The sequence below is a fragment of the Perlabentimonas gracilis genome (assembly GCF_011174675.1).
GTDB classification, from domain to species: domain Bacteria; phylum Bacteroidota; class Bacteroidia; order Bacteroidales; family Tenuifilaceae; genus Perlabentimonas; species Perlabentimonas gracilis.
Genome location: NZ_JAANIG010000034.1, coordinates 1 through 50,190 on the forward strand (window position 1 = coordinate 1; position 50,190 = coordinate 50,190).

The following is a 50,190-nucleotide window of genomic DNA, read 5'->3' on the forward strand; positions in this document are numbered from 1 at the left end:
CGTATTGCCTCGTGGCAATCATTGGGAACAAACTAAAAGTTGACCGTCCAATCTACGAAATTTTACAGATTCTCAGCATTTCCCTACTCGATAAAACTCCTATAAGAGAGATACTTACTAAATGCGATTACAAAGATGTCAAAGAACAAAAAAATAAACAACTAAAAATCAGTGGGTTTTAAGTGCCCACGTATGAATTTATGTATAGGATTTACGATACCCTTAAAGTATTTATTGCCTGTGGAGATAGCCAATACAACAAAGCATTGGCTGAATTTATAAGTTGTGAGCTAAATCTTGAAGTAATAGGTATATCAGAAACCCACAAAGACCTTATCCGAAACAAAAAACTGCATTGCGCTAACCTAATCTTGCTTGATACCAGCTTCCCCGATAACAAATGTTTTGATGCAGTAAATCATATATTTTATCACAATCATAGACAGAATATTATAGCCCTAACCTCAGAGGATAAGCCGATGTGCCTTGAGTCAATTATACTGCTAGGCTTTAAAGGGGTAATTGTAAAAGACAGGGCTTGTGATGAGATTGAGAGTGCAATAAAAATGGTTGTGAAAGGTAAGATGTACTTCTCTATTAAGGTTGAGAAAGCTTTTAAGAGACATACGGCTAAAACTAAGTAATTAGGTAAACATTATTAATCACACTAATGAAAATGGAGGACTAAAAATGAAAATTAAAGACTTAAGTATTGGAAAGAAGCTAATGCTAGGATTCGGTATAGTACTGCTTTTAACAGCGGCAATTCTACTGATAGGTTGGAATGGCTTCAGCAAGTTACAAGAGCGCTATTGGAAAACGAATATGTTCAACAATATTGAATCTGACCTACTCAACACGAGGTTAAACTCAAGGCTTTACATTCAGCACGAGCAACAAGCCAATGCTGAGTCCCTTTTGGAAAGCGGAAACAAAATGCTTTCTACTATCGACATAGTGGCTCCTACGCTGAAACAGCAACAAAACCAAAACCAGATAAACCAAGTACGACAACAGGCGTTGAACTACAGAAATGTTGCTAACAGCTACATTGCGGCAACAAAGGAAAAGCAAGAACAACTAAGACGATTTGATGAATATGCAGGAAAGATAATGAACGAAATTATCAATTCCAATGCATCACAAGAAAACGTAATTGGCTTTATGAACGCGCGGGTTGAGGGACAACGATTTCTTCGACTTAATAATATTGAGGACTATCGACGCTGGGAAAGAAATATTGATAACATAAGGCCACACTTTACCCCTGATATACAGAACCTGTTGGCAGAGTATAAGAGCATTTTTGAGCAAGTATATAGCTCAATTAAAAAACAAGAAGAAGGTGAAGAGGCTTTCAGGGTAGCAGGAGAAGCACTAACCGGCATAGTACATAACGCTGTAGAATCGATGGAAAGTCAAATGAACAGCGAGATATCCACGGCTCTTTACCAGATGATACTTTTTGGCGTTCTTGCCATTTTCATTGGAATACTATTCGCCATCTTCATCAACGGATCAATCCGAAAAGGGATTGCAAATGGAGTAGCAGTTGCTGTAAAAATTGCCGATGGCGACTTAGCGGTAAGAATTGATGATGAGTACCTAAATCGTAAGGATGAGATTGGCGAACTATCCCTTGCCCTGCAACGAATGTCAGATAAGTTGAACGAGATAATATCAAGCGTAATTACAGGTAGTGGCAATATTGCATCAGCATCGGAGCAGATGAGTAGCACCTCTCAGGAACTATCTCAGGGTGCGTCCGAGCAAGCATCATCGGTAGAGGAAGTATCCTCATCAATGGAAGAGATGGCTAGTAATATTCAACAAAACACCGACAATGCCCAGCAAACCGAAAAAATTTCGCTTAACGTTGCACAGGGCGTGCAAAAAGTAGGTGCTGCAGCCAACGAGAGCCTCACTTCGATAAAAAACATTGCAGAAAAGATTGGAATCATCAACGATATCGCATTCCAAACCAATATTCTTGCGCTAAATGCAGCTGTTGAAGCCGCTAGGGCAGGTGAGCATGGGCGTGGCTTTGCCGTTGTTGCCGCTGAGGTTCGCAAATTGGCTGAGCGAAGCAAAGTTGCTGCAGATGAAATTGTTTCATTAGCTACAAAAAGTGTTAATGTGACTGAAGATGCTGCTGCACTAATGGGCAATCTTTTCCCCGAAATTGAAAAAACAGCTAAGTTGGTACAAGAAATTACCGCAGCAAGTATAGAGCAATCGTCTGGTTCGAATCAGATTAACAATGCTATCCAGCAGCTAAACCAAGTGGTTCAGCAGAATGCTGCAGCCAGCGAGGAAATGGCAACTGGAGCCGAGGAGCTTAGCAGCCAAGCCGATCAGCTAACTGAGATTGTTGGGTACTTCAAACTTAATGGCAATGTTGCAAAGAAAAAGCACAGCAATAACGGATCATCCCTAAAGAAGGTTGCTCCAGCAAACCAAAAAGGGAATGCTCAGCAATTTAACCATCAACCCTCCAGCAAAGGGAATGGCGTTAAGCTGATAATGCCATCAGAAAAGAGCAACGATAACGATTTTCAGAATTATTAGATTTAGGAATCTGTTCATTTCTGCATAAAAATTTCCACGAGTTTTATCCTAACTATTTTAGGTTAACTCGTGGAAATTAACAGGTTAATCCCTGTTAATAATACACAAGCAGGTTATCAAAAACAGAGATTAACTAATTCTGATGACAGCATTCTATTAGTCAGGAAGCACCTTTCTCTTTCTTCAAGAAATATGTAAGTTTTGCCAAGCTATATAGAGAAAAATTGGGAAGTAGTTTTAAACACACCGCTTGTTAACAAACTAAATCGAATTAATATGAATTTAAAAAATAACATACTAAACTCCTATCTATCCTTTCGATTAGGGGAAGAAGTCTTTGCTGCCAATGCTGGCAAAGTAATAAACATCCTTGAGATGTGCGATATCACTGAGGTACCTAAAGCTCCAGACTACATGAAGGGAATTATTAACCTTCGAGGAGCTGTATTGCCGGTTATAGACCTAAGGCAAAAGCTGGGGATGACCCCATACATCAAAACCCCAAATACCTGCATAATTGTTCTTGATGTTACGATAGATAATGAAACAATACTTGTGGGGGCCATTGTTGATGCGGTAAAAGCGGTAATCGAGTTCGACAGGGAGAAGCTAATGGAGACGCCAAGTATTGGAGGTAAGTTCAAAACTGAGTTCATACTGGGCATAGCCAATATTAATGATGAATTTGTAATGGTTCTAGATGTTGATGAGGTTTTTACTCACGATGAGATTGTTGAGGTTCAACGCCAGATACCGAAAACAACTGACGAAAACCCTACCATTATGCCTGAGGTTTAACCAAACAATTGTTTTACTTCGTGTTTTTATCATAAATTTGTCTCAGAAGATTAACATTAACTATCTGAGACAAATTTATGCAAATGAAAAGTTCTCCCCAAAAAGCCAAGGTAGCTTACTCGGTTTCAGTTAGCTGCGAAACCATAAGTTTACCGCCATTCGAGGATATTTTAGTTTTATCGTATCGTTGCCCACAGGGGAAGATTGGAGTATCAAAATGTATAAATCTGCTTTCGCCCGAGGATTTTGAAATGATTGCTATTGACCATGACACCGTTGAGGCAATTATTGTTAGTAAGAAGATTTTAAAAAAGATGCCTGCAAAGAAAGTGGTTGAGACCCTGAATCGAACCGTATTCCCAATGGTTTCGCAGGGCGAAATTGTAAAGGTAGATTTTAAGCTAACTGCATCGTGGTCCAACATTGAAATTGACGATGATTAGTCAAACCCTAGTCCTCAAAAAATACTTTGAGGTTAAGCCATGGGATGGAGTAGATACTATCCGGCCCATGCTACTTCGCAATGGATTTGCTGTTGTTATTGACGAGATTGGCTTTTGGGGAATCCTAACTACAAACGATATCATCAAAAAAAATCACCGATTGGTGATCGATTGCCTTAAACCAACCATCCCATTCGTTGAAGAGAAAGACAGTCTACCCTTTGTGCTCGATTTGATGTATAGTAGCAATAACGAGGTATTACCGTACATTAACCAGAAAAAATTCATTGGCGTAATTACTCGAAATCAGATAACCACCTATTTTCAAAACTCCACTGAGCAGCTGAACAAGGCCATTGCAGAATTAAACGACACCAATACAAAACTTAAAGAGAGTGAAGAGAAATATCGTTTACTTGTTGAGAGCCTTAACGAAGGGGTATGGCAAATTGATAAGAATTCCAACACCGTTTTTGTTAATCGGCGAATGGCTCAAATGCTAGGCTACAGCATAGACGAAATGCTAGGCAAACCTAACATTCAGTTTGTTGATCCGAGGTTTAGGAATAGTATTACAAACATCGTTGATAAGAATAGGGATGGTATAGCCATTCAGCGCGAAGTTGAGTTTATTAAAAAGGATGGAACTAGGGTTAACACGATAATTGAAACTTCACCATTTTTTGACGATAACGGAATCTACAAAGGTGCCATAGCAGGTGTTCTCGATATTTCCAAACGAAAAAAAACGGAGAACGATTTGGTTCAATCGGAAAAGATGCTGAAAACAATTATCAACAGTGTCCCCGCAGCAATCTTCTGGAAAGATAGCAATAGTGCATACCTTGGTGGTAATATAAGATTTGCTGAGTACGTAGGTATTCCAGTTAATGAAATATCTGGTAAAACGGACAAAGATATGCCTTGGAAAGATTTTAAAAGTATTTACAACCAAGAGGACCAAAGCGTATTCAGGACTGGTAAGCCTTTGCTTAGTTTTGAGAAAGTTGGTAAAAATTTAAAGGGAGAACATACCTGGTTTAGGGTGAGCAAAGTGCCACTTTTTGCCCCCAATGGGAAGGAAATAATATCGGTTATTGGAATATTTGAGGATATCACCGATCAGAAGAAAAGGGATAATGAGCTATATGAATACAGGAATCAGCTTGAGCAACTCGTAAAGGAACGAACCTTCGAACTCCAAGACGCACAACGCATAGCAAATATAGGCAACTGGACCTATGATATAGCATCGGGCAACTTAACCTGGTCTGATCAGCTCTTCCATATCTATTGTAAAAATAAAAATTCATTTACCCCCAAATATAGTATTTATAGAGACATTGTTCACCCAGACGACATAAGCCTAGTATCAAGAATATATTTTAAATCAATCGAGAATAAAGAATCCTTTACACTTGAACACAGGATAGTTGATTCTAAAGGACAACTTAAATGGATTTCTACAAGTTGCGAGCATCGCTTCGATGAGAATGGAAATCACATTGAGTCTATTGGCACGGTTCAAGATATAACTGCACGAAAGAATCTTGAAATTGAACTAAAGCAAAAAGATTCCGAGTTTGAACTTTTCTTTGAGAACATCAACGATGTGGTACTAATCTTTGATATAGATGGAAATACAATATACGCCAATAGAGTATTCGAAAAAGTATTCGGCAAAACCATCGCGGAACAAAAACAAAACCCCTCCTCATTTCTCGATTCAGTTCATGCTGAAGATATTGATAAATTCTCAGGTTTTATCCTTGAGATTCTCACACTACATAACTCCATTGCCGACTTTAACTTCGAGTTTAGAATACATCAAGGGAGAGACATTAAGTGGTTGCACCTAAAGGGAATACCCGTTGCTGATTCTGATAGAAAACTTATTCGACTTAGCCTTATAATAACAGATATAACCAAAACTAAGCAAGCTCAACGCGATATCCTGTCGGCAATGGTTCATGCCGAGGAGAGGGAGCGAACCCGGTTGGCGCAAGATCTTCATGATGGTATTGGGCCACTTCTCTCAACAACAAAACTATATCTTCAACTTTTATCGAAACCCAAGAGCAAAATTAATAAGGAGAGTTTTGCTGCTCAAGCTGAGGAATCGATAGATGAGGCCATAAGCAGCGTAAGAGAAATATCGCATAACCTAAGCCCTAGCCTTCTTACACGCTTTGGCCTAACATCTGCAATAAACAGCTACATAGGTAGGCTTAGAAACTCGACTAACCTAAGGTTTACATACAATCATAATTTACAAAGGCCATTAAACTTTGAAGTTGAAACCACAATCTACAGAATAGTAGTAGAGTGTGTAAATAATGCCATAAGGCATGCTAAGGCATCAAGCATCAACATTGAGATGAATGATAACGAGGAAAAAATACTTATTGCTATTGCCGATAACGGAATTGGATTTGACGTAGAGCAAACGGTAAAAACCAAAAAAGGGTTAGGTTTAGTAAATATAAACAACAGGATGGAAAACATTGGAGGAAAAATTGAGATTAAAAGTGCGCCTCGCAATGGCACCCAAATCAAGCTCACCATACCGATAGATGATAATGCATTGAGATAAATTCAACTTGCTTTTATGAAACCAAAAAAAGAAGAGTTAAGAATTGTAATTGCCGACGATCACAAGGTTTTTAGGCAGGGGCTTCGAAATCTTGTTGAATCGCAGAACATTGCCTTGGTAGTTGGCGAAGCCTCCAACGGAGAGGAGTGTGTTCGGCTTGCCTTAGACCTTACTCCCCAAATCATTCTTATGGATATTGATATGCCCCAGATGGATGGCATGGAGGCCACCAGAATTATTCTTGAACAAAACCCTGAGATTTGCGTGATTGCCCTTTCGATGCATAGCGATTACGAGCACTACCAACAAATGGTGAAATACGGCGCCAAGGGGTTTATCCAAAAATCAACGGGAATCGATGAGGTAATAACTGCAATTAATGCAGTAGCTCAGGGTGGTTCATACTTCTCCAACGAGGTGCTAAAGGCCATAGTTGCCAATATGGAGATTAACGAGAATAATACCAAAACGGATAACCCCATGCTAGACCTATCATCAAGGGAGTTAGAGGTTCTAAAGCTTATATGCGAAGGGTTTACTAACGACGAAATAGGCAAAAGACTTTATATTAGCCCCACCACTGTTAAGGGACACCGAAGCAATCTGCTTTCAAAAACAGGCGTAAAAAATACAGCCTCGCTAATTATTTTTGCCGTTAAAAATAAGCTGGTTAAGGTTTAATTCATTAACAACTGAATACTGTAGGTGGGTCAATCAGCCTGTCTGCCTTTGGCAGCTTGCCTGCTGGCAAGCAGGGTCAATCAACCTCAGCTTGCTTCGAAAGGTGATCAGTGGATTTATCGAACTGCTCAGTGTCCAAGATCCAACACTTGGAACTCGTAATCCCCAATCAATAAATAAATCACACTCCCCAGTTGCTTCGACAGGCTCAGCAACCGTTCACTTGCACTTATCTGTAGCTCGCAACCTAATCAACCAACCGAGCGAACTTTACGAGCTCGCCGCAAGGCAATCAACCTGCCTGCCTTGACGACAGTCAGGCGCAGGTCATCCAATCAACCTGTCCACCCACTGCCTGCATATTATTGGCAGGGCGGGTTATCCAATCATTCAAAAACTATTGACACTGCCAGCTTGCCTGCCCTTTGGCAGGGACCTTCGGACGATGGCAGCCTGCCTGCCTAGGCAGGGTAAACAAGCGACAGGCAGGGCTGGCAGCCTGCCTGCTCAATTCCCGTGGTCAGACGGTCAGGCAAAGGCAGGGTCAATCAGCCTGTCTGCCTTTGGTAGCTTGCCTGCTGGCAAGCAGGGTCAATCAATCATTCAATCATCCAATAAAACCCTCCCTCCTACTTGCCTATCTTTGAAAATATTGCCACTTTTGTTAACCTTTTTAAAAATCAAACAAGAACACATGCCACTAATTAAATCAATATCAGGAATAAGGGGAACTATAGGCGGAAACCCCAACGAAGGGTTAAACCCCATAAACATTGCGCTATACACTGCTGCTTACGGCGAATGGGTAAAGAGCAAGCACAAGGATGTAAAATGTAAGGTGATTGTTGGTCGGGATGCCCGTATTTCGGGTGAAATGGTGAGCAGCATAGTGATTGGCACGCTTACTGGTTCGGGGCTCGACGTGGTGAATCTCGACTTGGCCACCACGCCAACCGTTGAGATGGCGGTAATTGAGGAGAAAGCACAGGGCGGAATTATTATCACTGCAAGTCATAACCCAAGGCAGTGGAATGCGCTAAAGCTGCTCAACGAGCATGGCGAGTTCCTTACCGATGTTGATGGAAAGAAGGTGCTCGAACTGGCCAAAACCAGCAGTTTCAACTTCCCCGAGGTGGATGAGTTGGGCTATGTAATCGATGAGTACTCCTTTGTTGATAAGCATATCGATAAGATTTTGGAACTACCGCTGGTTGACAAGGATGCAATTGCCAAGGCGAATTTCACCGTGGCCATTGATTGTGTTAACTCGGTGGGTGGCATTGCAATCCCACGATTACTCAAAGCGCTTGGCGTAAACAATGTGATTGAACTTTACACCGACCCCACGGGCGAGTTTCCCCATAACCCAGAGCCTTTACCCGAGCACCTGACCGAAATATCCGAGGCGGTTAAAACCCACCAAGCACATGTTGGCTTTGTGGTAGACCCCGATGTAGATCGTTTGGCCATTATCAACGAGGACGGATCGATGTTTGGCGAGGAATACACCCTTGTGGCTGTAGCCGACTACGTGCTTAGCCACACACCTGGCAACACGGTGTCGAACCTGTCGAGCACTGCCGCACTTCGCGATATCACCATAAAGCACGGCGGAAGCTACCAAGCTGCAGCCGTGGGCGAGGTGAATGTGGTGGCCAAGATGCGTGAAACCAACGCCATAATTGGCGGCGAGGGCAACGGTGGTGTGATATATCCCACGCTGCATGCCGGCCGCGATGCGCTTGTGGGCATTGCCCTTTTCCTTTCGCATTTGGCTAGAAGTGGCAAAAAATGCACTGAAATCAGAAAGGAATACCCCGAGTACTACATATCGAAAAATAAGATTGAGCTAAAGGATGGACTTAACCCCGATGATGTGCTGGCCAAGATGAAGGAACACTTTGCCAACGAGAATATCAACACTATCGATGGCCTAAAGATAGATTTTGAGGGTCAATGGGTACACCTCCGAAAATCGAATACTGAGCCAATTATAAGGATTTATGCCGAGAGTAAAACGCCCGAGAGCGCATCGGAGTTAGCAAACAAAATAATGGCTTTAATTAAAAACATTTAAATTCCATTTGCAATATTAAACTAAGTGCCAACACCTATAGTCTTAGTTATCAATAAACCTAAAATTGCGAAATAATCATACTAAAAAATGAAGAAGAAGGTAGTAATTGCCCTTTCCGTACTAGCGGCAGTAATAGTTATTTTGGTCATCAGCACCTCAACAAAGCAGGGTGTGGCACCTCAAAAAGTAAGCGTTACCAGAGGCCCTTTTGAAGTGGTTGTAACCGTAACAGGTGAACTTCAGGCAAAGAACAAGGAGGATATTACAGCTCCAGCCGAGCTACGCCAAGGGCGAAGTTTCCGATTCTCCGACATAAAGATTCAGGATCTAATCCCCGAGGGAACCGTTGTCGACTCGGGCCAATATGTTGCTACGCTCGACCGTAGCTCGCTTAGCAATAGGCTAAAGGAAATTGAGGATGAGCTGGAAAAGAGCCAGCAGCAGTTCCTCAAAACCCAGCTCGACACCACGCTCCAGCTTCGCAGCCTTCGCGACGAGCTTATCAACCTTGAGTTTGAACTGGAGGAAAGGCAGATAGTGGTGGAGCAGTCGAAATTTGAGCCGCCAGCCACCCAGCGCCAAGCGCAAATAAATTTGGAACGTGCCGATAGAAACTTTAAGCAAGCTAAGCACAACTACACGCTAAAGAAAGAGCAGGCTGAGGCCTCGATGCGTGAGGTAGCCATTAACCTTGCCCGCCAGGAGCGCGAGCGGCAGGATATGCTCGATGTGCTAAGCAAATTCGTAATTCGTGCGCCCAAGCCCGGCATGGTGATATACTACCGCGAGTGGAGCGGGCAAAAACGCAGCGTGGGATCGAGCATTAGCCCTTGGGATTTAACCGTGGCCACCCTCCCCGACCTTTCGGTAATGATATCGAAAACCTATGTGAACGAGATAGACGTGAGCAAGCTCAAAACAGGCCAACCAGTACGCGTTGGGGTTGATGCCTTCCCCGAGAAAAGCTACACTGGCGTTGTTACCGATGTGGCCAACATTGGCGAGCAGCTCCCCAATACCGATGCTAAGGTTTTTGAGGTCATTATTAGGGTTAACGAGTACGACCCAATACTACGCCCATCTATGACCACCAGCAACCATATTGTTACTAAAAGTTTTGAGGATGTGTTTTACGTACCCCTCGAGGCAATTCATGCCGACGACAGCTTAAGCTACGTGTACACCACCCGCAACCGCAAGCAGATTGTAATTACTGGTGAGCAGAACGAAAATTTCATAATTGTTGAAAAGGGACTTGCCGAGGGCGATGATGTATACCTAAGCATACCTGAGAATTTGGAACGATTTACGCTAGCCGGAGAAGATCTTATCCCCGAAATAATAAAAAGAATTGAGGAGCGTAAGCGGCTGGAAGAGGAGCAAAAGATAGCCAACGAGCAGCAGCAGCAACAGAACAATGGTAGAGCAAGAGGCCAGGGGCGTCAAATGCGTATGCCTAGTGGAAGCAACTAGTAAGTAGGCTTGTACGAGCCAAATACCACAGTTCAAACTGTTTGCTAAATTTCATTAAGCATAAAGATTATGTACAAAAGATATATACACGACGTAACCATCGCTGTTGAGTCCATACTGGCAAATAAGCTCAAGTCGATGCTTACGGCCCTGGGTATAATATTTGGTGTCGCTGCCGTTATCAGCATGATGGCCATTGGAAATGGGGCACAGCAAGAAATTTTGGAACAAATGAAGATGGTGGGTGTAAATAACATCATTATCAACCCCATTTTCGAAGAGCAGGAAGATGCTACCGACGGCGAGGGTGGCGAAAAGCAACGGCGCAAGTTCTCGCCGGGTCTAACCCTTCTCGACATGGAGGCTATACAGGAAATTATTCCTTCGGTTACAATGGCTAGCCCAGAGATTAGCCTAAACTCATTTGTTCAATACAGCTCGCATCGAATGCCTGCCAAAATTTTGGGCGTTTCGCCCGACTACTTCGAGCTGTTTAATCTACCCCTTGAGCAGGGTACATTTTTTACCGAATACCAGCTAGAGCACGGTATCCCGGTGTGTATTATTGGTGCAAATATCAAAAACAAGTTTTTTAGCACAACCAACCCCATTGGCCAGTACATAAAGTTTGGGCACGTATGGTTACAGGTGGTTGGCATTCTCCAAAAAACCGATATTACTCTCACAGGCTTTGAGAGTGCTGGAGTAAATGTGTATAATGATAACGTGTATATTCCTGTTAAAACCATGCTCATGCGCTACCAAAATCGCGGCTTGGTAAATGCACGAAAAACTCAAAGCACAGTGATCCGGGGTCGTGGTATGATTATGTTCGGAGGCTCAACCCAAACCCAATCGCAGCAGAACTACCATCAGCTCGATAGGATTATTGTTCAGGTTGAGAATACCGAGGATATTCCCTCAACTACAGACGTGCTTAGCCGCATGATGCTCCGCCGCCATGCAGGTGTAAAAGATTTTGAGATAATTGTGCCCGAACTTCTGCTAAAGCAACAACAGCGCACCAAGGATATCTTTAACATTGTGCTGGGTGCCATTGCCAGCATATCGCTGGTTGTAGGAGGTATTGGAATTATGAATATTATGTTTGCCTCGGTAATGGAGCGAATAAAGGAGATTGGTACCCGACTTGCCATTGGGGCCAAGAAAGCCGATATTGTAGCACAATTTCTATCGGAGGCTGTCCTCATTAGCGTTTCGGGAGGGCTTATAGGGGTGATTCTGGGAATAATACTATCGTTCCTGATCACACATTTTGCCGATATTCTAACCATCGTTTCACCCATCTCAGTAATTGTTGCCTTTGGCGTTTCGGCAGCGGTTGGGGTAATCTTTGGATTATCACCAGCCAAAAGAGCCGCCGAGCGGGATCCAATAGAATCGTTACGTCACGAATAGTTTCATAAAAAATTATAAAGCACGCCATGTTTTTAAAGAAAAAGTTATTAGCTGTTTCGCTGGTTCTACTAACCGCAAGCTGGGTGGCAGCCCAAGCGCCCAAAACAACGTTAACCCTCAACGAGGTGCTCGAAATGGCCAGGGACTACTCACCGCAGGCCATACTAGCCAAGCATCAGTTTAGGGCAGCATACTGGGAGCATAGAACCTACAAGGCTGAGTACCTGCCAAGCATAACCCTTAACGGTACGCTACCAAGCTTTAACCGCAGCCTTATTCGATACCAACTCGAAGATGGTACCTACCGTTACATCGAGGAGAACTCAAATACCGCTTCGGTTGGCCTCTCGCTAAACCAGAATATCGGGGTAACTGGCGGTAGAATTTTCGCCAGTTCCAACCTTGAGCGAACCGATTTTTTTGGAGCGAATAAGGGAACCAACTTTATGTCGGTACCCATACAAATAGGTTTTAGCCAGCCCATTTTTGGTTTCAACGAGTTTAAGTGGAAGAGAAAGATTGAGCCACTTAAGTACTTAGAGGCAAAGCGTAGCTACATACAGTCGATGGAGACTATTGCAGGCGAAGCCATTCGCTACTTTTTCGACCTTGTGCTGGCACAGCAAAACCTGCAAACAGCGCAGCTAAACTATGCCAATACCGACACCCTTTACCAAATTGCCAAGGGCCGTTATAACATTGGGACTATAGCTGAAAACGAGCTGCTGCAGATGGAGCTTAGCTACCTTAATGCGGGAAGTTCGGTTAATGAGGCGGAGATTGATTTACAGCTAAAAAAATTCAGGTTGAAATCCTTCCTTGGAATAATTGATGATTATGATGTGGAGCTTATTGTACCCAACTATTTTCCCAAAACAACCTTACGTTTCGACCATGTATACACCTTGGCTAAGGAAAATAACCCCACCATGATACAGTTTGAGCGCCGGCTCATCGAATCGGATAGGAACGTGGCGCAAGCCAAAGCCAACCGAGGTTTTAGCGCCAACCTTTACGCAACCTATGGTTTAACACAGCGAGCCGAGGAGTTTCAGAATGTGTACGTTGATCCTATGGATCAGCAGGGTATTCGAGTTGGCCTTACCGTTCCCATACTAGACTGGGGCTTAGGCAAAGGTCGGGTTAAGATGGCCGAATCGAGCCGCGAGGTAATGCGAACCAATATACAGCAGTCGCTAACCGATTTCGAGCAGGATATCTACCTTAAGGTAATGGAGTTTAACCTGCAGGAAACCCAAATGCAGCTCGCATCGAAAGCCGACACCATTGCCCAAAGCCGATATAACGTGACCAAGGAGCGATTCCTAATTGGCAAAATTGATGTGATTGAGCTTAATATTGCTCAAACCGAAAGGGATAACGCCCGTAATAGGTATATTGCTGCTATGCGCAACTACTGGCAGTTCTACTACGAGATGCGCAAGCTTACCCAGTTCGATTTTATCCAGGAAAAGCCGCTGGAGGTTGAGTTCGAGGCGCTAATTCAGTAATCATCACTAAATAAACATAGCATAAGGCCGATCCCGACTTTGGGGTCGGCTTTTTTTTGTTTAGCTGCAATTTACAGATCAGCTATTGAGGGTAATGAGTCTTTACCTGAGAAAGCCTTAGCTAAGGAAGTTGCTTTACCCACTAATGGCATAAACCCATATTTTTGTTCATACCCTTCAACATCAAAAAAAATTACTATATTGCTTAAGGAACACACCGAACCATACGAAATTGGAATAATACTTTTGTAAGTATCAACCAGCAAAAATAGCCTGCATGGATAGTGCCAAGGGAATACCTGATGAGGTGGCAAGGGAGCTAAAACTTCTGAGGGAGGAGAATACCCGCCTTAGGTCTATTGTTGAAACTAGCGAGAGCCCCAATAGCAGTGCACTCCATGCGGAGCCGCTTATTAACCTGCAAAAAGAAAATGCCGAGCTCGAAAAAAAACTTTCGAACAATCAGCTGCTTATTGAAAATGCATTTGATGGCGTTTTTCTGATGAGAGGCAGACATTTTACATACGTTAATTCAAGGTTTTGCAGCATTACAGGCTATTCAGAGGACGAATTAATTGGTCCTACCATTGCTTTTATCGACCTGATTGCCGATAGATCAAAAAAATTTGTTGAACAAGTATTTGAGTCGAGAGAGAAAGGGAACACCAACGCAGTTAGGTACGAAATAGGGCTGAAGACTAAAAGCGGAGAGGAAAAGATTGTTGAACTGGCCTCGGTTCCGGTAGTTAGCTCAGATGCCATTATGCTCATGGGCATAATTAAGGACAATACCAAGCGACGAAAAATGGAGCAGGAAATAAAGCGCCATACCCGCATTCAGTCGCTTTTAATGAACCTAAGCATTCGGTTTATCAACATACCCTACGACAACATTAAGCAGGAGGTAGATCATGCCCTTTCCGATATTGGGGAATTTGCCAGTGTGGATCGCGTGTATATTTTTGCATACGACTGGAACGCCAGCACCATGTCGAACACCCACGAGTGGTGTGCCCAAGGCATTGAACCGGTAATTGACACTCTCCAAGAACTCCCTACCAGTATAGTTCCAAGCTGGATAGAGGCACACATAAAGGGTAAGCCCATTCATATCCCTTCGGTTGCTGAGCTGAACAATGATGATAATGTGAAAACTTTGCTAACGGAACAGAAGGTAAAGTCGATAATAACAATTCCAATGATGTTCGAGAACCAGTGCATGGGTTTTGTTGGTTTTGACTCGGTGATAAACATCAAACATTGGAACGAGCAGGAGATATCGCTCCTTCGGCTTTTTGCCGAGCTACTGGTGAATGTACAGATAAAAGCAAACTACGATAAGTGGCTAAAAGAGGCCAAAACAATGGCCGAAATCCGGCAGGCCGAAATTAGAAACATCATCGATTTTTCACCTGTAGGTATTGTGCACTTATCGTTAAGCGGCGAAATTCTTGAGATCAATCAAGCTGCCCTCAACATTATTGATGCTCCTTCCATCGACGACATTAAATCCAAAAACATTTTTGGACGGAGGGCGCTCGAAAAGATTGGACTCATTGATAACTTCAGAAAATGCATCGCCACAAAGTCGATGGTGAGCAAAGAGACGAAGTACTCAAGCACATGGGGTAAGGCCTCCTACGTCAGGTACAGCCTTATTCCAATTATTACCGATAATACAGTGCAAAGCGTTCTGGCTAATGTTGAAGATATATCGTCGATAAAGGAGACCGAGTATAAATTAATATCGCTAAAAGAAAGAGCCGAGGCCAGCGATAAGCTAAAAACCGCATTCCTTGCCAACATGAGCCATGAGATAAGAACACCAATGAATGCCATATGCGGGTTCTCAAACCTCCTTCTCGAAGACAACGTTACGGAAGAGCAGAAAAAGGAATTTGTGGAGATAATCAACCTAAACGGGCATCAACTCCTGGGGATTATCAACGATATTGTAGATATATCGAAGATTGAGTCGGGGCAGGTAACCATATCCAAAGCAAAATTCTCGGTTAACAGCATGCTTAACGATTTAAAGTCGGTATTTTCACAAACGGCACGCATAAGGGGGCTAGAGCTTATCTGCACGTTGGGCCTCACCGACTCGGAGAGCATCATATTTACCGATGAGGTAAAGCTATCTCAAATCCTCAACAACCTTATATTTAACGCCATCAAGTTCACCCAAACAGGCGAGGTTGAGGTTGGCTATAGGCTACAGGGGAGAAACCTGGAATTCTTTGTTAGGGATACGGGAATAGGGATTGAACCTGAGCAGGGTAGCCTAATCTTCGAACGGTTCCAACAGGTCGACAATACAACCAATAGCAGCAGGAAGGGTACAGGACTGGGGTTGCCCATATCCAAAGCATTTGTTGAAATGCTTGGCGGTAAAATCTGGTTTCAGTCGACACCCAACGTGGGAACAATTTTTTACTTCACCATACCCTACATAAAAGGATTGAGTGTTGAGGGGGAGAAGTCTGCGCCTGCAGTCGAAAATTTTATATGGCCCGATAAAACTTTCCTTGTGGCAGAAGACGACGACCCCAACTACCAGTACCTCGAACACCTGCTAACACCCACTAAGGCCAAAGTAATTAGGGCTCACAATGGAAAACAGGCGGTAGAGATATGCCTTACGGAGAAAATAGACCTAATACTCATGGACATAAAAATGCCCACCATGAATGGCATTGAGGCAACAAAAGAGATACGTAGCCAAGGAGTAACCACACCAATCATTGCACAAACGGCATATGCATTCCAGGAAGACCGGGAAAACGCGTTAAGGAGTGGATGCAATCATTATGCAACAAAGCCTATCGAATCGGCAGAGCTATTCAGTATGATCCACTCGCTGCTACAGCCTAAATAAGAGCCATTTCAGGTATGGAAGCGACAAACTGCATCCAATCTGTTTCTTAACATCTACCCCACCCTTGCATTATTGAGCAGAGTTTTTCAGCTTTGAGAAATTTTTCCACTTATTGAAAACTAAACAAAAACTATATGAAAGAGAGTAACGTGCAAATGAACCCCAACGAATTGGTTCAGTTCTTAAAGAAATCGCCATCGGAATTCACCCGAAACGATATCGTTCGCTTCTGCGAACAGAATGGCATTGAGATGATTAACTTCCGCTACGTGGCCGAGGATGGTAGGCTAAAAACGCTCAATTTTGTGATTACATCTAAAGAGCACCTTGAGACCATTCTAACCAATGGCGAACGGGTGGATGGCAGCAGCCTTTTCTCTTTCATCGAGGCTGGCAGCAGCGACCTTTACGTTGTTCCCCGCTACCGCACCGCATTTATAAATCCATTCGCTGAGGTTCCTACCCTCGATATCCTTTGCTCGTTCTACAACAACGAGGGCAAACCACTAGAGAGCGATCCTGGCTACGTACTACGCAAGGCCAGCGAGGAGTTTACTCGCCAAACGGGTTACAACTTTAAGGCACTGGGCGAGCTAGAATATTACATAATCTCTCCTAAAGAAGATGCATTTCCTGGTGTAGACCAAAAGGGATACCACGCCAGCGAGCCGTTTGCCAAGTTTGAGTTTATCCGCAACGAGGCGCTAAGGCTTATTGCCAAGGCAGGAGGCTGCATAAAGTACGGGCACTCAGAGGTTGGGTGTTTCTCCGACGAGGATATGTACTACGAGCAGCAGGAGATTGAGTTCCTCCCCACTTCGGTGGAGGAGGCAGCCGAACAGATGATATTGGCCAAGTGGATACTAAGAATGCTAGGCTACCGCTATGGTGTAGATATTAGCTACGCCCCTAAAATTACCGTAGGCAAAGCGGGTAGCGGAATGCATTTCCATATGATGCTCGAGAAGGATGGCAAGAACCTTACAGCCGAGAATGGCAAGCTCAGCGATTTAGCTAAAAAGATGATTGCCGGAATACTTAGCTCTGCCGACGCACTTACAGCCTTTGGAAATACCATACCAACCTCGTATCTCCGCCTAGTTCCGCATCAGGAGGCTCCCACCAACGTTTGCTGGGGCGACCGCAACCGCTCCGTGGTAATACGCGTTCCCCTGGGATGGTCGGGTGCAGGCAATATGATTCAGGATGCTAACCCCCAAGATAAGAGCGAAAGCCGTAAGGGCGAGTCGAAGCAAACCTTTGAGTTTAGAGTTCCCGATGGCTCGGCCGATATTTATCTCACCCTAGCCGGATTGGTAGTTACTGCACTTAAAGGCCTTCAAATGCCTGATGCGTTAGAGGTTGCACAAAAACTTTACGTTGATGTAAACATCTTTAAGCCTGAGTTTAAAGATAAGCTGGCCACGCTGGAGCAGCTGCCTGTATCGTGCTACGAATCGGCCGAGGCGCTTGACAACAAGCGAGCAATTTTTGAGAACAACCATATCTTTCCACAAGGGCTTATCCAAAGCCGCATTGAGAAACTTAAATCGTATAACGATAAGGGGCTTAGTGAAAAGCTATACGGAAAGCATGATGAGATAAAGAAACTAGTAGATCAATTTATCCATGTAGGGTAATCAGGATCAAACAGAAGCAAGGTAAAGGCGAGGCTATAACCTCGCCTTTGCTTTTGCGCCTTGCTAGGGGGCAAGTCGTTCTATCTCCCACGTCTCATTTAGGAAAGAAAACTGAATACGATCATGCAAACGATTGGGCCTCCCCTGCCAAAACTCAATTACATTGGGCGTAAGAGTATAACCGCCCCAGTTAGGCGGGCGCTTAATTGGCTTATTTGAGAACTCCTCCAGAAAATCCGACTTCAGATTATCGAGGTACTTCCTGCTTGGTATTACTTGGCTTTGAGGCGATGCCCACGCTCCAATTTTGCTTTTATCGGGTCGAGTTTCGAAATACTTATCGGAAAGCCTTTCGCTGGTTTTCTTTATAGTCCCCTCAATCCGAACCTGTCGTTCGAGCTCTGGCCAGTAAAATACCAGCGCACCGTAGGGATTCTGCAGTATCTGCCTACCCTTCTTGCTCTCGTAGTTGGTAAAAAAGGTGAAGCCAGTCGAACCAACATCCTTAAGCAGAACAACCCTAGCCGAGGGTTTTCCATCGAATGTGCTTGTGGCTAGGGTCATTGCCGTGGGCTCATTGCATTGGGCTTCAATTGCCTCTGCCAGCCACAGTTCAAAGAGGGATATGGGGTTTCTATCAATATCGGCTTCATTCAGATGCCTCAAATTGTAATCCCTACGAATGTCCGATATGTTCTGTTTCTTCATAGCTTAGCTTTTTGGTCAAACTACTTTTGGCCGATGCAATGCTGGCATTGATCTCGAATCCAACAATTAGCCCAATGGCGTTGAAAAAAATCCAAATCATAAGCGCCAGCAGGCTGCCAATAGATCCGTATAGCTTGTTATACTGCCCAAAGTTGTTTACATAAAACGAAAACCCTAACGATGTAACCAAAATCATTGCTGTTGCCATAATCGACCCTGCAGAGATAAACCTAAACTTGGTTCGTTTGGCGGGTGCCATATAGTAAAGCAGCGAAATGGAAAAAAAGAAGATGCAAACAATAACAAACCACCTGATTACAACAATAACATAGTAGGTAAAGTTTAGCTGAAGAAACTCTTTTTGTACCAAAATATCGAGCAGGAACTGTCCAAACAGAACCAGCATAACGCCAAGAGTAAGTAGCAGGGGCAGTAAGAATGTTAGAAAAAAAGCTATTAAATGCTGGTTAACAAATCCTCGGGTTTCGATGGTGTGGTAAGTAGCATTAAAGGCATTAATTAGGGAGCTTACACCATTATGGGCAAAAAAAACCGCCGCTATAAAGCCAAATGAAAGCAATCCCCAGCTTCGCTGGGTTACCACCTCGGTAAGAGTACTCTCCACCAACGAGAAAGCTGTAATAGGCAACAACTCCTCCACCAGTTCGAGTAGCTGCTGCTGAAAGTTACTAACAGGTATATACGGTATAAGCGTGAATAGGAAGATGATGGTTGGGAAAATAGCCACAAAAAAATCGAAGGCAACAGCCGAGGCTCTTGTGGTTATGCTACCTCGGATCAACCCTCGACCAAAAAAGGCAACCACATCGTAAATGGGAACCCCATCGAAGCCAATAAAGCTAACTCGCTTAGCTTTTCGCACAGTAAGCCTAGCGTAAACAGAAACCCGTCGCAATATTTGCTTCATCGAGTGCTTCCAGCTATGCTTTGCAGGCATTACGGTATGATTTTGGTTCGCTATACCTTTTTAAGGTTCATATCAAGACTTTTGATCTTATGGGTTAGAGCCCCAACTGATATAAAATCGACACCCGTCTCGGCATACCCTCGGATTGTTTCTTGGGTAATACCTCCCGATGATTCAACCTCGAATCGGCCATCGATCAGCGCCACAGCTTTTCGTGTATTCTCAACGCTAAAATTATCGAGCATAATGCGTTTAACCCCACCCACCTCAATAACCTCCATTATTTCATCGAAGTTCCGGGTCTCAATCTCTATATCGATATTTCGCCCGGTAGACTTTAGGTAACTGTTGGCCTTTTCGATAGCCTGCCTAACCCCTCCTGCAAAATCCACGTGATTATCCTTTAGCATAATCATATCGTAAAGCCCCATCCTATGATTGTGCCCCCCGCCAATGCGAACGGCCAGCTTGTCGAATACACGCATACCGGGTGTGGTTTTCCGGGTGTCCAGTACCTTGGCGCGGGTTCCTTCTATTAGCTTCACATAAACATTTGTTTGGCTTGCTATCCCGCTCATTCGTTGCATAATATTAAGCACTATCCGCTCTGCCTGCAACAACGAATGTACACGCCCCTTTGCGCTAAAGCCAATATCGCCAAACTTAACAGAAGCTCCATCGGTTAGAAAAGGGGTAAAGTTAATCTGGCTATCAATTCGTTGATATACTTTCTGGGCCACCTCTACTCCAGCAAGCACACCCGAATCCTTAAGCATGAGCTGCACTTCGCCAACGGCATCGTTGGGAATGCATGATAACGACGAATGGTCACCATCGCCAATGTCCTCAGCAATGGCCAGGTCAATTAGTTTGTCTTCCAATGACATCTAAATACTTTGTTTTGGTAATTCGATGCGAATGTAACGATAAAATTGTTATTGGCATCAACTGCGCTCAATACGAATTTGGTGTATCAGTAGCTTGCTCTTATCGGTTTTCATAAATATTGAAACCCTGAAGCTACCCGTTTGAGTAACTAGAGTCCCAATGGCAAAGCTTGTATTGCCCTTATTCCCTTGGTGATTAATCCTAAACGAAGTGGGCTTATTGCGTGTAAAGAAGTCTTTCATTAGTAGCTCGGCTTGCGACTTGCTGTAGATGTTTTCCTCATCAAGCAGCTCCAGTTCAACGGTTGGGTTTAGGTGTTTACCCAGCTCACTTGAGTTGCCATTGGTAAAAACTTTTGTAATGGACTCGAGAAAGCTATCGGTAGACCCCTGAGGGACGAAACCACTAAAAACCACAGCAATTGATGCTATAATCATAATGGTTCTCACTTTTCTATTCATATTCATCAACTTTATTTCGGGTTCAGTTAAGCATCAAAAAAAATCTAAATCAGGAGATTATAAGCAACAAAATGTATGCCCTTTACCATTTAGTTCAACCAATGTTTATGCAATAATTATAAATACTAATGCTTAGTATTACTAAAAATTTCAAGCATTGGTTTCGGTTATTTGTAAAAATAGTGAATGTAAGTGTGTTTTCAAAACTATTTTGAAAAGCCATAGTAATGATTACATAACTATTTACATTAAGGCTCTACATTTTTATGTGGATATAAGGCGTGAGCGGACAATTCGAGTGGCTTTGTAAAAACACCATGGCTCAAACAATTTTGGAGATAAAATTTTAAAATCGTTAATTTACCTTTGAATGAACTCAATAAAAGCACCGAGGTGAAAATAACAATTTTGGCCATAGGCAAAACCAACATCAACTTTGTAAACGAGGGGATTAGCGAGTACTTAAAGCGGTTAAAGCGCTACATAAAGGTTGAGATACAAATTATAGCCGATGTTAAGAACAGCAAAAACCTTACAGCACCCCAGCTTATTCAGAAAGAGGAGGAGCTACTGCTTAACGCATTGAGTTCCGATTCTTACGTTGTACTTCTCGACGAAAAAGGCAAGGAGTGCACCTCGGTGGAGCTATCGCAGTTTGTCGAGGGTAAAATGATTAGCGGCACCAAGGAGGTTGTTTTTGTAATTGGAGGAGCCTACGGTGTTTCCAATGCCATAAAACAAAGGGCAAACGAACAGCTATCGATGTCGCAATTAACCTTCTCGCACCAAATGATTAGGTTAATACTAATTGAGCAGATATACCGAGCGATGACCATTATAAGGGGCGAACCCTATCACCACGAGTAGCTTTCGAAGTAAATTCGGTGCGATTTTTGCTGCTACCAGCCATTGTCCGTGAAAAACAAAAATAACTCAATAAAAGAATCGTTGTGAGCAACTGGAGTATAAGGATTGTTATTGTTGTAGCCATCTTGCTATCCCTAGCATCTTTTATTACAATTCCCTACACCTCACAGATTCTTACCCAGCGACTTGCCAGCCCTCCTCAAATTTCCCGCACCAAGGATGTTGTAATGGAGCGCACCAACGTGGGGATGCAAATTACCAAGGATTTAATAAACGAAGCATTCGACAATGGATTTTTAAGTGCCTTTGGGTTGCTGTCGGACTCAAAATGGAAAACCCTACAGAGCGAGGGCCTAGCCATATTCCTGTTTAAGGATGATATACTCGAGTTCTGGTCCGAGAACATGGAGATTGGCCATGTTGAGGAGCTGTCGAACAGGTTGGTTAAAGTACAAAACACTTGGTGTATATCGTACTGGATTGCTCGCGATGATATAAAGGGGTTACTCCTTGTGAAGCTGCGATACAACTATCCCTACCAAAATAAATTTTTGCAAAATGAGTTCCACAGCTCCCTTAACTTTCTGAGTGGCTACTACCTGTCCTCCACACCTCTCGATGGTTCGTTCCCCGTAGCACTCTTTGGCAGTGCCCCAGTTTTTTACCTAAGCTACATCCCCAGAGATTTTGAAACAGAGAAGGAGAATTTTGAAGCGCTCCTTTACCTAATAGGTTTCATAATGCTTACCATTGCCCTTTACAGCGTATTTTGGCTACCATTTTTGAGGGACAGAAAGATTCTGAGCATACCGCTGATGGCAATTACTCTTGCTGGGTTAAGATTAGCTATTTTACATTGGCATATCATTCCTCAGGGAAGTTGGAAACTATTTAGCCCTGAGATTTTTGCCTTCTCATGGCTCACCCCATCAATGGGCGATCTGCTTATAAACACTGCCATAGTATTCGGTATTATGGCCTACGCATTCAGAGCGGTTCGGGAGATAGAGTTTCAGAAAAATAGCTGGAAGGGGCTATCAGGATTCCTTTTTGCACTAATATCGTTTATTGCACTTTTCATAACCGATAGCCTTATATCAATACTCGTTCACAACTCAACCATAACCCTAGAAGCTTACCGAATTTTTAACCTGTCAATTTATACAGGCCTTGCATATATTGTGGTATCGCTATGGTTTATTAGCGCCATACTTAGCGCATATTGCGCAACCCAAATGCTTTCATCATTCGTGAGGAAACATCGGGTTGCCATATGGACTACCGGTTTAGTAATTGGCTTAGTAACCATTGCAGCATTAGCGTCAACCCCTTCGGCATACGGAATTGTTCTGGCAGTGATGGTCGTAGTGCTTATTCATCACTTTTACAAATCAACCAAAACTATAAATGTAAGCTTGTTCCTTGCCTTACTATTGCTGCTATCACTTTACACAGTGTTGCTGGTTTCGAGAAATTCGGAGGCAAAGGATAGGGAGGTTCGGAAAATACTGGCCATTAACTTGGCCAACGAGCGCGACCCGGTGGCAGAGGTCATTTTCCCTCAGATGACCCGAAAGATGTATGCGGATCAGGACATCCTATACTACCTTGATAACATCTCAACCCATGAGGGTGAACTTTACACGCACCTTAATGAGAACTACCTCAACAGCTATCTCCAAAAGTACGACTTCCAAATAACCGTTTGCCTTAGCTCCTCCGACATCTACATTGAGAGTACTGGCGAAGTAATGGGCTGCTACAGTTTTTTTGAGAGCATGCTTAATGAGTATGGCATGCGAATACCGGGTACCAGCTTCTACCATCTGAACAACCAGAATGGACGAATAAGCTACCTGGGAATGGTTGAGTACGTTCTGCCCGATGGAGCGGAAATTTGCATCTACCTTGAGCTCGACTCGAAGCTTAGCCGCGAGCTGCTGGGCTACCCCGAGCTGCTTCTCGACGGAAAGGTAACAGGCCGATCAATCTTCTCAAGCTATTCGTCAGCCAAATATTTTAATGGACAACTTATTGCCCGAACAGGTAATTTCGACTACCCCCTCTTCAACACGTTTGAGGCAGATACAGCAAGCGTTTACACATTTATCGACGATAAGAGCCACAGCCACCTCATGTACTCCAACGACAGCGAGATAGAGCTCTTTCTAAGCCGACCCAAGGAGAATCTATTCAACGTAACCGCATCGTTTGCATGGGTATTTCTGTTTTTTTACATCACCTCAATTCTTTGGCTAATGCTGGGAGGGCTCCCTGTGGGCTTTAACTTTAGGGTTCCCAGCCTTAAGAATAGGATTAGGTACACCATGGTGCAGCTGCTCTTCCTATCGCTAATTATGGTAGGAATGGTAACCATAACCTATAGCGTGAAGGGTTTCGAAAGCAAAAACTACGACAGCTTGAACGAGAAGCTGCTATCGGCCAAGGTAGATATTGAAAGCAACCTGGTTCCCCAAGAAGCAATTCTGCCCGATTATGCCGATTACCTGACCCACTACCTTATAAAACTCTCAAACGTACTTCGATCTGATATCAATCTATACAGCCTCAGCGGTGAACTAATTGCCACATCACGCCCCGAGGTTTTTGAACGGCAGCTCATTGGCACCGATATGCACCCGCTGTCGTACTACGAGCTGTCCACCAAGTATAGCCCCAAGCTTATACATACCGAGCAAATTGGTAGCATGGAGTACCTATCGGCCTATGCTCCCATTTTCAATAATCGTAACCAAATGGTCGCTTACCTTAACCTCCCTTACTTCACCCGGCAGGGCGAATTCATGGAGGAGGTGTTCTCGGTTATTGTGGCCCTGGTGAACATCTATGCACTTCTAATCCTCTTCGCCATTTTTGTGGCGATTGTAATTAGCAGCCAGATATCGAAACCCTTGGTGCTAATCCGAGAGAAGCTCAGCACGGTTGACCTGGATAAGCATAACGAGACCATTAGCTATGTGGGCAACGACGAACTGGGACAGCTCGTAGCCGAGTACAACCGAATGGTAGGTGAGTTGGCCGAAAGCGCCTCTAAGCTAGCGCAAAGCCAGCGGCAAAGCGCTTGGCGCGAGATGGCCAAGCAGATTGCACATGAAATAAAGAATCCGCTTACCCCCATAAAGCTAAATCTGCAGTATTTGGTTAAGGCTAAGAGAAGTAACCACCCCGATTGGGATACGCTATTCGAAAAGTTTGCCGATTCGCTAATCGACCAAATCAACACGCTAAGCAACATTGCCACCGAGTTCTCGAACTTTGCCAAAATGCCCGTGGGGCAGTTCAAGCACATTACGCTTAATGGGATAGTAGATGATGCGGTGAACCTCTTCTCGGCCTACCCCAACATATACGTTGAGAAGAACATACCCCATGAAGAACTTCCCATTTACGCCGATAAAGAGCAGCTTAGCCGAGTATTTGTAAATCTTATAAAGAATGCCGTACAGGCCATTGGGCGTAAGGAGGAAGGGCACCTAAGGGTATCGATTGTAATCTCGAAGCCCAACGTTAGAGTTGTTATTGAGGACAACGGCACCGGCATTCCCGATGATGTGGCCGAAAAGCTGTTCACACCCAACTTCACAACCAAATCGGGGGGTATGGGACTTGGACTAGCCATTAGCAAAGGTATTGTTGAAGTGATAGGTGGACGTATCTGGTTCGAGAGTACCCCAGGACTTGGCACTAAGTTCTTTGTGCAGCTACCCTTATCGCCCAAGCAGTAACCGTATCAACTTGTGCAAGAGCCTTACTTGCCGTTAGCAAAACAGGACAACAGCAAATTATTAAACCGATTTGTGAGAAAATCGTTCTATTTCTTACTATCTTTGCAGCCCAAAAAAATTGTAATTCAGCAAGATGACACACAAATCAGGTTTTGTAAATATCATAGGTAACCCCAACGTGGGCAAATCGACCCTTATGAATGCCCTAGTGGGCGAACGGCTCTCAATTATCACCAGCAAGGCGCAAACCACACGCCATCGCATCATGGGTATTGTGAACGGCGATGATTTTCAGATAGTATACTCCGATACTCCCGGTGTGCTTAAACCCGCATACAAGCTGCAGGAGTCGATGATGCGCTTTGTAATGACAGCCCTTGAGGATGCCGACGTGATACTGTACATTACCGATACCCAAGAGACTCCAAATAAGAATCAGGAGTTTTTAGACACCCTTAGCAAGCAGAACAAGCCCATTATACTTGTAATAAACAAGGTAGACCTGAGCGACCAAGCCAAGTTGGAAAGTCTAGTGGAGCTATGGCACAGCATGCTGCCCACGGCCTCAATTATTCCCGCTTCGGCGCTACATAAATTTAGCCTCGATGCAATACTAAGCAATATACTAAGCAGCCTCCCCGAGGGACCTGAGTTTTTTCCAAAGGACACCCTTACCGACAAGACACTTAGGTTTTTTGCCTCCGAGATTATTCGCGAGAAGGTGCTCACAACCTACCAAAAGGAGATACCCTACTCGGTTGAGGTTGTGGTTGAGGAATACAAGGAGGAACCAAGCATCGATAGAATAAGGGCGCTAATATTCGTTGCCCGCGATTCGCAGAAGGGCATCATCATTGGTCATCAGGGTAAAATGCTGAAGAAAGTTGGCACAGAGGCCCGCTTGGAGTTGGAAAAGTTTCTTGACAAGAAGGTGTTTCTTGAACTCTACGTTAAGGTTGACCCCAACTGGCGCGACGACGATGCCAAGCTCAAACGGTTTGGGTACTTATAGGTTAAGTTTGATTAGTGAAATATTGGATTGAACTATTAGCTGATCCCTGCCTTTGCCACCAGGCGGGTTGAGTGATTAAGTGATTGATTGAACGTAGGGTTTGATAAGGGAAGTGCAGTAAGTAGTCGATGTGTTTAAAGGAAGAAATAAGCAAACATTACCGTTGTTGGTAAACGGTACGGAAAATATTAAGAATAGTAGTAATGGCAAATATTGTAGCAATAGTAGGAAGGCCCAACGTGGGCAAATCGACACTTTTTAACCGGCTCGTAGGACAACGCAAAGCAATTGTTGACGAAACAGCAGGGGTAACTCGCGATCGTATTTATGGCAAATCCGATTGGAATGGAATTGATTTCTCGGTGATTGATACCGGGGGGTGGATTACAAACTCCGACGATATTTTCGAGGGAGAAATCCGCAAGCAGGTGAAGCTGGCCATTGAGGAAGCTGACGTTATCCTATTCTTAGTGGACGTGGCAACCGGAATTACCGATATGGATACAGAGGTAGCCAACCTACTCCGCCGTACCGAAAAAAAGGTATTACTCGTTGTAAATAAGGTTGACAACCACCTGCGTCAGTTCGACTCTTACGAGTTCTACAACCTGGGTCTTGGCGATCCATTCACCGTATCATCAATTAATGGCAGCGGAACAGGCGACCTGCTCGACGAGGTGGTAAAATCGTTTAGCAAGGAGGATGAGCAGGATGAAGAGGAGTTGGACATCCCCAAAATATCAATTGTTGGCAGACCCAACGTGGGCAAATCATCAATAATAAATGCCCTGGTGGGCGAGGAGCGAAACATTGTTACCCCCATTGCCGGAACAACCCGCGACTCGGTACATAGCCGTTACAATAAGTACGGCCATGACTTTATTATGATTGATACGGCCGGGCTGCGCAAAAAAGGCAAGGTAACCGAAGATTTGGAATTCTACTCGGTACTTCGCTCGGTGCGAACCATCGAGAATTCTGATGTATGCATCCTTATGGTAGATGCCACACAGGGCATTGAGGCGCAGGACTTAAACATCTTCAACCTTATTGTTCGTAACCGCAAAGGCGTTGTGCTAGTGGTAAACAAGTGGGATTTGGTTGAAAAGGATAATAAAACCACCGCTGAGTACACCAAGGCCATAAAGGAGCGAATAGCACCTTTCCAGGATGTGCCAATTGTATTCACCTCGGCCATAACAAAGCAACGCATACTAAAAGTGCTTGAGGAGGCCATGATGGTTTACCAGAACCGAACGCAGCGCATATCCACATCGGAGCTTAATGAGTTTACACAGGAGGTGGTTGACGCTTATCCCCCACCCGCATGGAAAGGAAAATTCATCAAGATTAAGTACGCCACCCAGCTGCCAACGCATGCTCCTTCGTTCGCATTCTTCTGCAACTTACCTCAGTACGTTAAAGAACCATACAAGCGTTACATTGAGAATAAGATCAGGGAGCGATACAACTTTTCGGGAGTACCCATGCAGATATTCTTTAGGAAGAAGTAGAGGGAGGAGATCGGTAATCGGTAATCGGTGGTCGGTAATCGGTGGTCGGTGATCGGTGATCGGTGATCGGTGGTCGGTAATCAGTAATCAGTAATCAGTAGGCGGTGGTCGGTAGTCGGTTGCTTCTTGCTAGTTGTGGGCTAAAATTTCGATAATGGTTACAACATTTTACATTGAATGTAGAATGTTGAACATCGAATATCGAATGTAGAATGTAGAATTTTGAATGATGAAGTTTTGGGTGAGGAGTGGGCGCTGATTAATAGGCAACTACCCTTTGCGTGCTTGCGGCCCTGCCTGCCTCATTTGGTAGGTTTGCGTTTAAACTTTTAGCACAGAGGATTTTATACCTTGCTTACGGATATTGCTTGCTGCTGCGAGTGGCTCTTGGTAAGTGGTTGGTTTGCTGATAATACTTGAGAATACACAAAGGACACTGAGCGTTTTTGCGCTTTGCCTTGCGGCAAATGCTCAAAATTGGGGTGATGAGTGGGAATTGGTTGATCGCTAGCTACTTTTTGCGACCCTGCCTACCAGTTTTTTGGCAGGTCTGCCTGCTATCTTTGTGCAGGCCTGCCTGCTATCTTTTTGGCAGGTTAGCAACCCTGACTGACAATTGGTTGGTTTGCGTAAGGTTATTTGAATATCGAATACCTAACATCGAATGTCGAACACTGAACAATGAATGTCGAATATCGAATGCTGAAGAGGGGATGAGACACGGTCGTTCCCTGGTGAATAGGAACCAATCGTATCCAGTCACTTCGTGGCCTGCTTGGCAGGCAGGTTGAATACTCTACATTATCGTGGTCTGCTTACTTTTTCAGGTAATTACTAATTAGGGTCAGCAGCTGCATCCTGTCGATGGGTTTAGAGATGTAATCGTCGCATCCGGCCTGAATGGCCTTGTCCCTGTCGGAGGCAAAGGCGTATGCGGTTTGGGCAATCACCGTTAAATTCTTACGAAGTTTCTTAATCTCAGCCGTAGCTTGGTAGCCGTCCATACCGGGCATTTTGATATCCATCAGCACAATGTCTAGCTCTGGGTTACTTCTCACCATTTCAATGGCCTGCATTCCATTTTTTGCCCATAGGATATTGAACTTATGCCCTGCAAAGATCTCGCGTATATACATAAAATTGACCTCATCATCTTCTGCCACCAGCAGATTAACGCCGGCAGGCATTTGCCGCTCATTATGTTGCGATACTACCTCAACCTTACCACCATCCAGCTCCTTGGGATTGTAGGGTAAGGTAAAGCGGAATGCTGAGCCCCTACCCAGGGTCGATTCAACCCAAATTTCGCCACCCATCTTTTTTATGTAAGCCTTGGATATTGCAAGCCCTAAACCGGTGCCACCAGTCTGCTCTGACAACCGAGTTTCGACCTGGCTAAAGCGCTCAAAGATAGACTCGAAATTCTCATGCGAAATTCCTACTCCCGAATCCTCAACGGAGAATTGTAGTTGGTTATCCTTGCGGAAGTATCCAAATTTCACCTCGCCTTCCTGCGTAAACTTAAAGGCATTATTGAGCAAATTTCCAATAATCTGTTTTACTCGAGCTGAGTCCGCAATGATTACCGACTCATCATCGGGGAGCCCTTTGGCGAAGGAGAACTCCAAGTTCTTCTCGTGAGCTTTAGGCTTAAAGAGCAGAAACTGCTCATACATAAGTTGGTTTAAATTAACCTCCGTTTCGGAGAGTACTATTTGGTTTGCCTCAATTTTCGATATGTCAATCAAGTCGTTAATTATACTTAGCAGCTGGTTGCCGCAACCCTGGACAATATCAACATACTCCTTCACCTCCAAATCCGACAGCTCCTGAGTGGTAAGAAGCTGGGTAAAGCCCAAAATGCCATTCATGGGCGTTCTAATTTCATGGCTCATATTGGCCAGGAATGCGCTTTTAAGCCTATCGCTCTCCTCGGCCTTCTGCTTGGCTTCGTACAGCTCCTCGTTAATAACCCTATACTCCTCGTTCTGCGCCTCAATTTCATGGGTTTTCTGAACTAATTCCTCCTCCACCAGCTTACGATCGGTGATGTCGCGATAGATGCCATAAACCGCAATTTTACCCCCGTGGAAATATATGGGATGCCCAAGGATTGAAACATGCACCAGCGATCCATCCTTTCTCTTTCTAACGGTTTCCTTCATAATTGTATCGCCCCGGGCAACCGTATTGGTAAGCTCCTGCCCTTCATCTTTAAAATCATCGGGAACAATTAGGCTGTTTATGGGTTTGCCCTCCATTTCTTCGTCGGTATAGCCGAATAGCCTAGAGAACTCTGAGTTAGTCCTGATGATACAGTCGTTCACATCAAGCACTACTATACCCTCGGGCGAGCTCTCGAATAGCTGTTCAAAGTAAGTCCTTTCCAGCTCAACCTGCTCTCTTGACTTTTTGCTTTCGGTAATATCGTCGTACGTTCCAAGAATTCCCACAACCTCGCCCTGATCGTTGCGTAATGGTATTTTGCTTGTTTTAAGCCAAATTACATCACCCATAGGGGTGGTTTGCGGTTCTTCGTAGTTCAGCTTTGGCCTACCCGAGGCCATAATGGCTCTATCATCGGCTTGGTAAAGAGCTGCCTCGTTTCGCCAGCCCATATCGTAATCGGTAAGCCCAACTAAACTATTAGGGTTATCAAACCCAGCATCCGAAGCAAATGGTTTATTGCAGCCAAGGAATCGAAGGTACTTATCCTTCCAGAAAACGCGCACGGGTATTGTGTCGAGTACGGATTGTAGCAGGTTTCTTGATTCACGTAACTCGCTCTCCATAAACTTCCGGTCGGATATATCCATATGGGTTCCAACAATCCGCTGCGGATTACCGGCGCTATCCCACTCTACAATTTTACCACGGGCATGTATCCATCGCCAAGTGTTATCCTTTGCCCTAAGCCTAAACTCGAGGTTAAACTCTGGCAGCTGCTCCTTAAGGAATCTCGAAAGCACTTCCTTGCTTCTTTCAAAATCGTTGGGGTGCAATAGGTTTTCCCAACTCTTGAAGCTAGCCTCAAATTCGCCGGGTTCATACCCCAGCATAGAGTAGTATCGATCGCTAAAGAAAACTGAACCTTCTATGAGATTCCAATCCCAAAGGCCATCGTTCGTTGCCTCAACTACATAGCGAAAACGCTCTTCGCTTTGCCTATGCATCTCCTGCCACTGCTTACTTTCGGTAATATCTCGGGAGATACCAAATGTGCCAATTATGTTGCCTTTACCATCAAACAATGGAACCTTTGTTGTGGACGCCCAGGTTATTCGTCCATCAGGCCATGTTTCTCGCTCCTCAATCCCCACGATGGGCTTAGCTGTTTCAATAATTTTTTGTTCAATATCGTAGGCCATCTGGGCATGCTCAGGGGAAAAGAAATCGAAGTCTGATTTTCCTACTATATCCTGAGCCTGGCTTAACCCAAAGCGTTCTGCAACATTTCGGCTAGCACGGATGAACCGGGAATCTAAATCTTTAAAGTAGATTTGATCAACCACATTCTCCATCATATTTTGGATAAGTAGTCGCTCCTGATCCAGCGCCCTTTCGGCCACTTTGCGGGAGGTAATATCTCGAACTATTGCTTGTAGATACGAATAACCTCCAAATGTTAATAGATTTAGGCTGATTTCTGTGTAGACAGCTATGCCCCTAACATCCTCATGAACCCACTCGAAGTAAAGCGACTCGCCACTAAACGCTCGACGCATATACTCCACTGATAGCTTGGATGATGGCTCGCCATTAGGTTGTGATACCGGAGAAAAATCGGCAGGAGTTTTTCCAATAATCTCGCTCTTTAGGCACCCGAACAGCTTCTCGGTCTTTTGGTTACAGTCAACAAAACCCTGTGTGTCCATTAAAAAGATGGCGTCGTTTGCATAATTGAACAGGGCACGGAATTTGGCCTCGTTCTTTTCAACCTCTTGCCTCACCCTATTCCGCTCAGTTACATCACGAATTATGGCCTGATAGGTATCGTTAGGCAGGCGCTTGGAGTGCATTTCAACAACCAGGGTAGTACCGTCGGGTTGAAAAATCTCACGTTCGCTCACAACCGTTTGCCCCTTATTCAGCAGATCGAACCTAAATGGTTTTTCCTTAACAACCTTTGGGTCAAAAAAATCTGCAATGTGTGACCCAATAACCTCATCCCGGGTACGTCCCGCAATTTCGAGGAAGCGCTGGTTTGTTGAAATTACAATACCCTGCATATTGCCAATAACAAAACCATCAACGGCAAACTCAATAATATCTCTGTATCGCTTTTCGCTATCAGCAATGGCTTGCTCAAACCTAACCTGCTCCTCAATGTTTCGGAACTCGGTTACCCGAACTACTTTACCCTTGTATGGAATTTGCTTACCTCTAATCTCAAGTGGATACTCCTGCCCGCTCTTGGCTTTTCCAATCGATCGGTATGGTTTTTCATAGCCGGAAGTAATATGTTGCATTACACGCTCCCTCTCAGGTGGTGCAATTAGCTGCAGCCCGTCCATTCCAATCAACTCCTTGACTGAATATCCTGTCATACTGGCTAGCGCCTGGTTGGCTTCAATAATAATACCTTTGTCGTGCATAGCTATGCCGCCAAACGAGGCCTCGGCCAGACCCTTAAAACGCTTGTGACTCTCGTACAAGCTACGCTGGAGCTTGCTGGTATGCTTCACCGGAGTGAAGGTTATGATTACATTGGAATTATCGTGAGTGTCAGGTAGAATTTTCGTAGATACCGAGTACCAAATCAACTCGCCGCTTGGTAGTTTAAACCGCACCTCTTTATGTAATGGGGCAGATGAATTTTTGAAATATTCAGCTACATCAAATGCGTCGGTTGGATCAATTAGCTCGAACCATTTATTTTCTGGCACGTCTGTGGGTAAGTAACCTAGCTCTAGTACAATATTCTGGTTGCTACATAATACCTCTTGTTTTGAAGCATCCCAGATCATTGCAGTAACCGGGAGCATAGCAAGTAAAGTGCTGTAGGTTGAGGATGAGCTATGCATATATATTATGCTTTTAAAAAGTAAAGCTTATAAAGCTTTAAATGTAGACAAAAATCGATAAAACCTCAATTAATTTCTGCCTATTTTGGCGCTTTCCCAACACAATCGATTACATGCGTAGCAACATTACATAGCAGCCTAGGTGTTAATTTGCCGCGGGTACAGTAAAGTAGATTGTGCTGCCTTGCCCTTCGTGGCTCTCAACCCAAATGGTTCCACCATGCTTTTCAACCAACTCTTTGCAAAGAATAAGCCCCAGACCAGTGCTGGGCTCGTTATTGGTACCGGGCCGAGAAACTTTTGTGCTAATGCTAAAAAGATTTTTTTTGATTTGATCGGGCATTCCTATCCCTGTGTCGGCCACCGATACCACAACATAGCCTTTGTCGTTTGCATATGCTTTGAGAGTTACGCTTCCGCCACTTGGGGTAAACTTTATGGCGTTTGACACTAGGTTTCGGAATATTGTTCGGAGCGACTCCTTGTCGGCCAAAACGTTCAACCCTGTTGGAATGGAGCTGGTAAGCAGTATCCCTTTTTGGTCAGCCATATGGTCAACAATCTCCCTCACGTCGTCAAACAGTAAGGCAAGATGTAACTTTTGGGGATCAAATTTTTTGTGACCACGCTTAACCACTGCCCAGTTCAGTAGATTATCGAGCAGTTCGTACAGGTTTTTAGCAGTTATGTTAAGCGTTCGGATTATACTTTGCAGCTCATCCTTATCCATTTCATCGATACTTCCCGACATTAGCTCAGTTAGGCCAATAAAACCTTGAAAAGGCCCCTTGAGGTCATGCGCAATGATAGAAAAGAACTTATCTTTTTCGGCATTAACCCTAATAAGGTCTTCGTTCTGACGCCTTATCCTATCCTCAACTAGTTTTCTCTGGTTTATGTTTTGAGTAATACCAACCAACCTAAGTGGTTTTCCTGCACTATCTCGCTCCACCACCCTGGCATAGTTTGCAACCCATTGATATTCTCCTTTTTTATCCCTAATCCTAAAGTCCTTTGAATAAACCGTAGATTCACCCTCAAAGTGCTCTTCAAGGGTTTTTATTACATCAGAAAGGTCATCGGGGTGAATTAGCTGGTATATCCCATACATTGAATCTGGAATCTCTTCTTTGGTATAACCAAGCTCAAGGTAAACCTTAACACCTCCAACTCGAGTTCCAGTTATCAAATCATTCTCCCATGCATCAAGCCCTGCAGCATGCGACGCTAACTCGAGCCGCTGGGTAGCCGCTTTAAGCTTCTTACCCTCCATCGTCCTTTGGGTAACATCCTTAATTCTAACCATATACCCTAAGACACCACCTTTCTCGCCCGCTATAACTGAGTGTTCAATTTCAAGGTAAAAGTTGCCATAGTTAATAAAATGAATCTTATTGAAGGCTTTGGAATTAGAAAAATCAAAGAAATATGGTATAACATCTTTTACCCTCTGACCCAAGGGGTTGCTCCCGGTAAGTCTTAACAATAAAGCCGCCGAAACATTAATATCAACAATCTCTTCTTTGAGATTAACAACTATTATACCCTCTGGTAAGCTATCGAATAGGGTATTAAGCGCAATAGGCTTAACCCTAAAGAAATTCTTTTTGTAGATGGCCCAAAAAAAGATCACACCAGTAAACATAAATCCAACAGGAGTAATATCGACAAACCCCATGGGCCTTACTCCAAATATGTAGACCATGTTGGTAACAAGCGGTATTAAGGCGCTTAACAACAGCATTTTTATTACTCCCCTTTGTATTGGTGAACAGAGGAATACCATTCTGACAAGCAGGAAAATTGACGACAAGATAAGTGTGTAAGAGTATGCTGTATGTACCCACCACCACACACCATACTCAACAAAATACAGATCACCCCATAGCCTGGGACTCAATCCACTTACCTCGTAAAATAAACCATGAAACCTATTGGTGGCTAAAAAAAGTAAAGACGTAAGCGGAATAATCCAAAGGGTTCGGTTGATATACTTTTTATAACGTTTAAAGTTTTGGGTAAATTCTATGGTGAAAACAAACAAGAACACTGGGATGCTAACAATCCCCGTATAAACAATAAAGTTAAAAAAACTCTTAACTTCTATGGTGTTAGCAAGAATTTCTAGAGTGGCTCCAAAACTCCAGAGCGAAATTGCCATAAGCAGGCCAAAGAGTGACGGGGTATTTATTGAAGTGCGCTTTAACCATACATACAGGGCCAATATCCCTGTAATCACTGATGAAACTATAAGAATCAACAGGTAAACCCGAAGCTCAATGAATTCTATTATCATACCATAAGGTTTTATCAATATTTATCAAGTTACAAATAATATCTTTTACAAATGATGCTCCAGACTATTTACCTTCCAGCAAGCAATAAAAATGTTATTCGACACATAATGAACCAGCATATATTTGTATTTTAATTTAACTCAACAAGTTCCGAATAATATAGATTACTTCGGAAACTTTTTCCTCTTGCTAATTCGCACTAAAAACCATTACTTTGAGGTGATTGTAAAAAATCGCTGCAAATCAGCAGCTAGCAGAACGAAGTAACCAAACATTTAAACCTCCTTTTTAATGAAAAAGATTCTCATACTGGGTGCCGGAATGGTATCGAAACCCATAGTTGTTTATCTACTTAACAAGGGATACCAAGTTACCCTTGGCGATTTAGACCAATCGAAGGCGCAAACCATTACTGCTAACCACCCAAACGCGACAGCCATTCATTTTGATGTTAAGAACGAAGAGTTGCTAAACCGTATTGTGCTGGAACACGACATAACGGTAAGCCTACTCCCATGGGTGTTCCACCCAACGGTAGCAAAATACTGCTTGGCTCACAAAAAGAATATGGTTACCACATCATACGTTAAGCAACAGATGCAGGATCTGGATGAGAAGGCGAAAGAGGCTGGCATACTACTTCTTAACGAAATTGGGCTCGACCCCGGTATCGACCACATGTCGGCCATGCGTATCATCGACCATATCCATGGGAAAGGCGGTAAGGTTGACGAGTTCTACTCGTTCTGCGGTGCGCTGGTTGCACCCGAGGTGGAGAAAAATCCATTTAACTACAAGTTCACCTGGGCTCCCAAGGGGGTGGTTATGGCTGGCAACAACAACGGCAAGTACCTCATGAAGGGAAAGGTTGTGGATGTTCCCACCGAGGATCTTTTCAAAAAACCTATTAAGATGCATTGTTGCGATGTGGGCGATATGGAGGTTTACCCTAATCGCGACTCCCTACCCTACCTAGAGCTATACGGAATTCCCGAGGCACAAACCATGATGCGTGGCACATTTAGGTATTCCAAATGGTGCGAGGTGATTGATGCTTTTAAAAAGATAGGGCTACTGGGTTGCGAGAAGATGGATATGCAGAAGCTATCCTACGCTCAGATGCTTGCAAACCTTATTGGTGCCGATAATGCTGAAAGCATTCAGGAAAAAGTTGCCAATTTCCTTGGTATCGACACCAACTCAAACCCAATGGTTGCTCTGGAGTGGCTAGGGCTTTTCAGCAGCAAAACCATTGGACGTGATCAGGACTCACCATTCGAGGTGGTTTCGGACATCATGATTGACAAGATGATGATTAAGGACAACGAGCGCGATATGGTTGTAATGCAGCACACCTTTGTAGCCAGCTATCCCAATGGCGAGAAGGAGGTTATCCGCTCGCGGATGCTCGATTTTGGCACACCCAAAACCGATACATCCATAGCCCGAACCGTTGCACTACCAGCAGCCTGCGCGGTGGAGATGATTCTTGAGAATAAGATACAGGCAAAAGGGGTACATATACCCGTAATACCTGAGATTTACAACCCAATTCTCGATACCCTTGAAGACCTAGATATTAAGATGATTGAAGAATTTGGATTGCCCCTAAGCGAGAATATATGCTAAACCAGATATAGTGCTCCAGTTTGTGCCCTCAGAGAACATCCTGAGGGCATTTTTTTGGCAGTAACAATGCAGAACCATAGTTTTTTACTAATTTCGTGTACACAAATACCTTTTAGGCCTTGAAAATATTAGCAATACTCCTTACCCTGATCACTTTACAGTCCTGCCTGTCGGGGTCGCAATCAAACCATAAGGATAGCCAAACCATAGTTTTAGGCCCAGAACGGTTAGACACCTATCTTCCTCTGCTAGCCGATAAAAGGGTAGGCATTGTCGCCAATCACTCCACCATGGTGGGGCAAACTCATTTGGTTGATACGTTGCTTACACACGGGGTTAGAATTGAGAAAATATTTAGCCCCGAGCATGGCTTCAGGGGCGACGGTGATGCGGGTGAACTAATAAAGAACCACACCGATAAACGAACAGGGTTGCCCGTCATATCACTTTATGGCAACTCAAAAAAACCTTCGCACGACGATTTTAGCGGGCTCGACGTAATTGTATTCGACATACAGGATGTGGGCGTTAGGTTTTACACCTACATCTCCACCATGCACTACGTTATGGAAACCTGTGCCGAGATGAACCTTCCGCTTATTATTTTGGATCGACCCAACCCCAACGGGTTTTATGTTGATGGCCCAATACTTGAACCTGGCTTCACCTCGTTTGTGGGGATACACCCCGTACCCATTGTGCACGGTATGACCATTGGCGAGTTTGCCCAAATGATAAATGGCGAGAGTTGGCTTCCCGACTCAATGAAGTGTCAGCTTACTGTAATCCCTAACCTTAACTACACCCACGACTCAACCTACGTACTTCCCGTTGGGCCTTCGCCAAACCTACCAAACCAAACCTCCATATACCTGTACCCCTCGCTCGGATTCTTCGAAGGAACCGAGGTGAGCATTGGGCGTGGCACAGATTTTCCTTTCCAGGTTTTTGGTCACCCAGCATTCTCCCAGATGCCCTTTGAGTTCACCCCCGAAAGTAGGCCAGGCGCAAGCACAAACCCTCCGCTAAAAGGTAAACTATGCCATGGAGTTGACCTTAGGGATTACACTACCGTTTACTTCCTTGGGCTGCGCCAGCTAAACCTCTCGTGGCTACTGTATGCCTACGAGTCGTTTCCTAAAAACGAAAAGTTCTTCAACTCGTACTTCAGACTCCTGGCAGGGAACAGCACCATGCAGCAGCACATCGAGCAGGGAAAGGATGAGCTAACCATTAGGCAAGCATGGCAGGATGATCTCGAAATCTTTATGAAGATCAGGGAAAAATATCTACTTTACCCCGACTTTACTCGCATTGACTAGATGAGCGGACAGAACGAATGGAACGAAAGGTACGCCGACCAGCACCTTGTGTATGGTTATCAGCCAAACAAATACCTTAAGCAGGAATTAGCAAAGTTGGAACTCGGAGCTCTGCTACTTCCGGGCGAGGGTGAGGGTCGAAATGCCCTTTGGGCTGCAAAACAGGGCTGGGAGGTCACTGCTTTTGATGCAAGTGATGTTGCCCAAGCAAAGGCCAACAAGCTGTTTGCCCAGAACAATGTTTGGGTTCAATACCACGTTACCGATATACTTCACTTTGCCTCAAATCATCAGTTCGATGCCATTGGGCTAGTGTACGTTCATCTGCAGAAGGATATTCAGCAGCAGGTGGCCAACAAGCTAACCAGTATGCTAAAACCCAAAGGCGTTTTGATTCTAGAGATGTTTCATCCCGAGCAGATTCCCCTTACATCGGGTGGTCCAAAAAACCCAGCCATGTTTGCAGATATTAGTGAGCTAAAAGATCTGTATAAAAACCTAACCATTGAGGAGTTGAGAAAGGAAGAGATTGAACTAAACGAAGGATTGCTGCACAGGGGGAAAGCCATAGTTATAAGGATGCGCGCCGCAAAACCATAAAAAAATATCAGCAAAATGGCCAAAAAGAAGTACTACGTTGTTTGGGAGGGGGTAAAACCGGGGATTTACGAGAGCTGGGACGAGTGCCAAAAGAATATAAAAGGGTATCAAAACGCCAAGTACAAATCGTTCCCCACAAGGCAAGCCGCCGAGGCTGCCTTACAGGGCAACTACCACGATTACACCACTAAGCAAACCAACGTGGCGATGCAGCTTGAAGGGCTGCAGGAAAATCAACCCAAACCAATCTTCCCAGCTCTTGCAGTTGATGCTGCTTGGAACACCGCCACAGGCGATATGGAGTACCAAGGAGTTGATGCCAAAACGGCGCGCAAAATATTTAGGCAAGGCCCCTACTTTGATGGAACCAACAATGTGGGTGAGTTTTTAGCCATAGTGCATGGGCTGGCGTACCTTAAGCAAAAGGGAAGCGACTTGCCCATCTACACCGATTCCATGACCGCCATTAGCTGGGTTAGGAGGAAGAAAGCGAATACCACGCTGAAAAAAACCGGACGAAACGAAATACTCTTCGAACTAATTGCCCGAGCCGAGAAGTGGCTCCGTGAAAATACATGGCAGAACAAATTGCTAAAGTGGGAGACCCAAATCTGGGGCGAAATTCCCGCTGACTTTGGGAGAAAATAGCATGAAAGTATACAAAGGAAATACTGGCTGGGTTAGGGTTCTTATCATTGCCCTCCCTTACATTATTGTGGTTGGGTTATTTCAACTAATTGCTCATGTAATTTTGGGCATAGATACTAGCGAAATTGGCAAATTTAGCATATCAGAAAATCTGGCACATAAAGTTTTAATCCTTTTATTTTCTCTGCTTGGAACGGTATCGGTAGTTTGGTTGTTTGTTAAAACTATTGATAGGCGTAAGTTAATTGGCATTGGGTTGCAGCTTAAAGGTTTTAAACACTACCTAACGGGTGGCTTACTGCTTGGGGTTATATGCATTGGGCTAGGTTTCCTGATACTGCTGATGCTTGGGCAGGTAAAGGTTACATCTTTTGATTTTTCTGCGTCGGATCTTATTCTTTCAATCGCCATTTTCACCTTTGTTTCGCTATCGGAGGAGATACTATGCCGTGGGTACATCCTTCGAAACCTAATGATCTCGTTCAATCGGTATCTGGCGCTATTCATATCGTCACTCCTTTTTGCTGCATTGCATCTTGCAAATTCCCATTTAGGGTGGATTGGTTTCACCAATCTTTTCCTAGCAGGAATTACTTTGGGCTTACCTTACATCTACACCAAGAATTTATGGTTTCCCATTGGTATGCACCTTACCTGGAACCTCGCCCAAGCAGTCCTTGGGTTTAACGTAAGTGGAAATACATCCTACTCAATTATAAGAATAAGCAACTCAGGAAGCCCGATTTTGCACGGTGGAGAGTTTGGATTTGAGGGCTCAATAATCTGCACCATAATATCACTTGCAACCATAGTAGCGCTTTGGAGGTATTTTTCGGGCAAAGAGAAGGCCAAATGCATTGCCCACAAAGCACAGGTTGATTTGCTTTACAAACCTTAGCGAACGAATATACCCATGAGCCCTCGAAAGGCCAAACAAATTTGCTAAATTTGCACATCAATAAAAATACCCGCATTTGAGAATCGAGAGTTTTATAGCCAATCGCCTAACCGATCCGAAGGAAGCCAAGGGAAGCCTGTCGCGTCCTTTCATTAAAATTGCGACCATTGCCGTTGCACTTAGCCTAGCGGTAATGATTATTACCGTGTCGGTTATCACAGGGTTTAAGCGTGAGATTAGCGAGAAAACCATTGGCTTTGGAAGCCACATCCAGATAGTAAACTACGACCGCAACCTATCGTTCGAAACCGTTCCCATTAGCACCGAGGTAAACTTTTTACCCGAAATAATGGAGATTAAGGGCATCCGCCATGTGCAAAGGTTTGGGCTAAAGCCTGGTATTATTAGAACCGATACCGATATGCAAGGGGTGGTGCTAAAGGGTATCGATACGGATTTCGACTGGAGTTTCTTTGAAAAAAACCTTACCGAGGGCAATACACTTACCCTAAACGACTCTACATCAACCAATGGGGTGGTAATATCTCGAACCATATCGCAGCTGCTAAGGCTAAGTGTAGGCGATACCTTCGATATGTTCTTTGTGCAGGAGCCTCCTCGCATACGTCGTTTTACCGTGGAGGGTATATACAACTCGCAAATGGCCGAGTTCGATAAGCTGTTCGTGATCTGCGACCTGAAGCACATTCAACGCCTTAATGGGTGGGAGCCCACCCAGGCCACAGGGCTTGAAATACTGATTGATAACTTCCGAAGGATAAACGAGATAACCTACGATGTTGATGACATTGTAGCCTTCAACTTCCTTGAGGATGGCTCTAGGCTTCGGGTTATGAGCATTATTGAGAAGTATCCACAAATATTCGATTGGCTGGGCCTACAGGATATCAATGTGGTAATTCTGCTCACCCTAATGTTAGCCGTTGCTGGAATCAATATGATTGCCGGACTGCTCATTATCATCCTTGAGCGAACTAACATGATTGGCGTGCTTAAAGCGCTTGGCGCCGACAATAGGTTTATTCAAAACATATTCATTATTCAATCGGGCCGCATTATTGCGCGGGGACTTTTCTGGGGGAACCTAATAGGAATTGCTTTAGCATTAGTACAGCTGCATTTTGGTCTGTTTAAGCTCGACGAGGCCAGCTACTACCTATCAACGGTTCCAATCAACCTCGATGTAATTCACATTCTACTTCTCAATATCGGCACTTTTATGGTTACCATCGCCATGCTGCTAATCCCATCGCTGGTGATATCGCGCATTAGCCCCGATAAGACGATTAAGTTTGAGTAATTCCTTATCCTAGCTCAAATTATAAGACCACACTCTGTTTGAATGACCTGCCTGACTGGCGTCAGAGCAGGCTGATTGATTGATTGCCCTGCGGCGAGCTCGCAAAGTTCGCTCGGTTGGTTGATTGGTTGATTGGTTGTAGATCTCAGGTAAAAGGAATCAACCATTCACTCATTTTAAGGCTGGCAATAAGCAAGCAGCAACTGACTACCAACCACCGACCTCAGACCACCGACCACCGCCTACTGATTACCGATTACCGATTACCGATTACCGACAACCGCCTACCGATTACCGACCACCGATTACCGACCACCGATCACCGCCTACCGATCACCTGTTCATAACCCGTTAAAAAACTAATTGTCAATTCGCTTTGTGGTATCGGCAAACAATTTTAAATTTAGGGAGACTAAAATGAATATCTACCCTAACCAGCCTTTAACATACCGCACGATGAAAAAGAAATCCAGCGCCAGTGGCTTCGATCCCCGGAAAAACTATCTTCAGACCCAAAAGGACATTGGCTACGTAAGCCGCAAAAAGGCAAAAAAATCCGACTACGAACGCATTGGCTTTAAGTCGGGGCTTGAAGTACATCAGCAGCTAAAAACAAAGCAAAAGCTTTTTTGCCGTTGCCCTGCAGGCATCTACCACGACCACAACGACTACGATGCAGAAATTATCCGCCATATGCGGCCAACGCTCAGCGAAATGGGCGAATACGATGGAACAGCGCTTATGGAATTTAAAACCCGAAAGAATATCTTTTACCGCATCAACAACCAAACTGCCTGCACATACGAGATTGACGATACCCCGCCATTCCCCATTAACCGCGAAGCGCTTGAGTATGCCCTTGAGATTTCGCTTCTTAGCAAGCTCAATATTGTGGGCGAGGTTCATATTACCCGCAAGCAGTACCTCGACGGTAGTATCCCCACAGGTTTCCAACGAACTGCGATACTTGGGGTTGAAGGTGAAATCCAGCTAAGCAACAAGAAGATTGGCATACTGCAGCTGAGCATCGAGGAGGACTCATGCCGAGAAATTTCCGATATTGGGCACAACAGGATTTACAAAACCGACCGCTTGGGCATGCCGCTCATAGAAACAGTTACGCACCCACAATGTCTTACCCCCGATGAGCTGCGCGAGGCTGCCGAGCATATCCGCTTCCTAAACCGGAGTACGGGCAGAGTTAGAACCGGTATGGGCGCCGGGCGCGAAGATGTGAACGTCAGCTGCAAGGGTGGTACCCGGGTGGAGATTAAGGGTGTAGCCCACAATCGGTGGATTCCTGAACTCTCGCACAACGAGGCTTTCAGACAGTGGGCATTGCTAAATATCCGCACGTTGCTGCTCCAACGTTTTCCCGACCCTAAAAAGTGGAATTTGGAGTGGCAAGAAATATCTCCTAAAAAAATGGGCCTCGACTTTATCCCAACCAATGGAACAAAGAATGGGACTAAAATTGTAGCCATAAAATTACCTGGCTTTAAGGGTATCCTGTCGCACTTTACCCAGCCCAAGCAATCGTTTAGCAACGAACTGGCCGATAGGCTAAAGGTTATTGCTTGCATAGAGCGACCCAATATGACTAGCACCGAAGAGCTACACGAACAGCTAAGCGACAACGACGTACAAAAGCTCACCGAGCTACTTAAGGCTACCGAGAACGATGCCATTTGCATTATTTGGGGACCAACCGATGATATTCCCACAGCAATAGAAACCGTGGAGGAACGATGCAGGATGGCCTTTGAGGGAATACCGGGAGAAACCCGCAAATCGTTACCCGATGGGACCACCATCTTTGAGCGCGTACTACCCGGTGCCGACCGTATGTACCCCGACACCGACTCGCCACCAATTCCTTTACAGGAAGAGCTTATTGAGAAGCTGAGCAGCCGTATTCCACCAGAGGTCTCGAAACGATTTGTCCAGCTGAAGAGTTGGAAAGTCCCTGCCGATACGTACACCTATATCCTTAAGCGGAATCTTGTTCCCATTATCGAGCAGCTGGTCGATTTGGGAGTAACGGGCCGCTTTGCAGGCACGTTCCTTGGTCACACCCTAAAGCATATTGAGGGAACCAAGCCAAAGCACAGCAACTTTACGTACAATAGAATTGTCGATCTTTTCAAGTTCTTAAAGCAGGAGGGTTTGAAGTTTCAGCTAGCCAAGCTAATGCTTCCTCACATCTACGAGTACCCCAATATGGATTTCGATTCGGTACTAACAAGCATTGGTTTTAAGCGTAAGACCAAAGAGGAGCTGCTAGCACCAATTAATTATCTAATTGAAAAATTTAGAGAGATAAAAACATCAAAAGATGACAGCAAGGACATTGTGGTTAGTTGGGTTTTAGGCCAATTACACAAGCAGGCCATAGGTAATGTGTGCCTCAAGGAACTTCGAAATGAGGTTGAGTCCAAACTCTAGTCACTGTCATCACATCAATTAAACCACATCAAAATGGAAGATTTTTTTCAAGGATATAAGGGTCGCGCTCTTGAGGTACTTAAAAAGTATAACGCACGGGTTTGGGGTAAGGTAACCATACACACTACGCGTGGCGAGTTTAACGGAACAATACTACCCCGCGCCGAGAACGACGACGACAAGCATATTGTGCTAAAAATTGAAACGGGCTACAACATAGGCATCGATATCGTTACCATTAAGGATATGAAGGAAACTGGCTACTTTAAGGCCACCTACAAGATACCCGAAAAGGAATTCCCCTACACGCCCAACCTGCCCAAGGTAAAACTATTTGGCACAGGCGGAACCATAGCCTCGCGGCTCGATTACAGAACAGGAGCCGTAATACCAGCTTTCTCGCCGGGCGAATTGTATGGTGCAGTTCCCGAGCTGGCCGATATCTGTAACCTTACCACCGAAAAGTTGTTCGCTGTATTCAGTGAGAATATGGGCCCCGAGCAGTACAAAGCGCTGGCAATTGCCATAGGCAAAGAGATTGAGAACGGAATCGACGGTATTATCATTGGGCACGGCACCGATACGCTAAGCCATACTGCAGCAGCGCTCACGTTTATGGTACAAAACTCGCCCGTACCCATTGTGCTGGTTGGCTCGCAGCGCAGCTCCGACCGCCCCAGCAGCGATGCTGCGCTTAACCTAATGCACGCCTGCATTGCGGCAGGCCATTCCGATATTGCCGAAACCATGGTGTGTATGTTTGGCCCAACATCCGATGAGTACGGATTCCTCCACAGGGGAACCAGGGTGCGTAAAATGCACTCGTCGTACCGAAGCACATTCCGCACCATTGGCGATACGCCCGTGGCCACAGTTAGCCGTAACGACGGAGTTAAGCCCATCAAGGAAGATTACGCCCACAGGCGTAAGGATAGGAACGTAAAGATTATGCCCTACTTCGAAGAAAAAGTTACTATTCAGTACTACTACCCCAATATGCAGCCCGAGATTATTGATGCGCTAGTTGATATGGGTTACAAGGGTATTATCATTGCAGGAACAGGGCTAGGGCACGTAAATAAACCGCTGTACCCGGCCCTTGAGCGTGCTCATAAAAAGGGAGTTCACGTATATATGACCGTGCAGACCCTTTGGGGTTACGTACATATGTTTGTTTACGACACCGGACGCGATATGATGGCAAAAGGCGTGATTCCGGGTGAGAATATGCTTCCCGAAACGGCCTACATAAAACTGGGCTGGGCACTTGGACAAACCGACGATCCGGAAGAGGTACGCAGGCTGATGCTTACACCAATCAACAGCGAAATTACTCCCAAAGAACCTTACAACGGATATCTTGTTTACCAAGGAGGAGTTCCTGAGGTTGAGAGCTTCATAAGGCAATTCAGAAAGTGATGAGTTAATGAGTAATTTTGATAAGATAGTACGCCAACTAAAAACCAACTTGCTTAAGGAACTGCCTGGGTTTAAGGCACAGCAAAGGATGGCTCCCTCGTTTCGTGGGGGAGCTGGCTTTCCGAATTCTCCCGATACAAAAACACGCGGCAGCGCTGTGCTTATCGCCATTTATCCCAATGGCAACAAGGCCGAAACCATCCTCATCAAGCGAACGGTTTATAATGGGGCACACAGCGGACAGGTAAGCTTTCCCGGAGGCAAACAGGAGGATTTTGACGATTCGCTTACTGTAACAGCAATTAGGGAAGCGGAGGAGGAAATAGGTATTGATGCGAATAAAGTGGAAGTTATTGGCTCGCTTACGCCTCTATTTATACCCGTAAGCAACCTAATGGTTTTGCCGGTGGTGTGCACTATTCCTCGCCCCGAGCAGCTACATCCGAACCTGCAAGAAGTTGAGTACACAATTCATGCAGATTTAATGGATTTTAAAGCCCCTAAGAATCTTTCGGTTAAAACAATTTGTGTTGGTAGTATGCCAATATCTGCCCCCTACTATGCGGTTGAAGGCGAGGTAATTTGGGGAGCAACTGCCATGATAATATCAGAATTTACCGAGCTGTACTAAACCTACTGATATCCTTTTGCTAATCAGGGATAATATTCTGATAGTGCTTATACCTCTGCATTATCTGGCTCACGTAGTTATAGGTCTCAACCCCTCTAAGCATTCCATACCTTACGGTAGTATCGCAGTAAAATTCTGGGTTAGATTTGTTTAGTATAAAGAAGTCTACATTATTATCCCAAACATTGGGGTCTTTGCCATGCTTCTGGGCCAGATTTCTTGCGTCAATAACATGCCCCAAACCAGCATTGTATGATGCCAGGATAAACTTAACTCGCTGCTCAGGGTCGGTTACGCTATCCTCGAAACGTTTCTCGAGCCATTTTAGGTACTGAGCACCAGCACGTATTTGTGTTTGTGGATCAGCAATGTGATTTATTCCGAAGAACTCGGCTGTAGCTGGCATAAACTGCATTAATCCATATGCTCCCATGTGCGATTGCACATCATGCCGAAACCGGCTCTCCTGATAAACTAACGATGCAAATAGCCTCCAGTCCCAATCAATGGTTGAGCTAGCGTACCTAAAGCCCTCGTCCCAAGGTGAAATATTGCCAGTTCGCACCCTAAAAGTTTCAGTAAAAACCCTCCTAGCCCAGTATGGGTTATTGTAGTATTTGCCCCGAATTATTCTGTATTCTGCCGTTTGGGTAAAAGTTTCTAACCACTCATTCAGTGCGGCTAAAAGATCTTCCGATTTTTTAGAAACAGCCCAGGCCAAATTCTGATCGAAGCTAACTGGTGTTTCCACATCGATATTACCATAAAAGAACGAATTCACGCGAGCTACGTCCTCATCGCAAACCGTGAAATCAATTTCACCATTAGCTACAAGTTCAATAAGCTCGTCGGCCTCGTAGTTGGGCATTTCAACCACATGTATTTCGGCTCCAATCTCATCGGAAAGATTTTTAAGCCGATGTGCCGATGCTGAACTTTTTTGAACGTAAACTATTTGTTTCGCAAGCTGCAAGGGATTCTCTATTCGCCCAGAGCCTTCCCCTTTGCGCTGAACAAGCACCTGTTTTGTGGTGCTATGGGGAATGGTAAAGCCATACTTCCTCGCCCTTTCGTTAGTTATAGTCAAATTGTTAGCAAACACATCAACTCGCCCACCGTCTAGCATATCAAATGCTTTCTCCAGATCATTCTCGGCAATAATCTCCAGATTCACACCAATATGGAATGCGAAAGCCTGTAGCAGATCGAACTGATACCCCATGGGTGTACCCTGATAGATAAAATAGTTTGTAGTATTTATATCGGTAACGGCAACAAGAACCCCTTCCTCCACAATGCGCTCCAAATCGCGAACCCCTTCAGCCCCAGAAAAACGATTGTTTAGTGGGCTAAAGTTGCATTCAGAGAAAACAAGTACTACTAATAAACCAAAAATCTTAATCAAGTATTTTCTCAAAATACTCATACATAGTATATTGTTGATTAAACGGCAACAAAAGTAATGGATTAAACCTAAAGTACTTCTTTTTTTTGACGACTAGTCGTAGAATATCCACGAAACGCCAAACTTGAAAATCTGTGGATTTAGTGGGTAGGAATAGGCTGAAAAGTACCTGTTATGAGGGTAGCCTTGATTTAGATGCTCATACTTTACAAAAAGTATGGCTCGCTTCCATTTAAAATTGGCAAACACATCTACAGTTGGATAATTTCCTAATTTAACAAGCCGTTGGTTGTAAAACTGCCCTGTCACAGGGTTAAAGGCATCAGCATAAAACTCTGTACTGTAGGTGAGGTTTACGCCAAATTGCCCCGTTAATGCTCCAGGGACTAAAACCGACTCGTAGAATAGGGCGCTAAATGCAATAAAATCGGGTAGGCTCAGAGCGTCCGAGTTGGTGTTGGCTTGCCATACTACCCTGTTAAAAAAGTTGAAACCTTTCAGAAATCTAAAATTCTTTTGAACGTATGCCGATGTAATTGTGATATCGGATGTTTGCGATGGCAAGCTGTTGGAATTAAAGTAAAGATAATCGCTAATGTGTACAACATTGTAACCTATTTCGGTAGCCCATTTACTAATTTCGAACGAAGCACCTAGCTGAAACCTTTTCTCCTTGACTAGCCTATTATCCCACTTAAAATGATTACTGAAATATGTGCGGTAGAAAATATCTGGAGTGGTCTCCGATATCAATACCTTTCCTTTTAGCTGGGGCATCTCTGGATCGTTCCATAGCGAAATGCGCATATCTCCCCTAAGTTCCTTATCGTCTGCCCTGTCTCCGCTAAAGTAAACTTTTGCTGCCCCCCTGTACGACAGGTAAGGGCTCTCGCTAAACGCAGCAACACCTATATGGGCAGAGTAAAATGTATTATTCGAATGGCCACGAATATAATTATCGGGGTTAAACATATGGTACGACGAATGGGTGTAGCCCACCCATCCCCTTAAGCCAGGCATACCAGGAATATTCGCAAACTGATTAATCTCTAGCACAGCTTTCAAATCCCAATTGGTAAGAGCTATCGAATCGTATAATACCCCTTGCGTTAAATAGCTGTTGGTAAAGTAGTCCCCACTGCCCGTATTAATAAAGGTTCTTGAATGTCTCTCTCTCGACAAATGGAGCTTAGTACTCACTAAAGGAATATACCTATCAATAGTATCAGTTGCCAAACGCACCTCCTTTATATTGATGAAAGTGTAGCCCAGTAGAGCCGAAATTGATCTTTCACGAGTTATCGTTTTAGCATTCGCTAGCCATATAGGTATTAGCTTACTCTCAAGGGTGTCGCCCGGGACAACATCTGCAAACCTAATACCTCCGTTTTCTTCGTTGTTAAAGCTTCTATTGACAAAACTTGCCTGACCGAACATATTGCCCTTGTGGTAACTTCCAAACAGGGTAATTAAGTTGTTCCTAGTATGCTGATTTTCGTATATACCCTTAGTCCCAAAATGATCATAGGAAATACCAATATTGACATGCTTGTTTACATTCTGAGTATGCAGTACGCTGAATAGCTGCTCCATCTCCGATCTTTTCCCAGCACTTGTGTAAAATAGTGTGGTATAAGGCGAACGTACGTTATACTGAGGAATTGCCTGAACTCTATCTCCGTAAGCAGAAAAGTATCTGCTAAGCAGGAAAGTATTCGATTCAGGGCGAGAGAAGAAATGATTACTAACACTAGGACTCCCAATATTGCCTAAAAAGGTGTAACTCTCATCGATACTTTGCTGAGGATAAAAAAGATGATTTAACCATAAGGTTGTATCAATGGGTACCTGCTCATACTCGAGGAAATGATCATTAAACCTCCATGAGAAAATTCTTTTGGATAAAGGGATAGACAGTAACTCAATAATAGATCTATTCTGAATAATTCTATTTGTTCTCGACCTAGTAACATCCCCAATACTATCAGTAGGGATCGTATCTACTGCTGCTTTTACAGTAGTATCCAGAATGTTTGCTGGTGAGGGAAGCTTAAGCTTGAGAGTATCGGAGGAGCTGGGTATTGTATCGGGGGGCAAAATATACTGGTTAACACCCAAAGTTTTATTAACCAGAATACTATTTCCATCTGCATTTTGAGCAAATGCAGAGGTGATAACACAAACGGCTATGGCAAGAAGAGTAAACTTCATACAGGGTACGAATATACAAAAAAAAAGCCCCGATGTGCTCGGGGCTTTGAAGGATGGCGGCGACCTACTCTCCCACCTTTCGGCAGTACCATCGGCGCTGGTGGGCTTAACTTCTCTGTTCGGCATGGGAAGAGG

General features: G+C 44.3%; 33 protein-coding genes, 1 rRNA gene and 1 pseudogene. 26 read left to right on the forward strand and 9 right to left on the reverse strand.

Translation table 11 applies throughout. The features are described 5' to 3' along the window. The 13 genes and pseudogenes from G8O23_RS17290 to G8O23_RS13445 all read left to right on the forward strand — a co-directional run. Positions 1–182, forward strand: a pseudogene (locus G8O23_RS17290) (IS4 family transposase); the annotation flags it as partial. Positions 183–200: 18 nt separating this feature from the next. Next, positions 201–644, forward strand: a complete 444-nt coding sequence (locus G8O23_RS13390) for a response regulator transcription factor (RefSeq protein ID WP_166365677.1) — start codon at positions 201–203, stop codon at positions 642–644. Positions 645–690: 46 nt separating this feature from the next. Beyond that, positions 691–2,568, forward strand: coding sequence for a methyl-accepting chemotaxis protein (locus tag G8O23_RS13395; protein ID WP_166365679.1), 1,878 nt, complete (start codon positions 691–693; stop codon positions 2,566–2,568). A 276-nt stretch (positions 2,569–2,844) separates the two neighbouring features. Continuing rightward, the gene (locus tag G8O23_RS13400; protein ID WP_166365681.1) at positions 2,845–3,366 is read left to right on the forward strand and encodes a chemotaxis protein CheW; all 522 of its coding nucleotides are present in this window, start codon (positions 2,845–2,847) and stop codon (positions 3,364–3,366) included. 83 nt (positions 3,367–3,449) lie between these two features. After that, positions 3,450–3,809 (forward strand): hypothetical protein, encoded by a 360-nt coding sequence (locus tag G8O23_RS13405; RefSeq protein ID WP_166365683.1) that lies wholly within the window; start codon positions 3,450–3,452, stop codon positions 3,807–3,809. After that, positions 3,802–6,402, forward strand: coding sequence for a PAS domain S-box protein (locus G8O23_RS13410; protein ID WP_166365685.1), 2,601 nt, complete (start codon positions 3,802–3,804; stop codon positions 6,400–6,402). Before G8O23_RS13405 ends, G8O23_RS13410 begins: the two co-directional genes overlap by 8 nt. Before the next feature lie 15 nt (positions 6,403–6,417). Next, positions 6,418–7,083: a response regulator transcription factor gene (locus tag G8O23_RS13415; protein ID WP_166365687.1), complete on the forward strand. Its 666-nt coding sequence runs from the start codon at positions 6,418–6,420 to the stop codon at positions 7,081–7,083. Positions 7,084–7,777: 694 nt separating this feature from the next. Beyond that, positions 7,778–9,160: a phosphoglucosamine mutase gene (glmM, locus tag G8O23_RS13420; protein WP_166365689.1), complete on the forward strand. Its 1,383-nt coding sequence runs from the start codon at positions 7,778–7,780 to the stop codon at positions 9,158–9,160. An 87-nt stretch (positions 9,161–9,247) separates the two neighbouring features. Further along, on the forward strand, positions 9,248–10,633 hold the full coding sequence (locus tag G8O23_RS13425; protein ID WP_166365691.1) for an efflux RND transporter periplasmic adaptor subunit: 1,386 nt from the start codon (positions 9,248–9,250) through the stop codon (positions 10,631–10,633). Between the two features lie 69 nt (positions 10,634–10,702). Further along, positions 10,703–12,052, forward strand: a complete 1,350-nt coding sequence (locus G8O23_RS13430; RefSeq protein ID WP_166365693.1) for an ABC transporter permease — start codon at positions 10,703–10,705, stop codon at positions 12,050–12,052. 26 nt (positions 12,053–12,078) lie between these two features. Then, positions 12,079–13,563 (forward strand): TolC family protein, encoded by a 1,485-nt coding sequence (locus G8O23_RS13435; protein WP_166365695.1) that lies wholly within the window; start codon positions 12,079–12,081, stop codon positions 13,561–13,563. 277 nt (positions 13,564–13,840) lie between these two features. Beyond that, positions 13,841–16,441, forward strand: coding sequence for an ATP-binding protein (locus tag G8O23_RS13440; RefSeq protein WP_166365697.1), 2,601 nt, complete (start codon positions 13,841–13,843; stop codon positions 16,439–16,441). A gap of 134 nt (positions 16,442–16,575) precedes the next feature. After that, complete coding sequence (locus G8O23_RS13445) at positions 16,576–18,081, forward strand: glutamine synthetase family protein (protein ID WP_166365699.1); 1,506 nt, start codon at positions 16,576–16,578, stop codon at positions 18,079–18,081. Between the two features lie 63 nt (positions 18,082–18,144). Here the strand turns inward: G8O23_RS13445 and pdxH are convergent, their stop codons facing one another. From pdxH to G8O23_RS13465, 4 genes are read right to left on the reverse strand one after another with little or no spacing between them, the layout of a single operon-like run. Next, entirely contained in the window at positions 18,145–18,789 is a 645-nt protein-coding gene (gene pdxH / locus G8O23_RS13450) for a pyridoxamine 5'-phosphate oxidase (RefSeq protein ID WP_166365701.1), read from the reverse strand. Next, positions 18,758–19,747, reverse strand: a complete 990-nt coding sequence (locus G8O23_RS13455) for a YihY/virulence factor BrkB family protein (protein ID WP_166365703.1) — start codon at positions 19,745–19,747, stop codon at positions 18,758–18,760. Before G8O23_RS13455 ends, pdxH begins: the two co-directional genes overlap by 32 nt. A 20-nt stretch (positions 19,748–19,767) precedes the next feature. Continuing rightward, positions 19,768–20,604, reverse strand: a complete 837-nt coding sequence (nadC, locus tag G8O23_RS13460) for a carboxylating nicotinate-nucleotide diphosphorylase (RefSeq protein WP_166365705.1) — start codon at positions 20,602–20,604, stop codon at positions 19,768–19,770. Between the two features lie 57 nt (positions 20,605–20,661). Then, complete coding sequence (locus tag G8O23_RS13465) at positions 20,662–21,066, reverse strand: DUF4783 domain-containing protein (RefSeq protein ID WP_166365707.1); 405 nt, start codon at positions 21,064–21,066, stop codon at positions 20,662–20,664. Between the two features lie 393 nt (positions 21,067–21,459). Here G8O23_RS13465 and rlmH point away from each other — a divergent pair, with 393 nt between their 5' ends. The 4 genes from rlmH to der all read left to right on the forward strand — a co-directional run bounded on the left by rlmH (position 21,460) and on the right by der (position 28,205). Continuing rightward, positions 21,460–21,933, forward strand: coding sequence for a 23S rRNA (pseudouridine(1915)-N(3))-methyltransferase RlmH (gene rlmH, locus G8O23_RS13470; protein ID WP_166365709.1), 474 nt, complete (start codon positions 21,460–21,462; stop codon positions 21,931–21,933). 83 nt (positions 21,934–22,016) lie between these two features. After that, complete coding sequence (locus tag G8O23_RS17645; protein ID WP_166365711.1) at positions 22,017–25,679, forward strand: ATP-binding protein; 3,663 nt, start codon at positions 22,017–22,019, stop codon at positions 25,677–25,679. 133 nt (positions 25,680–25,812) lie between these two features. Further along, positions 25,813–26,691: a GTPase Era gene (era, locus tag G8O23_RS13480; protein ID WP_166365712.1), complete on the forward strand. Its 879-nt coding sequence runs from the start codon at positions 25,813–25,815 to the stop codon at positions 26,689–26,691. 203 nt (positions 26,692–26,894) lie between these two features. After that, positions 26,895–28,205: a ribosome biogenesis GTPase Der gene (der, locus tag G8O23_RS13485; protein ID WP_166365713.1), complete on the forward strand. Its 1,311-nt coding sequence runs from the start codon at positions 26,895–26,897 to the stop codon at positions 28,203–28,205. A gap of 815 nt (positions 28,206–29,020) precedes the next feature. On the opposite strand, the gene G8O23_RS13490 is transcribed toward der, so the two are convergent. After that, positions 29,021–33,229: a PAS domain-containing hybrid sensor histidine kinase/response regulator gene (locus G8O23_RS13490; protein WP_166365714.1), complete on the reverse strand. Its 4,209-nt coding sequence runs from the start codon at positions 33,227–33,229 to the stop codon at positions 29,021–29,023. 145 nt (positions 33,230–33,374) lie between these two features. Continuing rightward, positions 33,375–35,525 (reverse strand): sensor histidine kinase, encoded by a 2,151-nt coding sequence (locus tag G8O23_RS13495; RefSeq protein WP_166365715.1) that lies wholly within the window; start codon positions 35,523–35,525, stop codon positions 33,375–33,377. Positions 35,526–35,817: 292 nt separating this feature from the next. Here G8O23_RS13495 and G8O23_RS13500 point away from each other — a divergent pair, with 292 nt between their 5' ends. The 9 genes from G8O23_RS13500 to G8O23_RS13540 all read left to right on the forward strand — a co-directional run bounded on the left by G8O23_RS13500 (position 35,818) and on the right by G8O23_RS13540 (position 46,439). Then, positions 35,818–37,155 carry a saccharopine dehydrogenase C-terminal domain-containing protein gene (locus tag G8O23_RS13500; RefSeq protein WP_166365716.1) on the forward strand — a complete coding sequence of 446 codons (1,338 nt, stop codon included), beginning with the start codon at positions 35,818–35,820 and terminating at the stop codon, positions 37,153–37,155. A 119-nt stretch (positions 37,156–37,274) separates the two neighbouring features. Continuing rightward, the gene (locus G8O23_RS13505; RefSeq protein ID WP_166365717.1) at positions 37,275–38,477 is read left to right on the forward strand and encodes an exo-beta-N-acetylmuramidase NamZ family protein; all 1,203 of its coding nucleotides are present in this window, start codon (positions 37,275–37,277) and stop codon (positions 38,475–38,477) included. After that, positions 38,478–39,077: a class I SAM-dependent methyltransferase gene (locus G8O23_RS13510; RefSeq protein WP_166365718.1), complete on the forward strand. Its 600-nt coding sequence runs from the start codon at positions 38,478–38,480 to the stop codon at positions 39,075–39,077. Between the two features lie 15 nt (positions 39,078–39,092). Beyond that, positions 39,093–39,725, forward strand: a complete 633-nt coding sequence (locus G8O23_RS13515) for a ribonuclease H1 domain-containing protein (RefSeq protein ID WP_166365719.1) — start codon at positions 39,093–39,095, stop codon at positions 39,723–39,725. A 1-nt stretch (position 39,726) separates the two neighbouring features. Then, positions 39,727–40,623: a CPBP family intramembrane glutamic endopeptidase gene (locus G8O23_RS13520; protein WP_166365720.1), complete on the forward strand. Its 897-nt coding sequence runs from the start codon at positions 39,727–39,729 to the stop codon at positions 40,621–40,623. A 76-nt stretch (positions 40,624–40,699) separates the two neighbouring features. Further along, positions 40,700–41,944 carry an ABC transporter permease gene (locus tag G8O23_RS13525; protein WP_166365722.1) on the forward strand — a complete coding sequence of 415 codons (1,245 nt, stop codon included), beginning with the start codon at positions 40,700–40,702 and terminating at the stop codon, positions 41,942–41,944. Between the two features lie 456 nt (positions 41,945–42,400). After that, entirely contained in the window at positions 42,401–44,389 is a 1,989-nt protein-coding gene (gene gatE, locus G8O23_RS13530; protein WP_166365724.1) for a Glu-tRNA(Gln) amidotransferase subunit GatE, read from the forward strand. 33 nt (positions 44,390–44,422) lie between these two features. Beyond that, a complete protein-coding gene (gatD, locus tag G8O23_RS13535) occupies positions 44,423–45,808 on the forward strand; it encodes a Glu-tRNA(Gln) amidotransferase subunit GatD (protein ID WP_166365726.1) in 1,386 nt (461 codons plus the stop codon). Positions 45,809–45,815: 7 nt separating this feature from the next. After that, on the forward strand, positions 45,816–46,439 hold the full coding sequence (locus G8O23_RS13540; RefSeq protein WP_166365728.1) for an NUDIX hydrolase: 624 nt from the start codon (positions 45,816–45,818) through the stop codon (positions 46,437–46,439). Positions 46,440–46,458: 19 nt separating this feature from the next. On the opposite strand, the gene G8O23_RS13545 is transcribed toward G8O23_RS13540, so the two are convergent. From G8O23_RS13545 to rrf, 3 genes are all read right to left on the reverse strand, one after another. Then, the gene (locus tag G8O23_RS13545; protein WP_166365730.1) at positions 46,459–47,865 is read right to left on the reverse strand and encodes an MltF family protein; all 1,407 of its coding nucleotides are present in this window, start codon (positions 47,863–47,865) and stop codon (positions 46,459–46,461) included. Between the two features lie 72 nt (positions 47,866–47,937). Continuing rightward, positions 47,938–50,055 (reverse strand): putative porin, encoded by a 2,118-nt coding sequence (locus tag G8O23_RS17715; protein WP_166365732.1) that lies wholly within the window; start codon positions 50,053–50,055, stop codon positions 47,938–47,940. A gap of 51 nt (positions 50,056–50,106) precedes the next feature. Next, a 5S ribosomal RNA gene (gene rrf / locus G8O23_RS13555) occupies positions 50,107–50,190 on the reverse strand; the annotation flags it as partial.

What these genes read in the sequence shown, in the direction of transcription:
- G8O23_RS13390 (WP_166365677.1), top strand. Translation starts at nt 201, where the DNA reads ATGTATAGGATTTACGATACCCTTAAAGTATTTATTGCCTGTGGAGAT.
- G8O23_RS13395 (WP_166365679.1), top strand. Translation starts at nt 691, where the DNA reads ATGAAAATTAAAGACTTAAGTATTGGAAAGAAGCTAATGCTAGGATTC.
- G8O23_RS13400 (WP_166365681.1), top strand. Translation starts at nt 2,845, where the DNA reads ATGAATTTAAAAAATAACATACTAAACTCCTATCTATCCTTTCGATTA.
- G8O23_RS13405 (WP_166365683.1), top strand. Translation starts at nt 3,450, where the DNA reads ATGAAAAGTTCTCCCCAAAAAGCCAAGGTAGCTTACTCGGTTTCAGTT.
- G8O23_RS13410 (WP_166365685.1), top strand. Translation starts at nt 3,802, where the DNA reads ATGATTAGTCAAACCCTAGTCCTCAAAAAATACTTTGAGGTTAAGCCA.
- G8O23_RS13415 (WP_166365687.1), top strand. Translation starts at nt 6,418, where the DNA reads ATGAAACCAAAAAAAGAAGAGTTAAGAATTGTAATTGCCGACGATCAC.
- glmM (WP_166365689.1), top strand. Translation starts at nt 7,778, where the DNA reads ATGCCACTAATTAAATCAATATCAGGAATAAGGGGAACTATAGGCGGA.
- G8O23_RS13425 (WP_166365691.1), top strand. Translation starts at nt 9,248, where the DNA reads ATGAAGAAGAAGGTAGTAATTGCCCTTTCCGTACTAGCGGCAGTAATA.
- G8O23_RS13430 (WP_166365693.1), top strand. Translation starts at nt 10,703, where the DNA reads ATGTACAAAAGATATATACACGACGTAACCATCGCTGTTGAGTCCATA.
- G8O23_RS13435 (WP_166365695.1), top strand. Translation starts at nt 12,079, where the DNA reads ATGTTTTTAAAGAAAAAGTTATTAGCTGTTTCGCTGGTTCTACTAACC.
- G8O23_RS13440 (WP_166365697.1), top strand. Translation starts at nt 13,841, where the DNA reads ATGGATAGTGCCAAGGGAATACCTGATGAGGTGGCAAGGGAGCTAAAA.
- G8O23_RS13445 (WP_166365699.1), top strand. Translation starts at nt 16,576, where the DNA reads ATGAAAGAGAGTAACGTGCAAATGAACCCCAACGAATTGGTTCAGTTC.
- pdxH (WP_166365701.1), bottom strand. Translation starts at nt 18,789, where the DNA reads ATGAAGAAACAGAACATATCGGACATTCGTAGGGATTACAATTTGAGG.
- G8O23_RS13455 (WP_166365703.1), bottom strand. Translation starts at nt 19,747, where the DNA reads ATGCCTGCAAAGCATAGCTGGAAGCACTCGATGAAGCAAATATTGCGA.
- nadC (WP_166365705.1), bottom strand. Translation starts at nt 20,604, where the DNA reads ATGTCATTGGAAGACAAACTAATTGACCTGGCCATTGCTGAGGACATT.
- G8O23_RS13465 (WP_166365707.1), bottom strand. Translation starts at nt 21,066, where the DNA reads ATGAATAGAAAAGTGAGAACCATTATGATTATAGCATCAATTGCTGTG.
- era (WP_166365712.1), top strand. Translation starts at nt 25,813, where the DNA reads ATGACACACAAATCAGGTTTTGTAAATATCATAGGTAACCCCAACGTG.
- der (WP_166365713.1), top strand. Translation starts at nt 26,895, where the DNA reads ATGGCAAATATTGTAGCAATAGTAGGAAGGCCCAACGTGGGCAAATCG.
- G8O23_RS13490 (WP_166365714.1), bottom strand. Translation starts at nt 33,229, where the DNA reads ATGCATAGCTCATCCTCAACCTACAGCACTTTACTTGCTATGCTCCCG.
- G8O23_RS13495 (WP_166365715.1), bottom strand. Translation starts at nt 35,525, where the DNA reads ATGATAATAGAATTCATTGAGCTTCGGGTTTACCTGTTGATTCTTATA.
- G8O23_RS13500 (WP_166365716.1), top strand. Translation starts at nt 35,818, where the DNA reads ATGAAAAAGATTCTCATACTGGGTGCCGGAATGGTATCGAAACCCATA.
- G8O23_RS13510 (WP_166365718.1), top strand. Translation starts at nt 38,478, where the DNA reads ATGAGCGGACAGAACGAATGGAACGAAAGGTACGCCGACCAGCACCTT.
- G8O23_RS13515 (WP_166365719.1), top strand. Translation starts at nt 39,093, where the DNA reads ATGGCCAAAAAGAAGTACTACGTTGTTTGGGAGGGGGTAAAACCGGGG.
- G8O23_RS13520 (WP_166365720.1), top strand. Translation starts at nt 39,727, where the DNA reads ATGAAAGTATACAAAGGAAATACTGGCTGGGTTAGGGTTCTTATCATT.
- gatE (WP_166365724.1), top strand. Translation starts at nt 42,401, where the DNA reads ATGAAAAAGAAATCCAGCGCCAGTGGCTTCGATCCCCGGAAAAACTAT.
- gatD (WP_166365726.1), top strand. Translation starts at nt 44,423, where the DNA reads ATGGAAGATTTTTTTCAAGGATATAAGGGTCGCGCTCTTGAGGTACTT.
- G8O23_RS13540 (WP_166365728.1), top strand. Translation starts at nt 45,816, where the DNA reads ATGAGTAATTTTGATAAGATAGTACGCCAACTAAAAACCAACTTGCTT.
- G8O23_RS13545 (WP_166365730.1), bottom strand. Translation starts at nt 47,865, where the DNA reads ATGAGTATTTTGAGAAAATACTTGATTAAGATTTTTGGTTTATTAGTA.
- G8O23_RS17715 (WP_166365732.1), bottom strand. Translation starts at nt 50,055, where the DNA reads ATGAAGTTTACTCTTCTTGCCATAGCCGTTTGTGTTATCACCTCTGCA.